General features: G+C 45.3%; 49 protein-coding genes, 1 tRNA gene and 1 rRNA gene (1 of these 51 running past the window's edge). 27 read left to right on the top strand and 24 right to left on the bottom strand.

Going from position 1 to position 57,671, the window contains the following annotated elements; all coding sequences use genetic code 11:
* The 3 genes from HKI82_RS13530 to HKI82_RS13520 all read left to right on the top strand — a co-directional run.
* Positions 1–1,172, top strand: the 3' portion of a protein-coding gene (locus HKI82_RS13530; protein ID WP_102941242.1) for an anaerobic C4-dicarboxylate transporter. Its footprint begins 136 nt before the window's first position; 1,172 of the gene's 1,308 nt are visible here — the last part of the coding sequence; its start codon lies off the left edge, out of view; it ends in the stop codon at positions 1,170–1,172.
* Between the two features lie 188 nt (positions 1,173–1,360).
* Entirely contained in the window at positions 1,361–3,166 is a 1,806-nt protein-coding gene (locus HKI82_RS13525; RefSeq protein WP_171138317.1) for a protein-disulfide reductase DsbD, read from the top strand.
* A 176-nt stretch (positions 3,167–3,342) separates the two neighbouring features.
* Complete coding sequence (locus HKI82_RS13520; RefSeq protein ID WP_102941244.1) at positions 3,343–3,972, top strand: response regulator; 630 nt, start codon at positions 3,343–3,345, stop codon at positions 3,970–3,972.
* A gap of 14 nt (positions 3,973–3,986) precedes the next feature.
* On the opposite strand, the gene HKI82_RS13515 is transcribed toward HKI82_RS13520, so the two are convergent.
* On the bottom strand, positions 3,987–5,732 hold the full coding sequence (locus HKI82_RS13515) for a potassium/proton antiporter (protein ID WP_171138316.1): 1,746 nt from the start codon (positions 5,730–5,732) through the stop codon (positions 3,987–3,989).
* Between the two features lie 389 nt (positions 5,733–6,121).
* Here HKI82_RS13515 and HKI82_RS13510 point away from each other — a divergent pair, with 389 nt between their 5' ends.
* Positions 6,122–6,388, top strand: coding sequence for a DUF4212 domain-containing protein (locus tag HKI82_RS13510; RefSeq protein ID WP_020329362.1), 267 nt, complete (start codon positions 6,122–6,124; stop codon positions 6,386–6,388).
* A gap of 12 nt (positions 6,389–6,400) precedes the next feature.
* Positions 6,401–8,104, top strand: coding sequence for a sodium:solute symporter family protein (locus HKI82_RS13505; RefSeq protein WP_171138315.1), 1,704 nt, complete (start codon positions 6,401–6,403; stop codon positions 8,102–8,104).
* A 91-nt stretch (positions 8,105–8,195) separates the two neighbouring features.
* Here HKI82_RS13505 and HKI82_RS13500 read toward each other — a convergent pair whose 3' ends face one another.
* Positions 8,196–8,867: a 7-cyano-7-deazaguanine/7-aminomethyl-7-deazaguanine transporter gene (locus HKI82_RS13500; RefSeq protein WP_171138314.1), complete on the bottom strand. Its 672-nt coding sequence runs from the start codon at positions 8,865–8,867 to the stop codon at positions 8,196–8,198.
* Positions 8,868–9,264: 397 nt separating this feature from the next.
* On the opposite strand from HKI82_RS13500, the gene gmk reads away from it, so the two are divergent.
* The 6 genes from gmk (at position 9,265) to HKI82_RS13470 (ending at position 17,022) form a co-directional block, all read left to right on the top strand.
* The gene (gene gmk / locus HKI82_RS13495; protein ID WP_102941248.1) at positions 9,265–9,888 is read left to right on the top strand and encodes a guanylate kinase; all 624 of its coding nucleotides are present in this window, start codon (positions 9,265–9,267) and stop codon (positions 9,886–9,888) included.
* Between the two features lie 97 nt (positions 9,889–9,985).
* On the top strand, positions 9,986–10,258 hold the full coding sequence (gene rpoZ / locus HKI82_RS13490; RefSeq protein WP_004728487.1) for a DNA-directed RNA polymerase subunit omega: 273 nt from the start codon (positions 9,986–9,988) through the stop codon (positions 10,256–10,258).
* A gap of 41 nt (positions 10,259–10,299) precedes the next feature.
* Entirely contained in the window at positions 10,300–12,420 is a 2,121-nt protein-coding gene (gene spoT, locus HKI82_RS13485; RefSeq protein ID WP_102941249.1) for a bifunctional GTP diphosphokinase/guanosine-3',5'-bis pyrophosphate 3'-pyrophosphohydrolase, read from the top strand.
* A 141-nt stretch (positions 12,421–12,561) separates the two neighbouring features.
* Entirely contained in the window at positions 12,562–13,248 is a 687-nt protein-coding gene (gene trmH / locus HKI82_RS13480) for a tRNA (guanosine(18)-2'-O)-methyltransferase TrmH (RefSeq protein ID WP_102941250.1), read from the top strand.
* Positions 13,249–13,315: 67 nt separating this feature from the next.
* Positions 13,316–15,394, top strand: coding sequence for an ATP-dependent DNA helicase RecG (gene recG, locus HKI82_RS13475; protein ID WP_171138313.1), 2,079 nt, complete (start codon positions 13,316–13,318; stop codon positions 15,392–15,394).
* 221 nt (positions 15,395–15,615) lie between these two features.
* Entirely contained in the window at positions 15,616–17,022 is a 1,407-nt protein-coding gene (locus tag HKI82_RS13470) for a uracil-xanthine permease family protein (protein WP_146027672.1), read from the top strand.
* A 70-nt stretch (positions 17,023–17,092) separates the two neighbouring features.
* Here the strand turns inward: HKI82_RS13470 and envZ are convergent, their stop codons facing one another.
* Entirely contained in the window at positions 17,093–18,397 is a 1,305-nt protein-coding gene (envZ, locus tag HKI82_RS13465) for a two-component system sensor histidine kinase EnvZ (protein WP_171138312.1), read from the bottom strand.
* Between the two features lie 211 nt (positions 18,398–18,608).
* The gene (gene ompR, locus HKI82_RS13460; RefSeq protein WP_042484867.1) at positions 18,609–19,328 is read right to left on the bottom strand and encodes an osmolarity response regulator transcription factor OmpR; all 720 of its coding nucleotides are present in this window, start codon (positions 19,326–19,328) and stop codon (positions 18,609–18,611) included.
* 152 nt (positions 19,329–19,480) lie between these two features.
* On the opposite strand from ompR, the gene greB reads away from it, so the two are divergent.
* Together greB and HKI82_RS13450 are read left to right on the top strand one after the other, a co-directional pair.
* Complete coding sequence (gene greB / locus HKI82_RS13455) at positions 19,481–19,957, top strand: transcription elongation factor GreB (RefSeq protein WP_042484864.1); 477 nt, start codon at positions 19,481–19,483, stop codon at positions 19,955–19,957.
* A gap of 101 nt (positions 19,958–20,058) precedes the next feature.
* The gene (locus tag HKI82_RS13450; RefSeq protein ID WP_171138311.1) at positions 20,059–22,398 is read left to right on the top strand and encodes a Tex family protein; all 2,340 of its coding nucleotides are present in this window, start codon (positions 20,059–20,061) and stop codon (positions 22,396–22,398) included.
* A 116-nt stretch (positions 22,399–22,514) separates the two neighbouring features.
* Here the strand turns inward: HKI82_RS13450 and HKI82_RS13445 are convergent, their stop codons facing one another.
* Both HKI82_RS13445 and bioH read right to left on the bottom strand, forming a co-directional pair.
* Positions 22,515–22,985 carry a hypothetical protein gene (locus HKI82_RS13445; protein WP_042484858.1) on the bottom strand — a complete coding sequence of 157 codons (471 nt, stop codon included), beginning with the start codon at positions 22,983–22,985 and terminating at the stop codon, positions 22,515–22,517.
* A 148-nt stretch (positions 22,986–23,133) separates the two neighbouring features.
* Positions 23,134–23,901 carry a pimeloyl-ACP methyl ester esterase BioH gene (gene bioH, locus HKI82_RS13440; protein ID WP_171138391.1) on the bottom strand — a complete coding sequence of 256 codons (768 nt, stop codon included), beginning with the start codon at positions 23,899–23,901 and terminating at the stop codon, positions 23,134–23,136.
* Between the two features lie 84 nt (positions 23,902–23,985).
* Between bioH and HKI82_RS13435 the strand changes: the two genes are divergently transcribed.
* The 4 genes from HKI82_RS13435 to cysQ all read left to right on the top strand — a co-directional run bounded on the left by HKI82_RS13435 (position 23,986) and on the right by cysQ (position 26,958).
* On the top strand, positions 23,986–24,717 hold the full coding sequence (locus HKI82_RS13435; RefSeq protein ID WP_171138310.1) for a ComF family protein: 732 nt from the start codon (positions 23,986–23,988) through the stop codon (positions 24,715–24,717).
* Between the two features lie 101 nt (positions 24,718–24,818).
* On the top strand, positions 24,819–25,403 hold the full coding sequence (gene nfuA / locus HKI82_RS13430) for a Fe-S biogenesis protein NfuA (protein ID WP_102941282.1): 585 nt from the start codon (positions 24,819–24,821) through the stop codon (positions 25,401–25,403).
* A gap of 164 nt (positions 25,404–25,567) precedes the next feature.
* Positions 25,568–26,110 carry an ADP compounds hydrolase NudE gene (nudE, locus tag HKI82_RS13425; RefSeq protein ID WP_102941256.1) on the top strand — a complete coding sequence of 181 codons (543 nt, stop codon included), beginning with the start codon at positions 25,568–25,570 and terminating at the stop codon, positions 26,108–26,110.
* 26 nt (positions 26,111–26,136) lie between these two features.
* Entirely contained in the window at positions 26,137–26,958 is an 822-nt protein-coding gene (gene cysQ, locus HKI82_RS13420) for a 3'(2'),5'-bisphosphate nucleotidase CysQ (RefSeq protein ID WP_102941257.1), read from the top strand.
* A gap of 78 nt (positions 26,959–27,036) precedes the next feature.
* Here the strand turns inward: cysQ and HKI82_RS13415 are convergent, their stop codons facing one another.
* The 12 genes from HKI82_RS13415 to gspC form a co-directional block, all read right to left on the bottom strand.
* Positions 27,037–27,795 (bottom strand): type II secretion system protein N, encoded by a 759-nt coding sequence (locus HKI82_RS13415; protein WP_171138309.1) that lies wholly within the window; start codon positions 27,793–27,795, stop codon positions 27,037–27,039.
* Position 27,796: 1 nt separating this feature from the next.
* Positions 27,797–28,306, bottom strand: a complete 510-nt coding sequence (locus HKI82_RS13410; protein WP_171138308.1) for a type II secretion system protein M — start codon at positions 28,304–28,306, stop codon at positions 27,797–27,799.
* Between the two features lie 9 nt (positions 28,307–28,315).
* The gene (gene gspL, locus HKI82_RS13405; protein ID WP_171138307.1) at positions 28,316–29,527 is read right to left on the bottom strand and encodes a type II secretion system protein GspL; all 1,212 of its coding nucleotides are present in this window, start codon (positions 29,525–29,527) and stop codon (positions 28,316–28,318) included.
* Positions 29,496–30,587: a type II secretion system minor pseudopilin GspK gene (gene gspK, locus HKI82_RS13400; RefSeq protein WP_261881148.1), complete on the bottom strand. Its 1,092-nt coding sequence runs from the start codon at positions 30,585–30,587 to the stop codon at positions 29,496–29,498. The genes gspL and gspK overlap by 32 nt, the downstream gene beginning before the upstream one ends.
* Positions 30,577–31,218, bottom strand: a complete 642-nt coding sequence (gspJ, locus tag HKI82_RS13395; RefSeq protein WP_171138306.1) for a type II secretion system minor pseudopilin GspJ — start codon at positions 31,216–31,218, stop codon at positions 30,577–30,579. The genes gspK and gspJ overlap by 11 nt, the downstream gene beginning before the upstream one ends.
* Entirely contained in the window at positions 31,205–31,558 is a 354-nt protein-coding gene (gene gspI, locus HKI82_RS13390; RefSeq protein WP_171138305.1) for a type II secretion system minor pseudopilin GspI, read from the bottom strand. The genes gspJ and gspI overlap by 14 nt, the downstream gene beginning before the upstream one ends.
* Positions 31,545–32,114, bottom strand: a complete 570-nt coding sequence (gspH, locus tag HKI82_RS13385) for a type II secretion system minor pseudopilin GspH (RefSeq protein ID WP_171138304.1) — start codon at positions 32,112–32,114, stop codon at positions 31,545–31,547. The genes gspI and gspH overlap by 14 nt, the downstream gene beginning before the upstream one ends.
* A gap of 45 nt (positions 32,115–32,159) precedes the next feature.
* Positions 32,160–32,603, bottom strand: a complete 444-nt coding sequence (gene gspG / locus HKI82_RS13380; protein ID WP_042484831.1) for a type II secretion system major pseudopilin GspG — start codon at positions 32,601–32,603, stop codon at positions 32,160–32,162.
* A gap of 80 nt (positions 32,604–32,683) precedes the next feature.
* The gene (gspF, locus tag HKI82_RS13375; RefSeq protein ID WP_171138303.1) at positions 32,684–33,904 is read right to left on the bottom strand and encodes a type II secretion system inner membrane protein GspF; all 1,221 of its coding nucleotides are present in this window, start codon (positions 33,902–33,904) and stop codon (positions 32,684–32,686) included.
* Positions 33,904–35,394 carry a type II secretion system ATPase GspE gene (gene gspE, locus HKI82_RS13370; protein ID WP_171138302.1) on the bottom strand — a complete coding sequence of 497 codons (1,491 nt, stop codon included), beginning with the start codon at positions 35,392–35,394 and terminating at the stop codon, positions 33,904–33,906. Before gspE ends, gspF begins: the two co-directional genes overlap by 1 nt.
* Positions 35,391–37,433, bottom strand: a complete 2,043-nt coding sequence (gene gspD / locus HKI82_RS13365) for a type II secretion system secretin GspD (protein ID WP_171138301.1) — start codon at positions 37,431–37,433, stop codon at positions 35,391–35,393. Before gspD ends, gspE begins: the two co-directional genes overlap by 4 nt.
* Before the next feature lie 34 nt (positions 37,434–37,467).
* On the bottom strand, positions 37,468–38,337 hold the full coding sequence (gene gspC / locus HKI82_RS13360) for a type II secretion system protein GspC (protein WP_102941267.1): 870 nt from the start codon (positions 38,335–38,337) through the stop codon (positions 37,468–37,470).
* A gap of 254 nt (positions 38,338–38,591) precedes the next feature.
* Here gspC and hslR point away from each other — a divergent pair, with 254 nt between their 5' ends.
* The 4 genes from hslR (at position 38,592) to HKI82_RS13340 (ending at position 43,856) form a co-directional block, all read left to right on the top strand.
* Positions 38,592–38,978, top strand: a complete 387-nt coding sequence (gene hslR / locus HKI82_RS13355; RefSeq protein ID WP_102941268.1) for a ribosome-associated heat shock protein Hsp15 — start codon at positions 38,592–38,594, stop codon at positions 38,976–38,978.
* Between the two features lie 18 nt (positions 38,979–38,996).
* A complete protein-coding gene (hslO, locus tag HKI82_RS13350) occupies positions 38,997–39,887 on the top strand; it encodes an Hsp33 family molecular chaperone HslO (protein ID WP_171138300.1) in 891 nt (296 codons plus the stop codon).
* Between the two features lie 338 nt (positions 39,888–40,225).
* Positions 40,226–41,854 (top strand): phosphoenolpyruvate carboxykinase (ATP), encoded by a 1,629-nt coding sequence (pckA, locus tag HKI82_RS13345; RefSeq protein WP_102941270.1) that lies wholly within the window; start codon positions 40,226–40,228, stop codon positions 41,852–41,854.
* Between the two features lie 124 nt (positions 41,855–41,978).
* Positions 41,979–43,856, top strand: coding sequence for an AsmA family protein (locus HKI82_RS13340; RefSeq protein ID WP_171138299.1), 1,878 nt, complete (start codon positions 41,979–41,981; stop codon positions 43,854–43,856).
* A gap of 9 nt (positions 43,857–43,865) precedes the next feature.
* On the opposite strand, the gene HKI82_RS13335 is transcribed toward HKI82_RS13340, so the two are convergent.
* The 4 genes from HKI82_RS13335 to typA form a co-directional block, all read right to left on the bottom strand.
* Positions 43,866–44,795 (bottom strand): bifunctional GNAT family N-acetyltransferase/hotdog fold thioesterase, encoded by a 930-nt coding sequence (locus HKI82_RS13335; RefSeq protein ID WP_102941272.1) that lies wholly within the window; start codon positions 44,793–44,795, stop codon positions 43,866–43,868.
* A gap of 18 nt (positions 44,796–44,813) precedes the next feature.
* Positions 44,814–45,248 (bottom strand): D-aminoacyl-tRNA deacylase, encoded by a 435-nt coding sequence (gene dtd, locus HKI82_RS13330; RefSeq protein ID WP_042484802.1) that lies wholly within the window; start codon positions 45,246–45,248, stop codon positions 44,814–44,816.
* Positions 45,220–46,137 (bottom strand): virulence factor BrkB family protein, encoded by a 918-nt coding sequence (locus tag HKI82_RS13325; RefSeq protein ID WP_171138298.1) that lies wholly within the window; start codon positions 46,135–46,137, stop codon positions 45,220–45,222. Before HKI82_RS13325 ends, dtd begins: the two co-directional genes overlap by 29 nt.
* A 178-nt stretch (positions 46,138–46,315) precedes the next feature.
* Positions 46,316–48,139 (bottom strand): translational GTPase TypA, encoded by a 1,824-nt coding sequence (gene typA / locus HKI82_RS13320; protein ID WP_102941273.1) that lies wholly within the window; start codon positions 48,137–48,139, stop codon positions 46,316–46,318.
* 502 nt (positions 48,140–48,641) lie between these two features.
* On the opposite strand from typA, the gene glnA reads away from it, so the two are divergent.
* The 6 genes from glnA to add all read left to right on the top strand — a co-directional run bounded on the left by glnA (position 48,642) and on the right by add (position 57,033).
* Positions 48,642–50,051 carry a glutamate--ammonia ligase gene (glnA, locus tag HKI82_RS13315; protein ID WP_102941274.1) on the top strand — a complete coding sequence of 470 codons (1,410 nt, stop codon included), beginning with the start codon at positions 48,642–48,644 and terminating at the stop codon, positions 50,049–50,051.
* Positions 50,052–50,172: 121 nt separating this feature from the next.
* Positions 50,173–50,694, top strand: coding sequence for a DUF4124 domain-containing protein (locus HKI82_RS13310; RefSeq protein ID WP_240956722.1), 522 nt, complete (start codon positions 50,173–50,175; stop codon positions 50,692–50,694).
* A 134-nt stretch (positions 50,695–50,828) separates the two neighbouring features.
* Entirely contained in the window at positions 50,829–51,875 is a 1,047-nt protein-coding gene (gene glnL, locus HKI82_RS13305; RefSeq protein WP_042484782.1) for a nitrogen regulation protein NR(II), read from the top strand.
* Between the two features lie 40 nt (positions 51,876–51,915).
* Positions 51,916–53,319 carry a nitrogen regulation protein NR(I) gene (gene glnG / locus HKI82_RS13300; RefSeq protein WP_042484779.1) on the top strand — a complete coding sequence of 468 codons (1,404 nt, stop codon included), beginning with the start codon at positions 51,916–51,918 and terminating at the stop codon, positions 53,317–53,319.
* A 74-nt stretch (positions 53,320–53,393) separates the two neighbouring features.
* A complete protein-coding gene (gene gepA / locus HKI82_RS13295) occupies positions 53,394–55,949 on the top strand; it encodes a phosphodiesterase GepA (RefSeq protein ID WP_171138297.1) in 2,556 nt (851 codons plus the stop codon).
* A gap of 79 nt (positions 55,950–56,028) precedes the next feature.
* Complete coding sequence (gene add / locus HKI82_RS13290) at positions 56,029–57,033, top strand: adenosine deaminase (protein ID WP_171138296.1); 1,005 nt, start codon at positions 56,029–56,031, stop codon at positions 57,031–57,033.
* A gap of 328 nt (positions 57,034–57,361) precedes the next feature.
* Here the strand turns inward: add and HKI82_RS13285 are convergent.
* Positions 57,362–57,438: transfer RNA gene (locus tag HKI82_RS13285), tRNA-Asp, on the bottom strand.
* Between the two features lie 30 nt (positions 57,439–57,468).
* Positions 57,469–57,584, bottom strand: a 5S ribosomal RNA gene (rrf, locus tag HKI82_RS13280).
* Between the last annotated feature and the right edge of the window lie 87 nt (positions 57,585–57,671).

Raw genomic sequence — 57,671 nt, 5'->3', positions numbered from 1 at the left:
CTTTCATCCCAGTTGACGTTATTCTTATCATCATGTCTGTGATTACGGCAATTGCTGCGATGCAGGTGGCGGGTGGTATGGATTGGTTAGTTCAAATCGCAGAAAACTTCCTGCGCAAAAATCCTCAGCGTATTACTTTTTATGCTCCGATTGTTACCTTCATCATGACGTTGATGGCAGGTACAGGACATACAGCGTTCTCAACTCTTCCTGTGATCGCTGAAGTTGCAAAAGGACAAGGGGTTCGTCCATCCCGCCCTCTTTCTATTGCAGTTGTCGCATCACAAATCGCTATCACGGCTTCCCCAATCTCTGCGGCTGTTGTTGCTTTCGCAGCAATGCTAACTCCGTTTGGCGTTGATTATTTAACGCTTTTGGCTGTGTGTATTCCAACAACGTTTGCAGCTTGTATGGTGGGTGCACTTGTCTCTAACTTCATGGGCGGTGAGTTGAAAAATGATCCTGTTTACCAAGACCGTTTAGAGAAAGGCCTGATTAAACTTGCCGACAAACAGCAACGCACTATTTTGCCAACAGCAAAAACAGCGACTTACATTTTCCTAGCAGCTATCGGTTTCGTGGTTTGCTATGCAGCAGCGATCTCTAAATCTGTCGGTTTGATTGAAAACCCAGCTTTAGGCCGTAACGAAGCAATCATGACTGTAATGCTGGCAGCAGCGGCGCTAATCGTGTTGGTGACTAAGATTGATGCAGCGAAAATTTCAAGTGCACCAACATTCCGTTCTGGTATGACTGCATGTGTGTGTGTACTGGGTGTAGCTTGGTTAGGTTCAACCTTCGTTAACGCTCACGTTGCAGACATCAAAGATGTCGCTGGCGCACTATTGGCAGATAATCCTTGGATGCTGGCTATCGTGTTGTTCTTTGCTTCTATGCTGCTTTACTCGCAAGGTGCAACGACTGTGGCACTGATGCCTGCGGCTCTTGCTATTGGTGTTGCACCTCTTACGGCGGTTGCTTCTTTCGCTGCGGTAAGTGCTCTGTTCGTTCTGCCAACTTACCCAACGCTACTTGCAGCGGTTGAGATGGATGACACAGGTTCAACACGCATTGGTAAATATGTTTTCAACCACCCATTCTTTATTCCGGGTGTTGTAACCATTGCTTCAGCAGTAACTTTTGGCTTCCTATTTGGCGGACTGTTCATCTAATTCTGACTATTCGGTTAAAAGCCAGATAAGAAATAACCCGCGAGATTCAAACAACCCAAAGTTGGATGAATTCGCGGGTTTTGTTTTGCTTCGATGAAACTTATTCGCTCTCATCTCGGTCTGATTGAGTTAATATGGCACAATAAGTTGTCGCCTGTGCCATTCACTCTCAACCAGAAATTGATTAGATGATACGTAAATTTTTCTATTTTTTGCTACTGACACTGTCTGTATTTAGCCATTCAGCCTTAGCTGTATTCGGCAACAACAATACACTTTCGGTGAGTAATGACGGCAATAAGTTTGTTCCTGTCGATCAGGCTTTCCCCTTTAATACCTTCCAGCAAGGCAATCGTCTTTTCGTTGACTGGCAAGTAAAAGATGGCTACTACTTATATCAAGATCGCATCACAATCAGTGCAGAAAACGTCACATTAGGTGACTATGAACTGCTTGATGGCGAACCTTACCATGATGAATTCTTTGGTGATGTGACCATCTACACCACGCCACTTTCTATTGAGCTTCCACTGAGTGACTACCAACTCGGTGCGCGTATTATCATTCAATATCAGGGATGTGCGAAAGCAGGGTTCTGTTATCCGCCAGAAACACGAGTGGTGGAAATCAGTAAATTCAACTTTTCACAACCTACTGATGCTGAGAAAACTGCCGTTGGGCAAAATAACAGTCCACAAAACAAACCTCAGTCTGCCAGCATTAGTAATGCACCCGTTTCAGAACAAGACTCGTTAGCAGGCAAACTGGCGCAAAACTGGTGGACACCTTTACTGTTCTTAGCGTTAGGTGTTGGCTTGGCTTTTACGCCATGTGTGTTGCCTATGTATCCGATTTTGACAGGCATCGTTTTAGGCAATGGACAGCTAACTCATAAACGAACCTTGTTATTGAGCGTGGTTTACGTTCAAGGTATGGCGCTGACCTACACTCTGTTAGGTTTGATTGTTGCTTCTGCTGGTTTTCAGTTTCAGGCCGCTCTGCAACACCCTTATGTTTTGATTGGCCTGAGCGCAATGTTTGTGTTGCTGGCACTGTCAATGTTTGGCTTGTACACACTGCAACTGCCAAGCACTGTACAGACTTGGCTAAGCAATCTGAGCAATCAGCAGCAAGGAGGCCGTCTCGCAGGCGTTTTTGCTATGGGCGCTATTTCTGGCTTAGTGTGTTCACCATGCACAACCGCACCGCTTTCTGGAGCTTTACTCTATGTGGCGCAAAGTGGTGATCTACTGACCGGTGGTGTCGCGCTTTATGGACTGGCTATTGGGATGGGTATTCCACTGATTCTGGTCGCCGTCTTTGGTAACCGCTTATTGCCGAAAGCGGGCGCTTGGATGGGCAAAGTCAAAACCGCGTTTGGTTTCATTCTTCTTGCTGCACCTATCTTCCTGCTGGAACGATTACTGCCAGAAATCTGGGCTACGGCACTTTGGTCTGCACTGGGCTTCACGGCTTTTGCTTGGCTCTATCATGTTAAAAACAGCTTACCTTTTGGCGGCTGGAAACAGAGTACGCTAGGTATCATTGCGATTCTTGGATTACTGGCCTCAGCTCAGCCTGCTTTGAATTACTGGTTTAATGGCACTCACACAGAGCAGCAGCAATCAACCATAAGCTTCAAGCGTATTGCGAATGTGGATGAACTGAACACTGAACTGGAAAAAGCCAAACTAGCGGGTAGGCCGGTGATGTTAGACTTCTACGCCGATTGGTGTGTGGCGTGTAAAGAGTTCGAGAAATACACCTTCCACCAGCCAGATGTTGAACAGAAACTGAAAGACATCGTACTGCTACAGGCCGATGTCACACGTAATCAGCCACAAGACATTGAATTGCTTAAACAGATGGACGTTCTTGGCCTTCCTACCATTGAATTTTGGAATAATCAGGGCGAAAGATTACCAAGCGCGCGCATAACCGGTTTCATGCAAGCCGACCGCTTTTTACAACACCTAAAAGACCATCAGATCTAAGTTTTCAATTCCCTCGCGCAACAAGGTTTGGCCTTATACGTCAAACCTTGTCGTGGTATTCATCTTCATGCAGATAAAAACTGGATATAGTTCAGACTTTTAGTCCATGGACATTGTTCCAAACCTTAAACCAGACAATAATTTATTTAACGTAATTGTTAAAAGTGTTTAACGTCATGGATTCGACATACACCATCATCATCGCTGATGATCACCCGCTGTTTCGAAACGCACTGTTTCAATCCGTCCATATGGCGATAAGTGGTGCAAATTTGCTTGAAGCAGACTCTTTAGATGCTTTACTCAAACTACTTGAAAAAGATCCTGAACCGGATTTGCTGCTGCTGGACCTTAAAATGCCCGGCGCAAATGGCATGTCTGGCCTAATTCAATTACGTGCCGAATATCCAGACTTACCCATTGTGGTGATCTCTGCCAGCGAAGAGGCTTCTGTGGTATCACAGGTGAAGAGTCATGGTGCGTTCGGTTTCATTCCTAAATCCAGTGACATGCGTGCTTTGATCAGTGCTTTGAATCAAGTGCTTAACGGTGAACCCTACTTCCCTGAAGGTTTGATTACTAACAACGAAGCTTGTGATGATCTGGCGGGTAAAATCGCGACACTAACACCGCAGCAATATAAGGTGCTGGGTATGCTTTCGGACGGTTTGCTGAACAAGCAAATTGCTTATGAGTTGAATGTTTCGGAAGCCACTATCAAAGCACATATGACAGCGATCTTCCGAAAACTTGGGGTAAAAAGCAGGACTCAGGCGGTTATCTTGCTCAAAGAACTAAACAGCTAATCTCGTCGCCCACGTTATTCATTTGACTCAACAACGTCTTCCTCGGCTGGCAAACGCAAACCCACTTTGGTCACTTGCCAGTCGACAACATCTGCAACCACCCAATGTAAACCATACCACTCAAAATGGTCACCCAACACAGGGGTTACCCCTAGATGCTCTGTGACTAAGTCCTTTAACGTCATATCGGCGCGGAATGGGCCCAATTCCAGACCGTAAATCATCGCAACATCAACCAGTTTCGATTCTACATCGAGGAAGAAATCACCAAAGAAGCGAGCAAACGACTCTTTCACTGGTGCTTCACTAAACAGTTGGCTTAGCGCCGCCAAATCTTTCTCTTGGGCAACAACACAAAGAATATCGCCAGATTCTAGTCGGGTGCTTCCCGAAGGGTGAAGTAAGGCCTTGTCGCGGAATAACGCTGCAATACGTGTTCCCTCAGGCATAAAGAGATTACGAATTGGCTCGCCAATACACCACTTTTCTTTCTGTAGCTGATAAACAAACAGCTCCCACTCACTGGTTGGGAAAATCTCAAGCCCAGAGCGCGAAATAGGTTCAGGCTTCGAAGGCAGTTCCACTTTCGCTAGGCTCATTGCCTTAGTCAAAGAGCCGCCTTGAACAATCAGCGACACCATCACCACGAAGAAAGCCAGATTGAAATAGAGCTGCGCGTCAGGCAAACCGGCCATCATAGGAAACACCGCCAGAATGATCGGTACTGCACCACGCAATCCTACCCATGAAATGAACCATTTCTCTCTTGAAGTGAAGCTCTTAAACGGCAGCAAACTTATCCAAACCGAAATCGGTCGAGCAAACAGAATCATACCAAACGCTAATGCGAGGCCCGGCAATGCAATGGTTAACAAGTTCGTCGGAGTAACCAACAAACCCAGTACAAGGAACATGCCGATTTGTGCTAGCCATGTCATGCCATCCAATACGTTTAAAATTGAATGACGGCTGCGAGTTGGACGGTTACCTAACAGTAAACCAACCAAGTAAATCGATAGAATCCCACTGCCGCCAAGTGCATTCGCCAGAGCAAAAATGATCAGTCCACCACTTACAGTAAGAATGGAATACAGACCTTCTGGTAGCTTAGTCGTGTTGATAACTTTCCACAGTAACCAGCCACCGGATAGTCCTAATAGCGCCCCCACACCAAACTGCTGAACGAAATTAAGCGCTAAGAAACTGACACTGAAGTCACCGCTGGCACTGCCAAGAATGGCAATCATAGTAACGGTTAAAAACACCGCCATCGGGTCGTTGGTTCCCGACTCTATCTCTAACGTCGCTCCAACACGTTCATTGAGGCTGCGTCCTTTGAGCAAGGAGAATACAGCTGCGGCATCGGTCGAACCGACGATAGCGCCAACCAGAATGCCCTGCATCATCGACAGATCAAACAACCAAGTGGCTAACGCACCCGTAATTAAAGTGGTCAATGCGACACCAAATGTCGCTAACGACACTGAAGGCCAAAAGGCAACTTTAAAACTCGCAACTCGGGTTCTCATACCACCATCAAGAAGGATAATGGCAAGAGCTAAGTTACTGACCAAATACGCTAACGGATAATTATCAAACAGAATTCCGCCCGGTCCGTCTTCACCCGCTAGCATGCCAACGGCAAGAAATACCAACAAAATCGGAATACCCAATTTTGAAGATACGGGGCTGAGCAGCACACTCAATGCAATCAGCAGTGCACCAACCAGAAAAAAGCCGTTTATCGTTATCGCATCCAATCTTTCACCTTTCCAACTGACTCAAATGTTTATAAATACAAAGTTATTATGCTCTCCATTGTGCACATTTTTATTACCTACGTCAGAAAAGTCTGTGTAAATAATTTCAACCTTTTGCATGCCAAACGAGAAGCTAAGCGTTTGACAGAAATAGTGGTAACTCAAACGGCTAATTTTCATACTTCAATGCTCTGACCTTATACTTTCGGCTAATTTAACAGTTAATTAACATTAAAAATAAGTTCGCAAACCAAACAAAAATTAATAATTACAATATCTTAAAAATAAAAAATCACAGACTAAAGTTGCACAGATCTCTTGCCTTAACACTGCTAATGTATAAATCGTAACATTACGTTAACACAACACTTAACAGGAAGGAGAAGGCCATGGCGTTCGAATCTACAGAACATGCTCAAGCCTACTGGAAAGAAAACTTGGGGATTATGGGATCACTGCTCGCAGTGTGGTTCTTGGTGTCTTATGGCGCAGGCGTTTTATTCGTTGATGCGCTAAACAGCATTCATTTAGGCGGCTTTAAGCTTGGATTCTGGTTTGCACAACAGGGCTCAATCTACACATTCGTCGCTTTAATCTTTATTTATGTTGCGCGCATGAACTCGCTCGACAAGAAATATAACGTGCATGAAGACTAAGAGGTTTTAGAAATGGATATTCAAACTTGGACGTTTCTTCTTGTTGGTCTCTCTTTTGCTCTCTACATTGGCATCGCCATTTGGGCTAGAGCGGGATCAACCAGTGAATTCTATGTTGCTGGCGGTGGTGTACACCCTGTAGCGAACGGTATGGCAACAGCAGCAGACTGGATGTCGGCAGCATCTTTCATCTCAATGGCAGGTATCATTTCGTTCATCGGTTACGATGGTGCGGTTTACCTAATGGGTTGGACAGGCGGCTACGTTCTATTGGCTCTATGTTTAGCACCTTACCTACGTAAGTTCGGTCAGTTCACTGTTCCAGATTTCATTGGTGAACGTTACTACTCGAAAACAGCTCGTATGGTTGCAGTATTCTGTGCGATCTTCATTTCGTTTACTTACGTTGCAGGCCAAATGCGCGGTGTAGGCGTAGTGTTCTCTCGCTTCCTAGAAGTAGACATTAACGTTGGTATCGTTATCGGTATGGCGATTGTGTTCTTCTACGCTGTACTTGGTGGTATGAAAGGCATCACTTATACGCAGGTCGCTCAGTTCTGTGTTCTCATTTTCGCCTTCCTTGTACCTGCAATCTTTACGTCAATAATGATGACAGGCAATCCACTACCACAAATTGGTATGGGTTCAACCATCTCAGGAACGGATGTTTATCTGCTTGATAAACTAGATGGACTAACGCAAGAACTTGGCTTTACTCAGTACACTGAAGGTAGCAAGAGCATGGTGGATGTATTCTTCATCTGTGCTGCACTGATGGTGGGTACTGCTGGTCTTCCACACGTAATCATTCGCTTCTTCACAGTACCAAAAGTACGTGATGCGCGTATCTCTGCGGGTTGGGCGCTACTATTTATCTCGCTACTTTATACTACTGCACCAGGCGTTGCTGCGTTTGCTCGCGTAAACCTAATCGAAACGATTAACGGCCCTGATATGCAAGGTGTTCCTGCTGAGCAAGCACCAAGCTGGTATAAAAACTGGGAAAGCACAGGTCTAGTTAAATGGGAAGATAAAAACGCCGATGGTCGTATGTTCTACTCTGGTGACGCTCGTAACGAGATGAACATCAACCGCGACATCATCGTACTGGCTTCTCCTGAGTTAGCTAAACTTCCTAACTGGGTTGTTGGTCTACTAGCAGCAGGTGGCTTAGCGGCAGCACTATCTACAGCGGCAGGTCTACTACTAGTAATCTCTACATCTATCTCTCATGACTTGCTGAAGAAAGGCTTCAAGCCAAATATGACCGATAGACAAGAACTGCTCGCTGCTCGTCTGGCTGCGATTGTGGCAATCGTTGGTGCGGGTTACTTGGGTATTAACCCTCCGGGCTTCGTAGCACAGGTGGTCGCCTTCGCCTTCGGCTTGGCCGCGGCATCCTTCTTCCCTGCCATCATCTTGGGTATTTTCTACAAGAAGATGAACAAAGAAGGTGCTATCGCAGGTATGGTTGCAGGTATCGCATTTACAGCTGCATACATCATCTACTTCAAGTTCATTAACCCAGCAGCAAGTACACCTGACAACTGGTTCTTCGGCATCAGTCCAGAAGGTATCGGCACTCTAGGTATGTGTTTGAACTTCGTGGTGTCTATCGTAGTGAACAAATTTACTGCAGAAGTACCAACTGAAGTACAAGACATGGTTGAGTCTATCCGCTTCCCTAAAGGTGCAGGCGCAGCTCACGACCATTAATAGACTGAAAAGGTTAAGACGATAGCTTAGCCCTACAGATAAAAAAGCCCAAAGCATTGCTTTGGGCTTTCTCTTTTAAGTTCAGCGCAAATTAAGCTTTAGCACCAACCGCAGTAAAGTTTGGATTCACCGAAGTCAGTTTGCCAATCAAATAATTCAGCAATACACCATACATAGGCACAAACAAACCAAGGCTAATCACGAGTTTAAAACCGTAGTCAACCAATGCGATTTCAGTCCAGTGCTCAGCCATAAATGGATCTGGACTGTGGTAGAATGCAATGCCGAAGAAAGCGATAGTATCTAAAGCGTTACCAAACAGCGTTGATGCTGTTGGTGCCACCCACCACTGCTTCATCTGACGAAGGCGATTAAATACAGACACGTCCATGATCTGACCAAGTAGGTAAGCCATGAAACTTGCAATCGCGATACGCGCGACAAACATGTTCAACTCACTTAATGGTGCAAAACCTTGGAACTGACCTTCGTAGAACACAACAGAAAGCAAATACGAAACCACCAGTGAAGGTAGCATGACGTAAAAAATGATTTTACGCGCAAGACCAGCACCAAAAATACGTACCGTTAAGTCAGTCGCTAAGAAGATAAATGGAAAAGTGAAAGCGCCCCAAGTGGTATGCAAACCGAATACGGTAAACGGGATTTGAACCAAATAATTGCTTGAAGCAATAATCACGAGGTGGAACAAAACCAAAAATGTCAGGGCTTTGCGCTGTTGCGCAGGGGTAAAGTTACTCATATTGTACCTTTTTAGTTTGATTTGGGGGCGAGGGAACCCAAATGAAGCTTGCGCTTCTCACTGATTGTCATTCGGAAGATTTACCTCTCCCGAGCTAAGGGCGGCGATTATACATTAATCAATTTTACCTGCAATAGTTGGCAAAATAGCAAACGTTTTCCGGCTCATGTTAAATATAGATAGCTTGGTTTGCTTAGAAATAATGACGTTGACGGGTCAATAATTGCGCCACTTTTGACCTTTTCCTTGAGAAGATCCTCAAGATCATGCTAATCTTCCGCTCCATTTTTCTAGCCTAAATTTCATCAATCCGATGAAATGATTAAGCTAGTGCTATCTTTAAGAGTGTCGGAGCACAATCCGATCACGCAATCCCAAACCAAAGTGGAACCAAACAATGGGCAAAGGTACTCTGTATATTGTCTCTGCACCAAGCGGCGCAGGTAAATCAAGCTTGATCGCAGAAATGTTGGAACACAACCCAGCCTATGCGATGAAGGTATCCGTGTCTCACACCACTCGTGGTATGCGCCCGGGTGAGCAAGACGGTGTTCATTACCACTTTGTACAAAAGGAACACTTTGAAGCGCTGATCGAAAAAGGCGAATTTCTAGAATACGCAGAAGTCTTTGGTAACTATTACGGTACTTCACGTGTCTGGATTGAAGAGACGCTTAATAAAGGTATTGATGTCTTTTTAGATATCGACTGGCAAGGTGCTCGCCAAATCCGTGAGCAAATGCCAGAAGCAAGAAGTGTTTTTATTCTTCCACCATCAAACGGTGAATTAGAACGTCGTTTGAACGCGCGCGGTCAAGACAGCGAAGCTGTTATTGCTAAGCGTATGGCAGAAGCTAAATCTGAAATTTCTCACTACAACGAATACGACTACATCATTATTAATGATGACTTCGATACCGCCCTAACCGATTTTAGAGCGATCATTCGTGCTGAGCGACTAAAACAAGATAAGCAGTCCATCAAATACAAAGGCATGCTTAAAGCACTACTCGCAGAGTAATTAAACGTATTATTAACAACTTTACTAGCTAGAAACCACTAGCGTAAGGTTGTATACTTTCTCGTCATTCAACATTTTTGTTTATATTGGAGTTCTCATGGCACGCGTAACTGTTCAAGACGCTGTTGAAAAAGTTGGCAACCGTTTCGACCTAGTTCTGATTGCGGCTCGCCGCGCTCGTCAAATGCAAACTGGTGGTAAAGATTCACTTGTGCCTGAAGAGAACGATAAGCCAACGGTTATCGCTCTTCGCGAAATCGAAGAAGGTCTTATCACTAAAGACGTACTTGATGCACGTGAGCGTCAAGAGCAGCAAGAGCAAGAAGCAGCTGAATTAGCAGCAGTGAGCAGCATTGTTCACAACCGTTAATCCCTGCAAGTAAGACAATAGACAACTCTCGGGCCTATAATTTGTATCTATTCGATAGCCTCAAAGACGTTGCCCAGGAATATCTCACAGAGCCTCAACTTGAGGCTCTGCGCCAATCTTATATAGTGGCAAGAGATGCCCACGAAGGGCAAACCCGCTCAAGCGGCGAACCTTATATTATCCACCCAGTGGCAGTAGCTCGAATTCTGGCTGAAATGCGCTTGGATTTGGAAACACTACAAGCAGCCCTCCTTCACGACGTTATCGAAGACTGTGACGTCACCAAAGAAGATTTAGAAGCTCAATTTGGTCAAGCCGTCGCTGAACTGGTTGACGGTGTATCTAAGCTCGACAAACTAAAATTCCGCGACCGTAAAGAAGCTCAAGCAGAGAACTTCCGCAAAATGGTTCTTGCTATGGTACAAGACATCCGCGTGATTCTTATTAAGCTCTCCGACCGTACGCACAACATGCGCACGCTAGGTGCTCTTCGTCCGGATAAAAAACGTCGTATTGCCCGAGAAACCCTAGAGATTTACGCACCACTCGCCCACCGTTTAGGTATTCACAACATCAAAACCGAGTTAGAAGAACTGGGTTTTGAAGCGTTATATCCAAACCGTTATCGAGTTCTGAAAGAAGTCGTAAAAGCGGCGCGTGGTAACCGCAAAGAGATGATCCAACGCATCCACAGCGAGATCGAAGGCCGCTTACATGAAGTTGGCTTACCGGCTCGCGTGTTTGGTCGTGAGAAAAACCTTTTCTCCATCTACAACAAGATGAAGACCAAAGAGCAGCGTTTCCACACCATTATGGATATCTATGCGTTTCGTGTTGTGGTTGATACGGCTGACACTTGTTACCGAGCTCTCGGCCAAGTCCACAGCTTGTACAAACCTCGTCCGGGTCGCATGAAAGACTATATTGCGGTTCCGAAAGCTAACGGCTATCAGTCTTTGCATACCTCAATGGTTGGCCCACACGGTGTTCCTGTTGAAGTTCAAATCCGAACTGAAGATATGGACCAAATGGCGGACAAAGGTGTGGCAGCACACTGGTCATATAAAGCCAATGGTGACCGTACCGGCACGACAGCACAGATCAAAGCTCAGCGCTGGATGCAAAGCTTACTTGAGCTTCAACAAAGCGCAGGTAACTCATTCGAATTTATCGAAAACGTGAAATCTGATCTCTTCCCAGATGAGATTTACGTCTTCACCCCTAAAGGTCGTATCGTTGAACTTCCTGTCGGCGCAACCGCGGTAGACTTCGCCTATGCGGTACATACCGATGTAGGTAACACCTGTGTAGGTACTCGCGTTGACCGCAATCCGTACCCATTAAGTAAGCCACTGAAAAACGGACAAACCGTTGAAATTATCAGTGCTCCGGGTGCGCGTCCAAATGCCGCATGGCTGAACTACGTAGTGACTTCACGTGCTCGAACTAAGATCCGTCAGGTTCTGAAAACCATGCGCCGTGAAGAGTCGGTCAGCTTGGGTCGTCGTCTACTTAATCACGCCTTGGGCGAAGAATCGATCACCACGATCAACAAAGACAGCGTGCAACATGTGCTTAATGATTTGAAACTTTCTAGTGTCGATGATTTGTTAGCGGCGATTGGTCTAGGCGAATTGATGAGTATCGTGATTGCTCGTCGTCTGCTAGGCAATGCTGATGAATTAACCGAAGTAGAAAGCAAAGACGGTCAACCTAAGAAGAAACTGCCGATCCGAGGTGCAGAAGGTATTCTGTTAACCTTTGCGAACTGTTGTCACCCAATTCCGGATGACCACATTATTGCGCACGTTTCTCCGGGGCGTGGACTTGTGGTGCACCGTGAAACCTGTCCTAACGTACGCGGGCATCAGAAAGAGCCTGATAAGTACATGGCCGTGGAATGGACTAAAGATTACGATCAAGACTTTATCACTGAACTGAAAGTCGATATGCAAAACCGCCAAGGCGCGCTAGCTGAATTGACTAATGTGATTTCGAAGACAGGTTCCAATATTCATGGTCTGTCGACAGAAGAACGTGATGGCCGTCTGTACACAGTAACTGTGGTACTGACCACCAAAGATCGTGTTCATCTTGCTGGCATTATGAAGAAAATTCGTGCAATGCCAAACGCACCGAAGGTGAGACGCAGAAGGCACTAAATAGCGCCTATGCTGAAGTAACCTAACGATGTAGCCCTTGATATGGCCTATCAAGGGCTTTTTTATTTTATGTGGTGACCGTTTACCAACTACAGACTATACCCAAATTACTTGAAGGGTATAAAGCATAGAAAATTTATTATGAACTTAGAACGTTACACTCGAATTCAAGAGGTGCTCAAAGCACGCCAACCTGATCTGACCGTATGTTTAGAAGAAGTACACAAGCCAAATAACGTCTCTGCGGTCATTCGTACTGCTGATGCAATTGGATTACACAAAATCCATGCTGTTTGGCCGAGCAAGCAAATGCGAACTCTTGGACATACCTCAGCAGGCGCTCGTAACTGGGTCGAAGTCGATACTCACGACAATATTCAAGATGCGGTAAAAGCACTAAAAGCGCAGAACATGCAGGTATTAGTGACCAACCTTTCAGAAACTGCGGTGGATTTTCGTGAAATCGACTATACCAAACCGACAGCGATTATCGTGGGTAGTGAAAAAGTAGGTATCTCAAAGCAAGCTCTTGAACTGGCCGATCAAGACATCGTTATCCCTATGGTCGGAATGGTGCAATCACTCAACGTTTCTGTTGCTAGTGCACTGATTCTGTATGAAGCACAACGTCAACGCCAAGCAGCAGGCATGTATCAGCAAGAAAAAAGCCCACTTCCGGAAGAAACCATTCACCGAATTCTGTTTGAACGTGGCCATCCTGTATTAGCCAAAGTGGCTAAACGCAAAAAGCTGCCTTACCCACCTCTGGATGATGAAGGCCAAATTGTGGCGGATGAATCTTGGTGGAAAGCGATGCAGAGCAAATAATTCCCCTGTACAAAAACACAGCTTAATGTTTGAATAACCCTTATTTCAAACAGCTAAACGGTTGATTATGTCTCAGCTTTTATCAGCAATTCCATTAACCTCACTTTCCGGAGTGGGCGCAAAAGTGGCCGAAAAACTGGAGAAAGTTGGGCTTATCACTGTACAAGATTTGCTGTTCCACCTGCCGCTACGTTATGAAGATCGCACTCGAATCTACCCGATTGTAAAACTGCACCCAGGTCTTTGGGCAGCAGTGCAAGGTAAGGTGATGGCGGTCGATACTACCTTCGGCCGTCGCAAGATGCTTACAGTAAAGATCAGCGACGGAAACGGCACTCTAACTCTGCGCTTCTTCAACTTTACCGCTGGGATTAAAAACAACTTTACCGAAGGTAAGTTAGTGCACGCTTACGGTGAAATTAAGCGTGGCAATACAGGGCTGGAAATCATCCATCCTGAATATAAGTTTTACTTTCCAGAACAAAAGCCTGATGTCGAAGCCAATCTAACCCCAGTCTACCCAACTACTGAAGGTCTGCGTCAGCTCACTCTGCGCAACCTGACTGATCAGGCGCTATCTCTACTTGATAAAGCAGCAGTGCAAGAATTGCTTCCATCCGGTTTATACGATCATCAAATAACTCTTGCTCAGGCGCTGCATACCATTCATCGCCCGCCATCGGATATCGATTTAAGTCTGTTTGATGATGGTCGCCATCCAGCGCAAATTCGCCTGATTATGGAAGAACTGCTGGCTCAAAACCTATCCATGTTGGCAGTTCGCAGTAAAGGGCAGCAAGATGTTGCCCTTCCTCTTCAAGCCTCAGACACGCTGAAAAATCAGCTATTGGCTCAATTACCATTTTCGCCAACCAATGCCCAGACTCGCGTGGTTAACGAAATCGAAGCAGACCTTGCGAAACCTCATCCAATGATGCGTTTAGTCCAAGGGGATGTGGGTTCTGGTAAAACTCTGGTTGCAGCACTGGCAGCAGCCAGAGCGATTGAAAACGGCTACCAAGTCGCTTTGATGGCACCAACAGAATTGTTAGCAGAGCAGCACGCCATAAACTTCAGTCAGTGGTTTGAAGCTATGGGTATCAAAGTAGGTTGGTTAGCGGGCAAACTCAAAGGCAAAGCCAAAGAAGCCGAACTCGCGCGTATTGCCAGTGGCGAAGTAAAAATGGTAGTGGGTACTCACGCACTGTTTCAGGAACACGTGGTATTCGACCATTTAGCCTTAGTGATTATTGATGAACAACACCGTTTTGGTGTCCACCAGCGTTTGGAACTACGCGAAAAAGGCGCTAAGCAAGGTACGTATCCTCATCAGCTAATCATGACAGCAACCCCTATTCCTCGAACGCTGGCGATGACAGCGTATGCGGATTTAGAAACCTCAATTATCGATGAACTTCCACCGGGCAGAACGCCGATTCAAACCGTCGCAATTCCGGATACCAAACGGGATGATATCGTTGAGCGCGTACGTAATGCTTGTCTGAATGAAGGTAAGCAAGCTTATTGGGTATGTACTCTGATTGATGAATCAGAAGTCTTGGAAGCGCAAGCCGCAGCAGACACTGCGGAGGAGCTGCAACGCAAACTGCCTGATGTCAAAATCGGTTTAGTGCACGGCAGAATGAAACCAGCCGAGAAGCAACAAGTCATGCAGGCATTCAAAAATAATGAGCTGCATCTTCTGGTCGCCACCACTGTGATTGAAGTGGGTGTTGATGTTCCCAATTCAAGTTTGATGATCATCGAAAACCCAGAGCGCTTAGGTTTAGCCCAGCTCCACCAGCTGCGTGGTCGTGTTGGCCGAGGCTCTGTTGCCAGTCATTGTGTACTTCTGTACCACGCGCCGCTTTCAAAAACAGCACAAAAACGCCTAGGTGTACTGCGCGAAAGTAACGATGGATTTGTTATCGCGCAACGAGATCTGGAAATTCGCGGCCCCGGTGAACTACTCGGTACCAAGCAAACTGGTTTGGCGGATTTCAAAATTGCAGACTTAGTGCGAGATCAACGCTTAATTCCTGAAGTTCAGCGCATAGCCCGTCATATTCACGATAATTACCCAACAAATGCAACCGCGATTATTGATCGTTGGCTTGGCGAACGAGACGTTTACGCGAAAGCTTAAACCTTGAATTGATTCGTTATATTTTCCTTTGCACCAACTTAAAGCAAACGTTTGCTTTTTACAGTGATTACTCTATAATCGCCGCAAAAATTAGCATTAATACGTTTAAAGCTAGTTTCCAGAGCAGAATCTGATTAACAGCAATCACAGACAACCATTCTGCTCCACAAGAAATGCCCATTCAGCGCATTTTTGTGTACGACTCTATTAGGAAAATAAAAATGACAACCGAAAACGCGGCTCGTAAGTCCGATCTTGTCTATCAACTCAATGACAGACCACCTTTGCCACACACTTTATTCGCGGCTCTTCAGCACCTGTTAGCTATGTTCGTAGCGGTTATCACGCCATCCCTTATTATTTGCCAAAGTTTGGGCGTGCCAGCTGCAGAAACGAACACCATCATCAGCATGTCGCTGTTTGCCTCTGGTGTATCTTCATTTATTCAAATTCGAACCATTGGTCCTATCGGCTCTGGCTTGCTGTCCATTCAAGGCACAAGTTTTAACTTCTTAGGTCCAATTATTGGTGCTGGCTTAGCGCTTAAAGCTGGCGGCGCAGATATTCAAACAATGATGGCCGCTATTTTCGGTACCATCCTTGTTGCTTCCTCTGCTGAAATTCTGCTTTCTCGTGTATTGGAATTTGCCCAGCGCGTTATCACTCCGCTGGTGTCAGGCATTGTCGTTACGCTAATCGGTTTGACGCTAATCCAAGTAGGTCTCGTTTCTATGGGCGGTGGTTACGCTGCGATGGGCGACGGTACTTTTGGCAGCCTAGATAAACTTGCACTTGCGGGAACCGTTCTTGCCATCATCGTTCTGCTTAACCGCGCTCGCAACCCTTACATTCGCGTAGCGTCTATTGTGATTGCTATGCTTGTTGGCGTTGCCTTGGCTTATTTCATGGGTATGGTCGATACCAGCAAAATGAGTGAAACAGCACTTATCGCTCTGCCCGTACCAATGCAATATGGCTTAAGTTTCGACTGGTCGCTGTTTATTCCATTGGTGCTGATTTTCCTAATCACGGCATTAGAAGCGATCGGGGATATTACCGCTACATCTGAAGTTTCTGGTGAACCTGTAAAAGGTCCGGTTTACATGAAGCGTATCAAAGGTGGTGTATTGGCAGATGGTCTCAACTCTGCAATTGCTGCGGTCTTCAACAGCTTCCCGAACTCAACCTTCAGCCAAAACAACGGCGTGATTCTACTGACTGGCGTTGCTAGCCGTTATGTCGGTTACTTCATCGCTGGTATGTTAGTGCTGCTCGGTTTGTTCCCAGGTGTGGCGAGCTTTGTACAGCTGATTCCAGAACCAGTATTAGGCGGAGCAACCATAGTAATGTTCGGCACTATCGCGGCTGCGGGTATTCGTATCATTGCTCGTGTGGATTTAGATCGCCGAGCCATTCTGATCATGGCTCTGTCATTTTCTATGGGTCTTGGCATTGCTCAGAAACCAGAAATTCTGCAATTCATGCCTGACTTTGTGAAAAGCATTTTCTCGACAGGTGTTGCCGCTGGCGGTATCACAGCAATTTTGTTGAACCTTCTGCTACCAGAAACTAAACCTGCAAGAAAAGAACAGCCAGAACAAGAGCTTGAACAAGCTTTAGATTCGTAATCTGTAGTCTTGAAATAACAGAAAGGCTCGCGTTCATGCGAGCCTTTTTGTTTCATATTCGGTTAATTAGCTATTTAGTTGGAAAACTAATCTGAGCTCGTAAGCCGCCTTCACTGCGATTACTCACCACCACTGAGCCTCTGTGCTGACTGATAATACGCTTAACAATGGCTAACCCCAGACCTGTGCCTTCACTGCCCCTAGCCGTATCACCACGAGTAAATGGTTCAAACACCTTATTCACCTGACTTGGTTCAATACCGGGACCATTGTCCTCAACGCACACCCAAACCATACTGTTGTCCGCAGTCACGCCAGAGCTCACTCTCACCCAACCATTGCCATAACGAACCGCATTCACCACCAAGTTACTGACCGCACGCTTAATCGCTATAGGGTTACCAAACGCATTCGCTTTACCTTTGTGCAGTTCAACTTCGATTTGAACTTCGTATCCGCCTTCCGAGCTTGCCACATCTTGTGCAATATCATTCACGTTGACGACTTCGAAGGTCTGCTTATTCACTGGCTTCAAATAATCCATAAACTGGCTGATGATCTCATTACACTCTTCGGTGTCACTGATGATCCCTTCTGCCAGATAGCTGTCTTCCGGTGACATCATTTCAGTGGCAAGACGAATACGAGTTAACGGTGTACGCAAGTCATGACTGATCCCCGCCATCAACAAAGCTCTGTCTTCTTCCAAAGCCTGAATGCCTTTTGACATCTGATTAAATGCTCGTGTTACTGAGCGAATTTCAGAAGCGCCTCTTTCAGGCAATGGCGGCGGAACTTCTCCCCGACCAACAGCTTGCGCCACTTTTTCCAAAGCGATTAGCGGCCTGTTCTGCATACGGATAAACAACCAGCCGCCAAAAATAATCATTAAAGCCATGATAATGCTGTTACGGAATAACGGAGAAAAATCCTTTTCGCGTAACTCAGATAAAGGAATACGCAGCAGTTGCCCCGGGAGCGACTCGATTTTCATCCACAAAACATAACTTTCTGTACCGGACATCATGCGCACTTCCGTTGGCGATCCGAGTTCCGAACTCATATCTTCGCTCATCAGATCAATACTAACTGCATGCTCAAATTCACTGGCAATCGGGCTGTCTTCAGGATGAATGGTCACACCAAGCTGTTCGAGAACACGGCGACGTAAAAGTGCATCCATTGGCACGCCGGTATCTTGATTGACGGTATCATCAAGCATCAGGTTGATTTCGTGGCTGAGGATTTTGTTGAACTGCTTTAAGCTTGGCATCAACGCGTAGTTGAAGACGGCGTAATAAGAATAAACCTGACTGGCAATGAGCAAGCTTAAAAAGAGAAGAATGGATTGAGTAAACGAGCTACGAATACGCATATTTTGCCTATGTTTTTATCGACGAGTTGTTCAAACTGCTTTGACAGACCAGTGTGACATACAGCCCGAAGTCACATACTGATTGTTGCAGACAGAGGTTTACCGTCAATGAAAATTACAGATAAAGGCGCGTGTAGAGAAGAGAGATAACACGCGCCATTGAGTTTAATCAGCCGACGCGTGGATACAGCAGCATAAGTTAAACTTACGCTTAGTTTAATTTACCGTCGGGAACGAATACATAACCTAAGCCCCACACTGTCTGAATGTAGCGTGGTTTGCTTGGGTCAACTTCTAACATACGACGTAAGCGAGAAATTTGTACGTCGATTGAACGTTCCATTGCTGAGTATTCACGACCACGAGCCATGTTCATCAACTTATCGCGAGATAACGGTTCACGTGCGTTCATCACCAGCGCTTTCAGCACAGCAAATTCACCAGACGTCAAAGGCATTGGCTCTTCGCCACGGAACATTTCACGAGTACCTAGGTTCAAGCGGAACTCACCGAACTCGACCAAAGACTCTTCAGAGCTTGGCGCTCCCGGTGCTTCAATAGTCTGACGACGTAATACCGCTTTAAGGCGCGCTAATAGCTCACGCGGGTTAAAAGGCTTGGTCAGGTAATCATCTGCGCCGATTTCTAAGCCAACGATACGGTCGATCTCATCGCCTTTCGCTGTCAGCATCAGAATAGGAATCATATTGTTTGAGTTGCGCAGACGACGACAGATAGATAATCCGTCTTCCCCAGGCAACATCAAATCCAGCACCATGATATGGAAGGTTTCACGAGTTAATAGGCGGTCCATTTGCTCACTGTTCGCAACACTTCTAACTTGGAAGCCTTGCTCAGATAAGTAACGTTCCAACAGCGCACGCAGACGTGCATCGTCATCGACCACTAAGACTTTAAAGTTTTCTTGCATTTACGCCCTACCTATTTCGTTATTCGACCCCATACATTTCTGGGATAGTGAAATGTAACACCGTTCTGACGAAAGTAATTCAAAGAATTGTTAACGTTTATTTCTTTTTTAGCTAATGTAGCAGCCAGTTGCAATTACCATAAGTCAGGAACATGAAGACAAACCTTATTACACGTGAAGGCTTTGATCGTCTAAAAAAAGAACTGGATACATTATGGCGTGAAGAACGCCCTGAAGTAACAAAAAAAGTGACTTGGGCAGCCAGTCTAGGTGACCGCAGCGAGAACGCTGACTACCAGTACAACAAGAAACGATTGCGTGAAATAGACCGTCGTGTTCGATACCTGCGCAAACGTCTCGAGCAGGTGAAAGTCGTCGACTACTCACCTCAACAGGAGGGCAAAGTGTTCTTTGGCGCTTGGGTAGAAATTGAAAACGAAAATGGCGATTCAAAAGCATTTCGTATAGTCGGTCCTGATGAAATCTACGGCGATGCGAAAGGTTATATTTCCATTGATTCCCCCATGGCTCGTGCACTGCTGAAAAAAGAGGTGGACGATGAGTTTGTTGTTCACACACCTGAAGGACCGAAAGAGTGGTTCGTCAACTCTATTCGCTACCAAGATTAATATTTTAAAACAGTGAAGCCGCATATAGTTCAAGACTGGAAATTTCGGCTTCACAGCCCCATATAGCCCTATTAGTACCAATGAATTAAAGAGATCTACGGATGAGCCAAGCTATCTGCCAATTGATTGCCAATGAGCTAAACGTTCGCTCAGAGCAAGTCATCGCAGCCGTCAACCTAATTGATGATGGCAACACAGTTCCTTTTATCGCTCGTTACCGTAAGGAAGTGACTGGTGGTCTGGATGATACCCAACTGCGTACTCTGGATAGTCGCCTGTCTTATTTGCGTGAACTTGAAGACCGCCGTCAAACCATTCTTAAATCGATTCAGGATCAGGGCAAACTGACACCTGAATTAGAGAAAGCCATTTCTGAAACCGACAGCAAAACCCGCCTTGAAGATCTGTATCTGCCATACAAACCAAAACGTCGAACCAAAGGTCAGATCGCGATCGAAGCCGGTTTAGAACCATTAGCAGACAAGCTTTGGAATGAACCACAGACAGAACCAGAATCTGAAGCTGCACACTATATTGCCGCAGACAAAGGTATCGAAGACACCAAAGCGGCTCTGGACGGTGCTCGCGCCATCATCATGGAACGTATTGCTGAAGATGCTGACTTGCTGGAGAAAATCCGCCGTCACTTGACTCGTAATGCAGAACTCGTCTCGCGCGTGGTTGCTGGAAAAGAGCAAGAAGGTGAGAAATTCAAAGACTACTTTGAGCACCAAGAGCCTGTGAGCAAAGTGCCGTCTCACCGCGCGTTGGCAATGCTTCGAGGACGTAACGAAGGTTTCTTAACCCTGACTCTAAATGCAGATCCAGAGCTTGAAGAAACTGCACGTCAGTCTCATTGTGAAACCATTATTGCGGAACATTACGGCATTCATTTAAGCCAAGCGCCAGCAGACACTTGGCGCAAGCAAGTCATTAGCTGGGCATGGCGTATCAAGGTTTCTATGCATATGGAAACCGAGCTAATGGGCACAATGAAAGAACGTGCTGAAATCGAAGCCATCAACGTCTTCGCAACTAACCTGAAAGACCTGCTCATGGCGGCACCTGCTGGTCCTCGCGCTACCCTAGGTTTAGACCCAGGTTTGCGTACCGGCTGTAAAGTCGCTGTGGTTGATTCAACCGGTAAAGTTCTTGCTACCGATACCATCTACCCACATCAGCCACAAAACCAATATGACCGAGCAATGCAGACTGTATCTGCATTAGTGAAAAAACATAACGTAGATTTGATTGCGATTGGTAACGGCACCGCTTCTCGTGAAACCGATGCATTTGCCGCTGAGATGATCAAACGTGATGGTCTGAAAGTGCAAAAAATCATGGTCAGCGAAGCGGGCGCTTCGGTTTATTCCGCTTCAGAACTGGCAGCAAAAGAGTTCCCGAATATGGACGTGTCTTTGCGCGGTGCAGTATCAATTGCTCGTCGTCTACAAGACCCACTGGCTGAGTTGGTGAAAATTGATCCGAAATCAATCGGTGTCGGTCAGTATCAGCACGATGTGAGCCAATCTCTGTTGGCAAAACGTCTGGACGCGGTTGTTGAAGACTGTGTAAACGCCGTTGGCGTGGATGTGAATACCGCTTCTCCAGCTCTGTTAACGCGTGTTGCTGGCCTTTCAACTGTGCTAGCGCAGAACATTGTCGATTACCGTGATGAAAATGGTCGTTTCAATGCCCGTACTGATCTTAAGAAGGTCGCACGTTTAGGACCCAAAGCTTATGAGCAGTGTGCTGGCTTCCTGCGCATTATGAATGGCAAGAACCCGCTTGATGCATCAGCAGTGCACCCTGAAGCCTATCCTGTGGTGAAAAACATCGCAGAGAAAAACAAGCAAGACATTAAAAACTTAATTGGCAACAGCGAATTCTTGAGCACATTACGAGCAGTGGATTACACCGATGAAAACTTTGGAGTGCCAACCGTTAGCGACATCATTAAAGAGCTTGATAAGCCGGGACGCGACCCTCGTCCTGAGTTTAAAACAGCCACCTTTGCCGATGGTGTTACCGAAGTTTCTGATCTTGAACCGGGTATGGTGCTGGAAGGCGTCGTGTCTAACGTAGCGAACTTTGGTGCCTTTGTGGATATTGGTGTTCACCAAGATGGTTTGGTGCATATCTCTGCGCTGACCGATCGTTATGTCTCCGATCCTCGTGAAGTGGTGAAAGCTGGCGATATCGTTAAAGTCAAAGTGATAGAAGTGGATGTCCAGCGTAAACGTATCGCGCTTTCTATGCGCCTAAACGATGAACCGGGTCAAGACAGCCGTCCAGCTCGTTCTGATAACGCTCAGCCGAGGAACGCTCAACCTAAGGGGAATCAACCACGCGGAAATAACCGTTCTTCGCAAGGAAATGGGTCTCAAGGTGGTGGATTTAATAGCGCCTTTGCAGACGCTTTTGCTAAAGCTAAGCGCTAATACTCTAAGGCGAACCTAGAGCAATATTCAAAACAAAAGATTTTAGCGCTACAAATAAAAATCCCCATCGCATTTGCTATGGGGATTTTATTTTGTCTGCTGAGAAATGACGATATTCATAATATCGCGATCACTTCTGACGGAATATTTGGCGCTACAGCGTGACCATAGTGATACTTAATTACAGTACGCCTTCGAGCCATTTTTCCAGCAGTTACCGCATCATCAATGACACGTTTCGGTAAACGAAACCGCATTGCATAGCCTTTACCCTGCTCTTCACTATATGTGGCGAGTGCTAACAGCTCAAATAGCCTATCTAGTTCGCTGTGTCGCTCTTCTTGATAAGAGGATTGTGCTTCATGTTCAGTCACCACATCATAATCTGGATGTTCTGACGGATCCCATGACGCCCGCTTTCGCCTTTTATCATCAGCTCTTACATTACGTTCCGAGTTGGTTTTAACCAGCTCAACGGTCGGCATCACAGGCTCTCGAACTTTATTATCTCGTGCAACCTGTTCAGTCTGAACGTTCACTGATGGGGCGATAAGTGGCACACTAACGTTAGTCGGTGACACAATCATAGCCGAAACCTCCTCAGTATCGCCCAGCCCTATAAAACAGAGTTTTCCTTTGTCTCATCGGGTTAGCTTATTTATCGACCAATCCGTGTAAATATTTAGCACAAAAAGAAAACATATTCATATCAGATAGCTAGCTTCTTTTTAACTATTAACTACGGGCAAATGTGATCAACTGCTGACAGAAAGTATCCAGTTCGGTCATAAATGGTGCGTGGGAAGATTCGGTGAAAATGTATTGTTCGCTGTGTGGTACAACTTGCTGCAAGTCTTGCGCGACTTTAATTGGTACCAGACCATCTAAACGCCCGTATAAGCGCAAAATAGGAACAGAAATGTGAGGCAGTTGTTCACGTAAATCGACATCAGCCAGCATCTTGAGCCCTGCAAGCAAAGCGTTAGGGTTAGGGGTAGGACGAGACAACACAGCTTGCTTTAAGGTTTTCACATCTTGTCTTGCAGAAGGACTACCCATTGCCTGTAAAGCCATAAAGCGCTCAATGGTGAGTTGGAAATCTTCAACCAGCTGATCCGTAAATGCTGCAAGCACATTGGGTTGAATGCCTCGCCATGGTTTGTCTGCTGCAAACTTTGGTGAAGAGGCAACTGTCACCAGCTTGCTGACGTAATCGCTATGATGCAACGCCATATGGGTCGCGACGAGTCCACCAAGTGACCAACCAATCCAAATCGCATTTTTAGGTGCCTGAACCATAAGAGCCTGAGCGATCTCTTCAAGGTTTTCAGCATAACAATTTGCACTGTGACCATATCCCGGTAGATCAACAACGTGAACACGAAACTGAGTCTCAAGAATATCCACTGTTTGTTGCCAAACTGCGCCATTCATTCCCCAGCCATGCACTAATACGATGTCTGGCCCACTGCCGCTGACTTGCCAATACAACTCTGAAGTCATAGTCACACTCTCTCCTACTTTATTCATTCAATCCATTTTACAGAAAGCACAAGGTATTGATTCCTTCTTTTTGAGGCAAAAAGTATGTTATCCAATTGGTTTCAAAAAGCTACGCTGTTGAAATTCAAGAGCAATACCGCCCATTGGCTATCCCCTCAATGCCCCATTTGTAAGTTGCCATTAAATAACGAAGATCCTTACGGCGTCTGTTCTGCCTGTGAGGTTTGGTATTCCCCTACACCTCGCTGCCAACGTTGCGGTTTAGCGACGCTGACACCTGTAGACATGTGTGGTCAATGCCTTTCAAAACCTCCGCCTTGGCACAGGTTGTATTGTATCGGTGATTATCAGTTTCCGTTAAGTAATCGTATTCACCAGCTCAAATATCAGCGTCAGTTCTGGCAAGCGCAACCGCTAGCCAAACGCCTCTCTGGATGTATTGATACTCCGGCTCCCGTGATAACCAGTGTCCCTTTGCATTGGCAGCGATATCTGCGCAGAGGGTTTAATCAAAGTGACCTGATTGCCAAACACTTGGCAGCATATTTGGGAGTTAAACATCAAACGAAACTGTTTTGCCGAGAACTCAACACCCAATCACAGCAGGGGCTAAGCAAAGCTCAACGTAAACGTAATTTAACTAAGGCCTTTCGTCTCAACTCTCATCCCAACAGCCTTCATGTTGGAATCGTAGACGATGTTGTCACCACAGGGAGTACTGTGCAGCATTTATGTCAACTGCTACTTGAAGTGGGCGTCGAAAGGATTGATATTTACTGCATATGCCGCACTCCAGAGCCAGAAGATCATAGGTAAAGCCCTCGCTTGAAATCAAAAGGGCTGGATTCTTCTAATCACAGGAGTAGAATGGTGACCAAATAACCTACAAATGCACTCAGGTATTCGTCGTGTCAAATATTAACACTATAACTATCACTGAATCAGCTCAGTCTCACTTTGCAAAACTGCTTTCTCAGCAACCTGAAGGCACAAACATTCGTGTTTTTGTCGTAAACCCAGGAACACAAAACGCTGAATGTGGCGTTTCTTACTGCCCACCAGAAGCGGTTGAAGCTACTGATACTGAGATTCCATTTAACGAGTTCTCTGCTTATGTTGACGAGCTAAGCCTACCTTTCCTTGAAGATGCGCTGATTGATTTTGTTACCGACAAAATGGGATCACAGCTAACGCTGAAAGCACCAAACGCGAAAATGCGTAAAGTGGCTGACGATGCAAGTCTGATTGAGCGTGTTGAATACGCGATTCAAACCCAAGTAAACCCACAACTTGCAGGTCACGGCGGCCACGTTAGCCTAGTTGAAATCACTGATGAAGGCGTTGCAATTGTTGCCTTTGGTGGCGGCTGTAACGGCTGTTCAATGGTCGATGTCACTTTGAAAGAAGGCATTGAGAAAGAGCTACTGGCTCAGTTCGAAGGTGAACTTACTGCAGTTCGCGACGCAACAGAGCATGACCGTGGTGACCACTCATACTACTAATGAGTCACGACAGAAAAGCTGATGCCAACAAGCATCAGCTTTTTTTATTTCCAGCAGTTTCTTCTTTCCAACAGGTTTTATTTCTGTCAGCGATGAAAGTGATATTTTAAGTTGAGACATTTTCTCATATAGTAAGAAAACTAATGCAGTGAAGGAGTAAGTGAATGTCATCCAAATTACCGGAGATTCTCGCCAAGAACGTAGTGGCTAAGTCAAAGCTATTTTCTATCGAAGCACTCGATCTTCGTTTTTCAAATGGAGAACAACGCACTTACGAACGAATGAAGCCCAGCGGCCGCAATGCTGTGATGATGGTTCCTGTGACCGAGCAAGGTGACCTGTTATTAGTCCGCGAATACTGTGCCGGAACTGAGCGCTATGAATTAGGCTTTCCAAAAGGTCTGATTGATCCGGGAGAAACTGCCGAAGCAGCAGCAAACCGTGAAATGAAAGAAGAAGTTGGCGTCGGCGCACACAAACTTACCGCGTTAAAAGAAGTGGTACTGGCTCCCTCTTATTTTTCGAGCAAAATGACGCTCTTTATTGCACAAGATCTATACTCTGAACAATTGGAAGGTGATGAACCTGAGCCTCTGCAAGTGGTTCGCTGGCCTTTAGCCCAAGCTGAAGAGCTGCTTACTCATTTAGATTTCTGTGAAGCTCGCAGTATCACCGCCCTGATGCTTACTCTGCGCTACTTACAATAACTATCGCCAGAGTTATAGGAAAGATTATGCCAACAGCCAAAGATCTCTCTCATCTATTACCAGACGTCATCGAAATAGCTCGCTCTGCCGGTCAACTGATCCTCGATATCTACGAGAAAAAATCTTACCAAGCGTTTACGAAGAAAGACGAAACCCCTGTCACCAGTGCAGACCTCGCAGCTCACAAGCTGGTGATGGAACGTTTGAAAGAGTTAACACCGGATATTCCAATTCTCTCTGAAGAAGACGCAGACATCAGTTTGCAAACCCGCGAGACTTGGCAGAGATACTGGTTGGTAGATCCGTTAGATGGTACTCAGGAATTTATCGCTCGCAGCGGCGATTTCGCGACGATTATTGCTTTGGTTGAACATAACAAACCAGTGATGGGGGTGGTCTATGGCCCGGTTTCAGGCGTGACTTATTACGCTTATGCTGGCAAAGGGGCGTGGAAAATTCCTGATATGTCTGAAAGCCTGCGTATCCGTACTCACACCCATGAATTGCCTAACCAGTCGATTGCGATTGCTATCAGTCGTCGTCAGGACATCAACCGCATTACCAGCAAACTCAGCAGTGCTTGGAACTATGATTTAGTACCTTTGGGTTCTGCCGCGCTAAAAGCGTGCTTAGTGGCGGAAGGCGCGGTCGACTGTTACTTACGCTTGGGTCCAACCGGTGAGTGGGATACCGCAGCGACACAATGTATTGTTGAAGAAGCTGGCGGACGTATTTTAAATACCAACCTAGAACCGCTTTCATACAATGAGAGAGAAACCTTGGAGAATCCGAATTTCATCGTGTTAGGCGATGCGGACCTTCCTTGGGATAAAATCTTGAAGTGCTAATCAAGCGAGTTTGAAGTTAAAAAGGCGAGAACCCCGTTCTCGCCTTTTGCACATTTGCCATAACAGATTTTAGGTTAGCTATAAGCGACCTTGACGCTTAAACGCATAACGACCTTGTGCGTCAGGCTTAGGCAACCATTTAAGTTGCTGTGCTAACTGCTGAGGAAATTCTGCCCCCACCTTAAACCAGCCTTCAGACTGATAAGTTCGGTCAGGATTCAACTGAGCGGAGAATTGGCTGTTCACTTGAGTACTCTCTTGGCTGCCCTTAATCTTCAACGTATTCCCACTGCACTCTAAATCCGCAATCACTTGTGCCAACTCTAACGAGCCTAGTGGCGACTCCACATTTGCAGAACTCCACGCGATTGCGCCCTGAGCAGTTGAACAAAATGGCGCTTGATAAAGATACTCTTTGATCGACAGTTCCAACTGGCCTTGAGCGACAATAGGAACAGCCATCGGCATTTGTTGAAGAGCCACATCCGCTGGAATAGAAACCAGAGTGTTCTCAGCATAAAGACCTGCTAAACCATAACCAATCGTACCTTTGCCACGTAAGCTCAGTTCACTGCCACGGCCAAAGCGGACTTCAGCTTCAGCTTTTGCCCCAAACAAAGCCGAAGGTTTAAACTGCCAACTCACCTCGCCGAAATTGCGATTCTGCCAACGAACTTGCTCAGCTCGACCTTGCCAGATAGAGCCGTGAACTCCAGTTACCTGCAACTGTGAAGGTAATGGTAGGTGCTTAAACACAAACTGTGCAGGAAGGTGAACGAAAGCACTGGTGACGAATACCGCAACAAACACCATCCCGTATCCAACAACTTTTTTCAACTTAACCGCCTCGTTTTAACTGTAAGCGCTGTACTTCAACCACACCGGCTTGTTTGCCGCGTTTGATATCCATAAAGTCCACATCCACACCTTGTTGCTCTTTAAGGTAAGCAATCCAAGCAACCAGTTGAGTAAACGGAACAGGTTGAATCCAAACCTGCATCATCTCTCCGCGAGGCTGCATGCGAATTAGCTCAATCTTAAATTGACGAGTCGAGCTTGTGATTACTTGGTTCAGCGGCGTAGAGGTTCGCACCACACCACCTTGTTTACGCAAAGCCGTTATTTTATCTGCACTATCAGTAACCCAAGCCAGCAGTTGCTTCTCAGTTTGAATTCGGTTTTGGGCTTGTACACCTCGCTCATTGAGCGGCTGCAGTACTCCCCAAAAAACAATCGCAACGACCGCTAAAAGTGCACAGATCGATACCATCACCTTTTCACGATGATTAATGCTTTGCCACCAGTGTTGAAGTGGCGCTATTACTTTATTCGCTATTTGCTCACTCATTACCAACACCTACTTCTGCTTCAACACAAATGAACCCGCAACCACATCGCCATTTTTGTTCACTTGACCTTGTTCAACAACAAACTGCTCAGCCAATTTCACTCTCGCTTGTTCAAAGCTTTGGAAATCTTTACTGGTGGTTTCTAATCGTACTTCACCACGATTGCTGTCGAACTTAATGCTTTGTAGTTCCATGCCCTGAATACTTCTCAGCGTTGCTGGCAGAGGTGTCAACCATTGCAAAACAGAACCCTGAGCGCTTCCACCTTGCAGAGCATTCAGCTCTTCATTCACAAGGCGCTTCAGATAGCTCACTGTGGGGATTTTCTCTCGCTCAGGAAACACAACACGGAATATGCGTTCACTTTCCGCACGATAAGCCAGAACTTGTTGCTCAAGGCGGTGAGTTTCTAAAAGCTTATAACCAATAAGCACAGCAAGGAACACAAGCGCAGCGTACGCCGCTTTTCGCCAAATGCGCCAATACTTCATAGAGGAAGATTTCACTCTGAAGCTGCCCGTTAACATATTCACTTTGCTTTGCAGAGCTTGCTCAGTCAGCAATTGCATGACTAATGGCGAAGGTGTGAAATGCCAATCTTGACCATCAGCTAAACCAAGTTCTGGTAGAGGCGTGTAAGCAGTTAAAGGTAAAAAGTTGTCACCCTCTTTGACCCAGTCAGATTGACTAAATAACTCCAACCATTCGCTATCAACGCAAATCCCCTGAGAGTCACCTTTGCGGATCAGCCACTCTTTTCCCAACTGAACGGCCGCTAACCCTTGCTGGACAGGCACGGTAAGCACATCAGGAATCACGCGCTTAACCGTCATGCCCAACGAAGCAAGTTCATCAATACAAGATTGTAAGAAATCGCGGTCAATACCAGCCACTTCGACGATATTTCCTGTCTTTTTCAGGATACTAAAGTGCATATCGTCAACATCTTGAGCCACTTCATCTTCAATCAGATAAGGCAGCATGGATTCAATTTTGCGATTTGCACCAGCGGGAATTTCCACTTGGCTCAGAACCACATCACTGGCCGACATCAAGACAATGATTGAACGCTGTTCAGCGTATGAACTCAGTTGCTCAAGTTGTTCCCAACCTGATATTTCTCCGCTCGCAATCACTTCTTGCTGTACTGAAGACCACACCAACCAAGGGATAATGGCTTCTTTTTGACTACTCAGTCGAACGGTCAGAAACTCGCTCACTGATCCCTCCAAAGCGACGGCGAACCACCGTTGCAGTTTCTCGATTATCACTAAAAAACAGGCTGCGAAGTCTCACGCGCGCCTCATCCACTAACACTTGTACATCTAATTCAAAATACTGACTATCGACGGTTAAATAACCTTTAGCCTGATCGATGACACTCTCGCCTGTCGCGGCGATTTGAGCCTCAGCTAAAAATGCATCAACACTGGCCCATCCATCAAAAGGACGATTTTTCAGCACCGCTTCCGCATTCGATTCAGATAAATTTGGACTGAACATCGCCGTTAATAACTGAGCATGTTCAGGAGCCAATGTATTTACGTTTAATCGCCAGTCATCACTGGGTAATGCGCACACATAAGGAGCAACTTTCAGCATCACATCGCCACTGACTTGTTGAATAGCACGTAACTCGCTGCTATCGGCAATCAAGCCGTTGGCACTCATGTAAGCTGGTGACATTGACTCATAGTAGCTGTCTTCTACGCCGTAAGTGCTTTGCACTCGGTTATCGCTGTCAATGAACTCTCTTGTGGAATCTGCGATCACTTCCGCCGAATAATTATCCACCTCTAGCGTCTCAAGCAGTGTCTGCCAAACACGCAGAGGATAGGGCTTAGTGTTGGCACCTGAGCTGGATTCAATCGAACCCAACACATTGAGATTGAAGCAAGCTTGTTTATCGTAAATGCGCCCGCGCAACTGACCATAATCCAACGGATAAGTTTGCTCTTCTAACGCCCATACCTGACTCAAGTTAACCGTATCGCTATCCTTGTAACTTTGTTCAATCGCGACACTCGCCAAACCTTCAGCGCCTACACTATACCAATAGGCTTGCTGGTAGCTCACTTGATGGCTAGCGCGTTGAAACTGAGTAAACAATCTCTCAGACATGGTTGCCGCAATAGAAACCATAATAACCAGCAGTAGCAATACAACAATCAGTGCAACGCCGTGTTGAGAGCGACGATGTTTAGAAGAACCTCGGTGCGCTCGATTTTGCTGCACATGGGTTTGTGGTGCACGGGCTTGCGGCATATCGTTACGAAGCATCTTCGCCCCCTAGCACAACGCCGCCAGCCACTAAATAGATACGCTCAATCTCACCGTAATCTTTTAATGTCAATTTCACTGCGATGGCATTCGGTAACACCATTTTCTGTTCCCAATTGTCGCTCCATTTGCCGTCGTAATAGAAACGCATGCTCCAGCTATCTACTTGAGTCAGTATTGGTGTAACAATACCTTCTTGTCCTACTGGCGAATCCGGATAACGCCACCAAATTTTTTCCAAAACTCCGTCTCTGATTCGGTAAGCAACTTTAGCTACTTCACCACGGGGAAACTGTTGCTGTGGGTTACTCCAACCTAAACGGGTAAATATGATTCCCTTTTGATCCGATCCCAATAGGGCATCTTGCCAAATCAAAAACTGGTTACTTGGTTCATCACCTTGAGTACGAAATTGACGCGCCGCAATTTGGCGAAAATCTGCATCCATAAGCACAACAGCTCGATTGATTTCATTCAGCCGTGTTGTTCGCTGTTGTGAAAGCTCATTGCTGCGTTGTACCTGATTTAAGACCTGGTAAGCACCGACACTCAAACTGGCAAAAATAGCGATAGCCACCAACACTTCAATCAGCGTAAAACCGTTATTTCGCATTCTTCTACTTCGCGACATAACTTCTCACCGTTGTTATAGGGCTTGCGGTCTCTTCTGCCGATACACTGATATCAAAAGCTCTTAAGTAGCCGCTGGAAGTATCGATAGGAGTGACTTTCCAATACCAAGCTCGTCCCGCCAGTGACTCTGTGCCTTTTTTTGCTCGCAGTTCGTTTGGAGCCAGCATCACTAACGCCATCTGATTGTCTATCACCATGGAAGCAAACGTCTTTTCTTCCAGATATTGAACCGTATTAATGTGCTGACTCACCGCTCGTATCACACTAACCGCTGCGGTAGCAAAAATGGCTAACGCAACTAACACCTCAAGCAAAGTAAAGCCTTTATGCTTTTTCATCTTGCTCTCCCGGTGCAAACAAACGTATTTGCCCATTTTCTTCAACGACAATACGCCAGCTCTCAGTAGGTGACTGCTTTGGATAAATACTGACCACAAATGGCGTCACTTCACCGCTCGATAAAATGTAAACTTGCGGCGGTGGTAGCTGCTTTTTCTCGGCAAACATCTCTTTATCAAACAAAGGTTCCGGATCAAACATTCGCTCATCCTTAACCCAAGCATTACCACCCAGCTGAAAATCGATTACTAGCTCAGAAGGGAGCTTCAACTCGGAACCAAACTGGCGTTTTTCAAGCGTCTTCCAGCCATCCTCAGATAACTCAACAAAGAGAAAAGCACGGTTTAGATCATCCACTCTTAAACCAAAATCACGGCCACTTAAAATGGCTTCTTCATTGATAAGCTGAATTCGCTGAAACAGGCTCTGCCCTGCCAGCTTGGCTTCATCTTTGTGCGAAACCGGAAATGTGGCAATAACGGCAACGGTACTGACCGATATCAGCACGAGCACCAACAGTATTTCCAGTAATGTAAAGCCGCGAGATTGCTTCATGAAAGAAAAGCGGGGGCTACCGCCCCCTGTCCTTAGTTATCGGTGTTATTGAAAATCCTGAATATTCCAGTTACCAATATCGGCGTTTGCGCCTTCTCCGCCTTCCTGACCGTCGGCACCTAGAGAGAAAATATCAATAGCACCGTTGTCACCTGGGCTTAAATATTGGTAATCGTTACCCCAAGCGTCTTTTGGTAAACGACGAATATAGCCACCATCGCGATAGTTACGAGGCTCAGGGCTAGATGGTTTGGTCACCAACGCCTCTAAACCTTGGTCTGTAGTTGGATAAACGCTGTTATCGAGTTTATACATATCCAGAGCATTCTCTAATGCAACAATATCCGTCACAGCTTTTTGCTGATCCGCTTTTTCTTTATTGCCCATTAAGTTGGGTACCACGAGGCTTGCCAAAATACCCAAGATCACAATAACCACCATGATTTCTAAAAGAGTGAAACCAGCCTGCGTTTTATTACGTTTTTTCATTTCTGCTCCGTTTCGCAAATTTGTATTTCTTGTATTTGCTAAAAATAACACTCAGCTACTCATCAAAAGCCAAGAAAGTGTTATCTCGTCATTAAATTGTTCATTTCTAGGATAGGCATTAATGTCGCCATAACGATAAACAACACCATCCCTGCCATCACCGCAATCAGCGCTGGTGTAAATATGCCTAATGCAATGTTCACCGTTGATTCGAAATTGGCATCTTGATTATCAGCAGCCCGAGTCAGCATGCTCTCCAATTCACCACTTTGTTCACCACTGGCAATCATATGCAGCATCATTGGCGGGAAAAGTTTACTTTCCGTTAGTGCCCTTCTAAGGCTAATACCCTCTCGAACCTTGTCTGCCGCAATAGTGACCTGCTGCTTAGCATAGTGGTTTGGCATCACATCCACCGCGATTCTCATACCGTCTAAAATGGGAATGGCACTGGAAGCACATATCGACAAGGTACGAGAAAAACGGGAGGCGTTTAAACCTCGCACAATCTTGCCAATCACTGGCCAATGCATCTTTTTTTTGTCCCAACCCATGCGTACATCCGGCTTACGCAGCATCCACTTGCACAGATAGAGGATCGCAATTCCACCGAACAGTACCGCTAACCCCCAGTTTTGGACGAACTCGCTCGCTGAGAGCAAAAACTGAGTCGACGCTGGCAGTTGTTGATTCATCTGAACAAATTGGCCGACAATTTTCGGTACTACCGACGCTAAAAGGAAGGCAACAATACCTACCGCGAACACAACCAACACAATTGGATAAATCATGGCTTGCAGAAGTTTCGACTGCAATTTTTGGCGGTTTTCAGCGTAGTCCGCCAAACGTTCTAGAACTGAATCTAAATGACCTGATTTTTCTCCGGCCGCAACCATAGAGCGGAACAGATCATCAAACACGTGAGGATAGTCATTGAAACTGTCTGCCAATGTGTGACCTTCGGTTACTTTTGAGCGAACAGCCAAAAGCATGTTTCGAATATGCGGCTTTTCGGCTTGCTCCGACACAGCTATCAAACAGTCAGCCAATGGCATTCCAGACTGAACCAGAGTTGAAAGCTGACGGGTAATCAGCGCTAAATCGGCAGTGCTTATGCCTTTTTTAAAGTTGAAAGAAGAGGCGCGTGCACGCTGTGATTTCACTTTGGTTTCAACCACTTCAACTGGCACTAAGTTCTGTTCTTTCAGACGTTGGCGAACCTGACGAGCACTGTCGCCTTCGATGACTCCGGCTTTGTTTCGCCCTTTCTCATCAAGAGCTTTATATTCAAACGCCGCCATTATGACTCCTTGGTCACTCTCATCACTTCTTCCAGTGATGTGATACCTTGAATCACTTTATCCAAACCATCTTGACGAATACTTGGTGTGTAATCGCGAATGTGTTTTTCTATCGCTTGCTCGCCGACCTCGTCGTGTATTAGTGCCTGCACTTTGTCATCCACCAGCAACAGCTCGTGAATGCCGGTTCTTCCACGATATCCCTTGTAATTACAATGTGGGCAGCCAGTGGCTCGATAGAGTGTCAGTTGAGACTTTTTCTTCACGCCACACAGCTTTTTCTGTGACTCATCCGCTTCATAAGCTTGCTTACAGTCAGGGCACAATGTACGCACCAAACGTTGTGCAAGTACGCCCAGCAACGAAGAAGAGAGTAAGAAAGGCTCAATACCCATATCACGTAAACGTGTAACAGCACCGATTGCGGTATTGGTATGCAAAGTGGACATCACTAAGTGACCGGTTAACGAGGCTTGAACAGCAATTTGGGCTGTTTCTAAGTCACGAATTTCTCCGACCATCACCACATCGGGGTCTTGTCGTAAAATTGCCCGCAAACCACGAGCAAAGGTCATATCGACTCTAGGGTTTACCTGTGTCTGACCAATGCCGTCAATATCGAACTCAATCGGATCTTCTACGGTAAGAATATTGCGCTCATTTGAGTTAATCTCCTGCAAACCTGCATACAAAGTCGTCGATTTACCAGAACCCGTAGGACCTGTAACCAGCAAGATGCCATGCGGCCTTTCAATCAGTTTGCGGAAACTCTCTTGGATGGTTTGTGTCATCCCCAAGCTGTGCAGATCCAGACGCGTAGCGTTCTTATCCAACAAACGCATCACCACACGTTCTCCGTGGGACGACGGCATAGTCGAAACACGAACATCCACAGCTCTGCCGCCAATACGTAAGGAGATGCGACCATCTTGAGGAACACGTTTTTCGGCAATGTCGAGTTTCGCCATGACCTTTACACGGGAAACCAACAGTGGTGCTAATTTACGGCTCGGGCTTAATACTTCACGCAGCACACCGTCCACACGGAAACGAATCGATAATGATTTTTCAAACGTTTCGATATGGATATCGGATGCGCCTTCCTTAATTGCCTCACCCAGCATCGCGTTAATCAATTTAATGATAGGCGCATCGTCGTCTGATTCGAGCAAGTCTTCACTTTGAGGCAATTCTTCCGCTAATGAGAAGAAATCGTCACTGTCGGCACCGATATCTTCCATCAACTGACGAGCTTCAGAAGAGTCACGCTGATATACCTGAGTGAGTTTGCTTTCAAACTCGCTGGCATTCAGTTCTACTAACTGAAAATAACCACGCACAACACGCTTCACTTCCGCTAGAGCAGAGATCGAAACTGGCGCGACGTAATAGACTGAAGCCGAAGTTTGACTCCACTCCAAAACCATCTTGAAGCGGTTGGCAAAGCTAAACGGCAATCGTCGAACAATGGACGCCACTACCTCTGTCATTGCTTCGCTTCCATCTGGACGGAACTGATTTGATCAAGAAATGCTTGAATTTCCGCTGGATGGCGGCGTTCTTCACCAAATTTAGGCAATACCGGAATATTATTGTTATCCATCAGTTTTAAGCCTTCTTCGGCTTTAAATAGCTGCTCGGCACGGATGTAATTGTATTTACGCTGAGTAATACCATCCGCCGCCATACCATCGCGGATGATGGTTGGCTTGATAAACACCATCAGGTTTTTCTTTTCAACCTGAGTACTGGTTGATTTAAACAAATAGCCCAGTACTGGAATATCTCCCAGAAATGGCACTTTGGATTCACTTTCCAAGGCTCTTTCATCAATCAGACCACCCAGAACCAGCATCTGACCATCTTGAACCATTACTGAGGTATTGAGCTGACGCTTTGCGAAACGTACGTCTACTGCGCCATTCGCACCTAAAACGTTAGAGACTTCTTGCTCAATCTTCAGTTGAACCGAATCCCCTTCGTTAATCTGAGGAACGACTTTAAGCTTGATACCCACTTCTTTACGATCAACCGTCTGGAATGGGTTTTCGTTATTTGAGCTCGATGTTGAGCCTGTTAATACTGGTACTTCTTCACCAACGATAAAAGAAGCTTCACCGTTATCCATCACGGTAATACTTGGTGATGACAGAATGTTAGAGTTGGAATCGCTTGATACAGCACTCAGTAAAGCCGTCCAGTCGCCCATCATAATGCTGACGGCAGCACCGTTAATTCCCGACAGAGCTGAAGCCAATGTGCTGTAATCACCAGAAGTTGTTGAATCATAAGGATGACGATTACCTGCTGAATCGTAATAATATTCCGTGGTGGTTTGGTCTTTCGCTTCTTCTATACCAACCATTACGTTACCGATTGAAGCACCTGTGTTGCCATACTGAATAACAGAACCGCTTTCCAGCGAACCCCATTGAACACCAAGGTTGATGCCGTCACCTTCTGACATTTCTACGATCAAGGCTTCAATAAGTACCTGAGCACGACGAATATCTAATTGGGCAATCACATCCAGCATCGCATTCATAATGTCTTGCGGCGCAGTAATAACGAGTGAGTTTGTTCCTTTATGGGCAGAAATCATCACTTCGTTATTTTTTGAACTTGTCGCTTTCTGTCCGCCTTGCTGATCTTTTGCTTGTAGGTTGTCGGATACACCTTTCAGGACATCAACCAACTCTTCCGCTTGCGCGTATTTCAAGTACACCACGCGGTTGTTGCCTTTGGTTGCCATCTCAACATCAAGTTGTTTGATTAATTGTCTTAGGCGTTGACGAACTTTAGGGTCGCCAGAAATGAGAATCGAGTTGGTACGGTCATCAGCCACCAGCTTAGGCTGCAAAAATTCAGGTGTGTTTTTCGCGTCGGTGGTTTTATTTAACGCTTCAACAATACGAACCATTTCAGCCGCTGAAGCGTTTTTGAGCTCAACCACTTCAATGTCTTTGTCTCCCGCTTGGTCAACACGGCGTACTATCTCAGCCAGACGATTCACCACAGCAGCACGACCTGTAATCAAAATGATATTCGCAGGATCATAATGCACTACGTTGCCAGCGCCTGCGTTATCAATCAGTTGACGTAAAAGTGGCGAAAGCTCACGAACAGATACATTTTTAACCGCAACAACTTGAGTCACAACACTATCGCCGGACGCTCTGTCATTATCCCCTAAAACCGGAACTGGCGACGTTTTGGCATCTTTTGCTTTAACGATTTTAAGTACACCGTTATCCATTTCGATCACGGCGAAACCATACACCTCAAGGACATTCAAAAAGAAGCTGTAATATTGTTCTTCATTGAGTGTGTCAAAGCTGCGCACATCGATTTTCCCTCGCACCGATGGATCAACAATGATGGTTTTTTCAAGGTTACGCCCAACGATGTTGACGAACTCTTGAATATCAGTGCCTTTAAAGCTCGCACTAAATTCACTGGCTAATACGGCAGGTGAAATCAATAAGCTGCTGGCAATCAGCCACGCACTTTTTTTAAGCCAATGTTTCACAAATACTCCCTAGTCTGAAGCTGATGCATCAGTCTTACAATTGTATATAGATATCATGCTGTTGACCGTCACGAAGAACTGACAGATTAATCTCCGTCATCTCTGACACCGCAGATGCTAATTCATTCATTACTTCGGGTTTGGTTAGGTCAAACCCGTTAAATTCAATCGCTATATCACCATTTTGCAGGCCAACAGACTCAAATAATGCTGTGTCTCTACCCGGACTCACTCGGTATCCGACGATGGTATCGTCTTCTTTTACTTGAGAAAGACGAACATATTGGAAAATTTCTTGTGGATTCTTGAGAATCGCTTCACGAATCGCATCCAGTTTGTCTTCACTTTGTCTCGCATCATTGGCGACTGGACGTTGGGCTCTAGGTTGGTCAGTGCCGGAAGCCGAATTTCTCGCCGCGTAATCAATGCCATCCAGCATTAGAGTTTCATCTCGACCTGAGTTGTCGATTATGACGCGATCAACAAATACAGCTTTGAGCTTTGCCCTTGTGCCTTCTATAACTTCGTTGATTCCGTAGGTAGACTGAGCACCTCGGTTTGCAATAACAGCCAGATTTTTATCTACATCGCTGCTTGCCACAACACCAACAAGGACTAGGTTTAAACGAGTTTTTGGTGCATCGACAACTTTAGGCGTATCAATCACTGGTGTTGATTCTGAATATTGACCAAACAAGCTGCCGTTTTGCAAAGAAGTAATATCAGTGGCGCTAGCTTTGGTTGGCGTAGAACTGATGTTGGAAGGATTCCAAGCAGAGACAAGAACAGGTTCGCTTTGAACCGTCCAAACCATTTTTCCCAGCATCCATGCTGAAGCAGAGAGCAATACAAGAGTGAGAATGACACTGACTGGGTTCTGCCATTGAGAGATATTTTTCAACATATTAATTTGCCACGCAGTCGAAAGTTATTTTGCTTAACTGCATTCTTCTCGCTTTCCTTGATTAATCATTTGATTTTATTAAATCCCTAGCCATTGCCGTCCGAATAAACAGCAGTCGAACAATATAACATTAAACAACAGAGCATGTTTTTTTCTATTATTAAATTTTCGATTCGGTTGAAAATATGATGCTTAAGCACCACTTTATCCCCCATCGAAGAGTAAAGAGCATTGATTAGAGGTCATTAAACAAAATGAGTTCCACTAACGAAGAAGTTCGGCTCGATAAATGGCTTTGGGCCGCGAGATTTTATAAAACTCGTTCAATTGCACGAAATATGGTCGATGGTGGCAAAGTTCATTATAATGGCCAACGTTCAAAACCAAGCAAGATTGTCGAGCTTGGTGCAGTGATAACCCTGCGCCAAGGTCAAGAAGAAAAAACCGTTACCATTGACAGGATTTCGGATCAAAGGCGCGGTGCACCGGAAGCGCAAACCCTCTATTCAGAAACGCCTGAGAGTATAGAAAAACGTGAACGTCAAGCATTAGCACGCAAGCTAAATGCTCACAACCCAAGCCCAGATCGCCGCCCAGATAAAAAACAGCGTCGAGATCTTCTAAAATTTAAACATCAGTAAATAGCCGGATTATTCCTTATGACTACAAGCGCAAAGGCGACCAACGTATTAAATCGCTACCTATTTGAAGACTTATCAGTACGCGGTGAGCTCGTACAGCTAGATAAAGCGTACCAACAAATTATCACTAGCAAGGAATACCCAGCGCCTATTCAAACTCTGTTGGGCGAGCTACTGGTAGCCACTACTCTGTTAACCGCAACACTAAAATTTGAAGGCTCAATTACCATGCAACTGCAAGGTAATGGTCCTGTCTCTTTAGCGGTAATCAATGGCGACAATAACCAACGCATCCGTGGTGTTGCGCGTTGGGAAGGCGACATCGCCGACGACGCTGGTTTACACGACTTGATGGGTAAAGGTCATCTGGTCATTACCATCGAACCGAAAAAAGGAGAACGTTACCAAGGCGTTGTAGGTCTTGAAGGTGAAAACATTGCTCAAGTGATTGAAAACTACTTCTTGCGTTCTGAGCAGTTAAAAACACGTTTGTGGATTCGCACGGGCGAGCATGAAGGCAAACGTCATGCTGCGGGCATGCTGCTGCAAGTTGTTCCAGATGGTACAGGTTCACCAGATGACTTTGAACACTTAGAGCAACTTACAAATACAGTGAAAAACGAAGAACTTTTCACTCTTGAAGCGAACGAGTTGCTATACCGCCTATACAACCAAGAACAAGTAAAATTGTTTGAACCTCAAGACGTTGAGTTCCTTTGTGGTTGTTCGCGTGATCGTAGCGGTGCGGCTATCGTGACTATCTCTCGAGATGAAATAAACGACATTTTGGCAGAGGAAGGATCGGTTTCTTTACATTGTGATTACTGCGGTACAACGTATTCTTTCGATTCAGCGCAAGTCGCTGAGCTGTACTCACAAGCACAAAGTGACTCAAAAACTCTGCATTAATTCACTAGAATTAACAAGCACGTCATTCTCCCGCAAAAGCCAGCCTAAAGCTGGCTTTTTTTGTGATCAAAACCTAATAAAATCAAGGGTTGCAAGCACCGTACAGCATACTTAATTTCTGAGCATTATTAACGATTTCCTCTGGTATCTCTCGCCAACTACAAGATAAAATACTCAGGCTAAGATATGTGACGAGTTACCTAAAACCATAGGAAATAAGTGGGTATTTTTTGAACTATCTCCCTGTTTTCCCCCAAGGCCGTTGATAGCATGGTTAGCAGATAACAATTAAAAACATTATTACAAAATCCCTACAAAAATCCTTATAAGGAGCACCTATGACCGTTATGGAACATACAAAGGCTGCACAATTAGACCTAACCCAATACGGAATTACTAACGTAACTGAAGTCATACACAACCCAAGTTACGAAACGTTATTCGCCGAAGAAACACGCTCAGATTTAGAAGGCTACGAAAAAGGCGTAGTCACTGAACTGGGTGCAGTCGCAGTAGACACTGGTATCTTTACTGGTCGTTCGCCTAAAGATAAGTTTATCGTTAAAGATGACACCACACGTGACACGCTATGGTGGACATCAGAGCAAGCGAAAAACGATAACAAACCTATCAGCCAAGAAATTTGGAATGACTTGAAAGCTCAAGTTAACAAACAGCTTTCTGGCAAACGTCTATTCGTATTTGACGGTTATTGTGGCGCTAACGCTGACACGCGTTTATGTGTGCGCTTTATTACTGAAGTAGCTTGGCAAGCACACTTCGTGAAAAACATGTTTATCCGCCCAAGTGATGAAGAGTTGGCGAACTTCAAACCTGATTTCGTTGTCATGAACGGTGCTAAGTGCACCAATACAAAATGGCAAGAGCATGGTCTGAACTCTGAAAACTTCACTGTGTTTAACCTGACTGAAAAAATGCAACTTATCGGTGGTACTTGGTACGGCGGTGAGATGAAGAAAGGTATGTTCGCAATGATGAACTATTTCCTTCCTCTTCAAGGTATCGCGTCTATGCACTGTTCTGCGAACATGGGTAAAGATGGCGACGTTGCGATTTTCTTTGGTCTGTCTGGCACAGGTAAAACCACGCTTTCTACCGATCCAAAACGCGCATTGATCGGTGATGATGAGCACGGTTGGGACGATGACGGTGTTTTCAACTTCGAAGGCGGCTGCTACGCGAAAACTATCAAGCTTTCTAAAGAAGCTGAGCCAGATATCTACAACGCAATTCGTCGTGACGCTCTACTAGAAAACGTGACGGTTCGTGCCGATGGTTCTATCGACTTTGATGACGGTTCGAAAACTGAAAACACTCGTGTTTCTTACCCTATCTATCATATCGATAACATCGTTAAGCCAGTTTCAAAAGGCGGCCATGCGAATAAAGTTATCTTCTTGTCAGCGGATGCGTTCGGTGTTCTACCACCTGTATCTAAATTGACTCCAGAACAAACCAAATACCACTTCCTGTCAGGATTCACTGCAAAACTAGCCGGTACTGAACGTGGTATTACCGAACCAACACCAACCTTCTCTGCTTGTTTCGGCGCAGCGTTCCTAACGCTACACCCAACTAAGTATGCTGAAGTACTGGTAAAACGTATGGAAGCGGTAGGCGCAGAAGCTTACCTAGTGAATACAGGTTGGAACGGTTCAGGCAAACGTATCTCAATTCAAGATACTCGCGGTATCATTGATGCGATTTTGGATGGCTCTATTGAACAGGCAGAAACAAAACACGTGCCTATTTTCAATCTAGAAATTCCAACCGCATTGCCTGGCGTTGATCCATCAATTCTAGACCCACGTGATACTTACGTTGACCCACTACAATGGGAAAGCAAAGCAAAAGATCTTGCTACTCGCTTCATCAACAACTTCGATAAGTACACAGACAATGCAGAAGGTAAATCACTAGTCGCAGCGGGTCCGCAACTAGACTAAAACGATCACCTCAGCATTTGACGTTAAAAAACTAAGCAAGCCCCTATTTTTAGGGGCTTTTTTGTTGAAGCAAATCCATATTTGATCAAAGCTGTTGGCTTGTTCCGTTTAGCCGATACAAACCATGAAGAAGCTGTTAGCACTAGGGATTGGAGTTATAGCCTTACTACTTACGTTAACGTTGGTGGTATTTGGTGTCATGCACACTCGCTATTTTACCCCTTCAGCACAATGGTTAACTCAACAGTTATGGCCGGATAAGCTCTCTTTTTCTGAGCTCGATTACGAATATCCAGCTCACTTCACCTTGCACAACGTCAGTATTGAGACGAAAGAACAACCACTCTCTTTTTCCAAAGTTGATATCTGGCTAAACGAAAAGCTAATCAAACAAGACAAGCTCGTTATTGATAGTTTGTTGCTCGATGGCGCGAACTTTTCTCAAGGTCTGCCGTCTTCAGACTTCCTTCAAAACTTACAGTTGAATCAACTTGCGCTGCACAATGTGGACTTCTCGCATCAAGGAGTAATTGCCCGAGGTGTCAACCTTCAGGTGAAACACCCTCAATGGAGAGACCACGAACAGCTACTGCCTTATGGTGAACTTCAGCTTTCCGCAGATCAGTTTTATTGGGATGGTGAAGCTTTCGACAAGGTTTTGATTGATGCAGATAACAAAACGAATGACAGTACTGTTTATGGAGCATCATTTAAATGGCGGGGCGCAGATTTTTCCGGTCAGGCAGAGCAGTTTGCTTCGGGATGGTCACTGATTAACACCACCATCAGCCACTTAAAGCTACCAGAATCATTAAGCAGCACGGCCGATAAACTGTGGCAACAAGCGATAAAATACATCACACATATCAACAGTCTGGATATTCTTAACAGCCAGATCACGGTCGCTGGCTTTGAACTTGAAAACACTGCCGCTTCGTTGGAGAACTTCTCTCTCACTGAATCTGTCTGGCAACAAGACAAAGGTTACCTGTCATTAAACGCTGATTCGATTTCATGGAAAGGTCTACAGTGGGTAGAACCAAGCATTAAGCTCGATTTTTCTGACCAAGCCATTTCTATCAGTGATTTTTCAACAGAAGTTTTGCAAGGCGGTATTCGTTTATCAGGTACCGTGACACCAACCAGCATCCACCTAAAACAGCTTAATGCGAGAGGCATTAAATGGTTTGCTGAAACACAGCAAGATTTAGCTTGGATTCCAGCACAGTGGCCACAACTCAATGAGCTTGCCATAGATAGCTTGGCTATCAACAATCTGCAGCTGATTCAGCTTATTAATAAACCTTTCTGGCAACTGTCTGGGTTAACCATTGAAGGCTCTGATACACAGTTGATTAAAAACGCTCAGTGGGGCTTGTGGGATGGAAAACTATCTGTCAGTGCTAATAGCGCAAGCATTGGAGAGCTGGTGAGCACTCAAGGTGTCATTGAAATGCACAGTGATAACGGTAAATGGCAACTCGATAGAGCCTTTATTCCGCTTGAAAAAGGCTATCTAGAAGCAAACGCTAATTGGGATTTCACTCAGCCCAGCGCACCTTGGTCTTTGACGGCGCATGCTGATGGTCTGCCACTTCCTGTGATAAACCACTTCATCCAACTGCCAGTAAAAATCGACGCAATTACTGAATTCGACATCAATGCTGAAGGTTTGGCAGGCGACTATTCCATGCTTTCCCACTCTATTACTGGAGAGCTTAATGGCAGCATGCGTGACGGCATTATGGTTCTGAATACTTCAGACTCACTGGTTGTTCAACCATTTGACGTTGATAACCTTAAATTGACTGCAGACAGAGGCCGAATCAGCCTTGCGAAAACACCTTTGAAGGGATTAGGGTTGGATGCCGATGTTGTTGCCCAACTTGATTTGGTTTCACCTCAAGAAGGGCAATTTCGCATTGATGTGAGCCAAGGCTGTAAAAAGGTCAGCTATGATCTGCTGAGAAATACGCAGCAACAGCTGCCTTGCCCCGACTAAAGCGCGGCATTAACTCGCGCCAGCTTTCTTTAGGATCTCTTGATAATTCGGAATAAGCATGTAGGTTCCAACGAACGCTACAGCGTCAACATCACCACTCGATATATTCACATTCACCACAATTCGGGCTTTGCGACCAGAGGCTAAACGATCCAGGTCACCACTAATGCCATCTAAGGATGTAGAAGCAACCGGATTGTGCACTACAGGGTGATGATAGCGGATATTGCTGTCCACCAGCACGATATCGCCCTCTAGGCCACGTTCACGCATCAACAGCCACGCCATTCCCCAGCCAGTCAAGGTAGCCAAAGTAAAAGCAGAACCTGCAAACATCGTATTGTGTGGATTGAGATTCGGGTTTATCTGCGCACAGCACTGAAACTGATAGCCGGTATATTGCTGAACTTTGATGCCCATTTTATCGCTGATCGGAATTTGAGTTGCCCAACGATCCTGAAGCTCAGTACACCATTCTGGCTTACGTAATACATTTGCCATTGGGTCGAGATGCTTCACCATTTGCTGATGACGAACAGGGCCTCGCTCATCGTTCAATTCACCACGACGCTCAAAGCCGTTTCTTTCATAAAATGAAATCGCATCCTCACGGGCATTACATACCAGACGTTTAGCCCCTTCCTGACGCGCTAGAGACTCCAGAGCAACTAATACTAACGATCCCATACCCTTATTGCGACGAGCCGCCTTCACCGCCATATAGCGGATTTGGCCCTCACTGTCAGGGGTAATGTACAAACGACCGATTGCAATGGGTCTTCCTCTACCATCGACAATCATGCGGTGATGACTCATAGGGTCATATTCATCGCGCTCTGAGCCGATAGGCATTCGCCAAGGCTCTCGCAACATCTGCCAGCGGAAGTGGTAATACTTATTGAGCTGATTATCCGTAGTCGGCGTAATAAGTTTAAACATAGATTCCGTTCCTAAACATTATACCTGCAACCAGAATGTCACAGGTCCATCGTTGACCAGTGAGACTTTCATGTCTGCCGCAAAGCGTCCTCGCTCAGTTGGCAAAACTTCTTCACATAGGTCAGAAAAATAATTATACAGACGCTCAGCATCTTGTGGATGAGCACCACGAGAAAACCCCGCTCGCGTCCCTTTTTTTGTATCTGCTGGCAGAGTGAACTGAGAAACAACCAACACGCTGCCACCCACATCTTTCACACTTAAATTCATTTTGCCAGCTTGGTCTTCGAATACTCGGTAGGAAGTCACGCGCTCCATCAAACGCTTAGCTTTCGCTTCGTCATCTTCACGTTCGACACCGAGCAATACCAATAAACCTTTTTCAATTTCACCGACCACTTCACCGTCGACGCGTACTGCAGCTTCACTTACTCGTTGAATCAACGCTATCACTGGAATTCTCTTCCTTGTCACTCTTTGAAAGGGAACTCGAGTTTACCATGTCTTCTTCCTCACTCCAGCATTCACGCTCACCCAAAGCCGCCGTGACTTCTGCACCAATCAAGACAATCATCCAGCACAAATATATCCAGACGAACAGAATCGGAATCGCAGCCAGCGCCCCGTAGATAAGCTGATATGAAGGGAAATGAGTAATGTAGGCCGCAAAGGCTTTCTTACTCAGTTCAAAGAGAATAGCCGCCACCAGCGCTCCGGCAAGGGAATGATAAATATAGACCTTTTTATTCGGAACCAGTAAGTACAAACCCGAAAAAGCGAAAAAAGAGAGCAGGAATGGAAGCCAGCGCAAAAACAGGTTATAGACGCCAACCAGAGCCTCGCTGTCAATGATTTTCAATGAGGTGATATAAGACGTCATTGCAATACTCGCACCCAATAGCAAAGGCCCAAGCGTCAAAATCATCCAGTACATGGAAAAAGAAAAAACAACACGTCGTTTATTTCTTACTCGCCATATGTAGTTCAAGTTTTTATCTATGTTGGAAATCAGCATTAGCGCTGCAATAAACAAAAACACACCACCGACGGCGGTCATTTTCGCAGTATTAGCAATGAACTCTGACAATGCCGTTCTCACAGCAATACCAGCAGCTGGAACGAAGTGTTCAATAACAAAATCTTGCAGAATTTCTCCCACATTAGAGAAGATCTCAAAAGACGACATGATAGCGAGAGAAACCGTAAACATAGGTACGATAGAAAGCAAAGTGATGTACGCCAGATATCCCGCATTTACATTCACGCGATCATGCTTGACTCTCAAAAGCAGATAACGGCTAAATGCAAAGGTCTGCTTAGCTAAGTTCTGTAAGTTCAACATTCTCTCCTAGGGGTGGGAATCACATCACCTGTTCATTTTAAGCGATGAAGTAAGAATTTGCTTAACCCATTGATTCATTATTGATTTGCCAAGGTATTCTTGCATACAAACGACAAAAACAAAAAGCCCCGAACTGTATCAGCTCGGGGCTTTAGAAACGTTAGCAGTGAGTGGTTAATTAACCGCGAGCTGCACGTTTACGATCGTTTTCCGTTAGGTGACGCTTACGGATACGGATGCTCTCTGGTGTTACTTCCACTAGTTCGTCATCATCAATGAATTCTAGAGCTTGCTCTAGAGTGAACTTGATTGCTGGAGTCAGAACCTGAGCTTCATCAGTACCAGATGCACGTACGTTAGTTAGCTGCTTACCTTTCAGACAGTTAACTGTTAGGTCATTTGAACGGTTATGGATACCGATTACTTGGCCTTCGTAAACTTCATCAGCGTGTTCTGCAAATAGACGACCACGTTCCTGAAGGTTGAACAGTGCATAAGTCAACGCTTTACCTGTCGCATTTGAAATCAATACGCCGTTTACACGCTGACCAATTTCGCCACCTTTGTGCGGAGCGTAATGATCAAACGTATGGTAAAGAAGACCAGAACCTGAAGTTAGCGTTAAGAACTCTGTTTGGAAACCAATCAGACCACGAGAAGGCATCAAGAAATCAAGACGCACACGGCCTTTACCGTCTGGAGACATGTCTTTCAGTTCGCCTTTACGCATACCGATTTTCTCCATGATACCGCCTTGGTGTTCTTCTTGAACGTCGATAGTCACAGTTTCAAACGGTTCCATTAGCTGACCATTTTCTTCTTTCAGAATTACTTCTGGACGAGATACAGCAAGCTCGAAGCCTTCACGACGCATGTTCTCGATAAGAATTGACAGGTGAAGCTCACCACGGCCAGAAACACGGAATTTATCTGGATCGTCTGTTTGTTCAACACGTAGTGCAACGTTGTGAACCAATTCTTTTTCAAGACGCTCAAGAATGTTACGTGAAGTTACGAACTTACCTTCTTTACCAGCAAACGGAGAAGTGTTTACTTGGAAAGTCATGGTTACTGTTGGCTCATCAACACTTAGTGGAGGAAGAGCTTCAACCGTGTTCACGTCACAGATGGTGTCAGAGATTTTTAGTTCGCCAAGACCAGTAATTGCAACGATGTCGCCAGCCGTTGCTTGTTCAGTTTCAGAACGTTGTAGACCTAGGTAACCAAGAACTGTACCGACTTTACCGTTACGTTTCTTACCATCAGCACTAACTACAGTTACTTGCTGGTTTGGTTTTACTGTACCGCGAGTTACACGACCAACACCGATTACACCTACGTATGAGCTGTAATCAAGCTGAGAGATCTGCATTTGCAGTGCGCCATCAGGGTCAACTTGTGGTGGTTCAACGTTGTCAACGATAGCTTGGAACAGTGGTTCCATGTTCTCGCCAGTTACGCCTTCTTCCAGAGTTGCCCAACCGTTAAGAGCTGAAGCGTAAACCACTTGGAAATCTAGCTGCTCATCACTTGCACCTAGGTTATCAAACAGGTCAAAAACTTGGTCCATTACCCAATCAGGACGAGCACCTGGACGGTCGATTTTGTTGATAACGACGATTGGTTTCAAACCGTGAGCAAACGCTTTTTGCGTTACGAAACGAGTTTGTGGCATAGGGCCGTCAACTGCGTCAACGATCAAACATACGCAGTCAACCATAGACATGATACGTTCAACTTCACCGCCGAAGTCCGCGTGTCCCGGAGTATCTACGATATTGATACGGTAATCATTCCAGTTAATTGCTGTGTTTTTAGCAAGGATTGTAATACCACGTTCTTTTTCGATATCGTTCGAGTCCATGACTCGCTCTTCGATGTCACCGCGTGATTCTAACGTACCCGATTGTTGGAGTAGTTTATCAACAAGAGTCGTTTTACCGTGGTCAACGTGCGCGATGATCGCGATATTTCTTAATTTATCTATCTGTGGAGTAGCCATGGAGTTTGCTTCACTTATATACACAAAATAGCCCGCCTTTATGGGATATAAAGACGTAGCCTTAATTTGGTTCAAAAAACGGGCAATAATGTACCAGATTTTGGCGAAAAACCTAGGAATATGTGATCTATCACGCTGATTTTCACTCTATAGAGCCTAGTCGTTAAACTTAATTTAAACAAACAGTGACAAATTAAAGTTAGTTACACTTAAAAATATAGAGTGAATCATTGTGTGAATAGTGTACGCTTTGATAGAAATTGGTGCACTGCACACGCAGTTGCACCAATTCAGTTCATCAAAGGATCTTTTTGGTGCAACAGTAAGCACCAAAAAAAACATAACGCAAGTAATGCATTGATTTATATGAGCTAAAATGTTTGGCACGAATATCGCAAGCATGTGACCAACATCGATTAAGATGGTTTAAGCACTAATTGATGCAAGAAACTAATTTTGATTCGAGCCCAAATCGCTTTATTAACACTGGAGGTTATCCGAGATGTCAGTAGAAAACGTACTATCGCTGATTCAAGAAAACGAAGTTAAGTTTGTGGACCTACGTTTCACAGATACAAAAGGTAAAGAGCAACACATTTCGATTCCTGCTCACCAAATTGATGCAGACTTCTTCGAAGATGGCAAAATGTTCGATGGTTCATCAGTTGCTGGCTGGAAAGGCATTAATGAATCTGACATGGTGATGATGCCTGACGCTTCATCTGCTGTGTTAGACCCATTCACAGAAGCATCAACACTAAACATCCGTTGTGACATCCTAGAACCTGCAACAATGCAAGGTTACGACCGCGACCCTCGTTCTATCGCTAAACGTGCTGAAGAGTACATGCGTTCAACTGGTATCGCAGACACTGTATTTGTTGGTCCAGAGCCAGAATTCTTCCTATTTGACGATGTTAAGTTCTCAACTGACATGTCAGGTTCTTTCTTCAAGATCGACGACGTAGAAGCTGCATGGAACACTGGTTCTGATTACGAAGATGGTAACAAAGGTCACCGTCCAGGCGTTAAAGGTGGTTACTTCCCAGTAGCTCCAGTGGATTCATCTCAAGACCTTCGTTCTGCTATGTGTCTAATCATGGAAGAAATGGGCCTTATTGTTGAAGCTCACCACCATGAAGTTGCAACTGCGGGTCAAAACGAAATCGCAACTCGTTTCAACACGCTAACAGCAAAAGCTGACGAAATCCAAATCTACAAGTATGTTGTTCACAACGTGGCTCACGCGTTTGGTAAAACAGCGACTTTCATGCCTAAACCACTAGTTGGCGACAACGGTTCTGGTATGCACGTTCACCAATCTCTAGCGAAAGACGGTGTTAACCTATTCGCTGGTGACAAGTACGGCGGCCTATCTGAAATGGCGCTTTACTACATCGGTGGTATCATCAAACACGCTCGTGCATTGAACGCGTTGACTAACCCATCAACTAACTCGTACAAACGTTTGGTTCCTCACTACGAAGCGCCAGTTATGCTTGCTTACTCAGCACGTAACCGTTCTGCGTCTATCCGTATTCCAGTGGTACCAAGCCCTAAAGCTCGTCGTATCGAAGTTCGCTTCCCAGATCCAGCAGCAAACCCATACCTAGCATTCGCAGCAATGCTGATGGCTGGTCTTGACGGTATCAAGAACAAGATCCACCCAGGCGAAGCTATGGATAAAGACTTGTACGATCTACCAGCAGAAGAAGAAGCAGAGATTCCAAAAGTTGCAGAATCTCTACAACAAGCTCTGCAATGTCTAGATCAAGACCGTGAGTTCTTAACTGCTGGCGGCGTATTCTCTGATGACTTCATCAACTCTTACATCGAGCTGAAGACTAAAGACGTACAACGTGTGAACGTAGCCGTTCACCCACTAGAGTTCGAACTATACTACTCAGTATAAGAATTCGCTTTAACGATATATCAGGCTCGCCTCGCAGGCGGGCCTTTTTTCTATTCTCAGATACGAATTTCTCTTTAGCATAATCAGCACCATTTGATTCCACTTCGTATCGGAGATCACATTGAAAAACGCTCTACTTCTATTTTTTCTGCTGAGTGTAAGTAACTCAGCAATAAGCAAAGAGATATACACTTGGTTAGACGACAAAGGTGTACAGCATTTTAGTGATACCCCTCAACCAAGCGCAAGGCCTCTCACAATATCGGTTTCCGAAACGACACAAAGCGACTACTCATTATCAGGGAATGAGCTTCCGAAGCAGCAAAAAACGCAAAGTCCTGATAAAAGCCTAATTCCACTCACTATCAACATCTTGTCGCCCAGTGATGGTGAAACCATTCGCAGTAATGAAGGCAATATAAGCGTCAGCATTGGCCTAAACAGGGCGCTTGAAGACTCAGAACAACTACAATTGCTGATGAATGGGCAGCCAATAGGTGCGCCTAGCACCAAAACGGTGTGGCAGCTCAAAAACATTGAACGAGGCTCTCATCGCTTTTCAATTCAGGCAGTTGGAAGCGGCAAGGTTATTGCATCTGGCTCTGTTGTAACGGTGTATCTTCATCGGGCGTCCGTGAATTAGTCGATAAGCTACTAATTAGCCTGATATCACAAAGAGTTTTTCTTTTTCTTTGCATACCGTTGCGCCATACTTGACATTTCAATGCACCAAAAAGGTGCGTTGCATTATTTTGGAACACGGACAAGGAAAAAACTGTGAATGCAGAACTGAGTCACACCATTTTAAACAACGTCGTAACGGCCACTTTAATGTTGGACGAATTGTTGTGCGTACGTTATGCAAACCCAGCCGCCGAGCAACTGTTCTCACAAAGCGCTAAACGTATTACCAACCAGCCACTTTCCAAGCTGATTCAACATGCATCGATGGATTTGGCATTGCTGACTCAACCTTTGCAAAGTGGTCAAAGCATTACCGATAGCGACGTGACGTTTGTTGTCGATGGTAAGCCGTTAATGCTTGAAGTGACGGTTAGCCCAATGTCGTGGGAAAAAGAGTTGTATTTGTTGGTAGAAATGCGCCGCATTGGTCAGCAAAGACGCCTAACTCAAGAGCTCAACCAACATGCACAACAACAAGCCGCCAAATTACTGGTTCGCGGTTTGGCTCATGAAATTAAAAACCCTCTAGGCGGATTACGCGGGGCGGCGCAGCTTTTAGAGCGAATGCTTCCCGATCAAAGCCTTACCGAATACACCCAAATTATTATTGAACAAGCTGATCGCCTAAGGGCTTTGGTTGACCGCTTACTGGGTCCGCAAAAACCGGGTAAAAAGAAGTCAGAAAACCTGCACCTCATTTTAGAAAAAGTACGTCAGCTTGTTGAACTCGAAGGTGGGCCTGAGTTAGTCATTGAACGCGACTATGACCCAAGCTTACCGGATATCGTGATGGACACGGATCAAATTGAGCAAGCACTGCTTAATATCGTCAGTAATGCAGCACAAATCTTATCTAATCAAAAACATCAACAGATCACGCTGCGTACCAGAACCGTTCATCAAGCAACCATTCAAGGCCAACGACATAAGTTAGTGGCCAGAATAGAGATTACAGACAACGGTCCGGGCATTCCGATGGAATTGCAAGACACCTTGTTCTACCCAATGGTCAGTGGACGAGAAGGTGGAACGGGTCTAGGGCTATCAATCTCTCAAAACCTGATCGACCAGCACAATGGAAAAATTGAAGTAGAAAGCTGGCCAGGCAGAACCACGTTCACTATTTATTTACCAATTTAGACACATTAGTCACAAGATTTGCTGCTAAGGAATTAAAACTATGAGTAAAGGATACGTATGGGTTGTCGATGACGACAGTTCTATCCGCTGGGTTATGGAAAAGACTCTTTCATCAGCCAATATCAAATGTGAAACCTTTTCCGATGCCGAAAGCGTTTTAATGGCGTTAGAGCGAGAAACACCTGATGTGTTAGTTTCCGATATTCGTATGCCGGGGATTGACGGCATCGAGTTACTCAACCAGGTACATTCGCGTTCGCCAGAACTGCCGGTCATCATCATGACAGCTCACTCTGATTTGGACGCGGCTGTTAACGCCTACCAAAAAGGCGCTTTTGAATACTTACCGAAGCCATTTGATGTGGATGAGACGCTGACTCTGGTTGAACGTGCCATTGCGCACGGCCAAGAGCAACGTAAAGAGCAATCAAAGCAACTCGAGCAATCCTATGATTCACCAGAAATCATTGGTGAAGCTCCGGCAATGCAAGAAGTGTTTCGCGCTATCGGTCGCTTGTCTCGTTCTTCCATCTCTGTATTGATTAACGGTGAATCCGGTACGGGTAAAGAGCTGGTCGCGCATGCTCTGCATCGTCACAGTCCTCGCGCTCAAAAACCGTTTATCGCTCTAAACATGGCTGCGATTCCTAAAGATCTGATTGAATCTGAGCTGTTTGGTCACGAAAAAGGTGCCTTTACAGGAGCAAACAACGTGCGCCAAGGCCGATTTGAGCAAGCAAACGGCGGTACACTATTCCTTGATGAAATCGGTGACATGCCACTCGATATTCAGACTCGTTTATTACGGGTATTGGCAGATGGTCAGTTCTACCGTGTGGGTGGTCACTCAGCAATAAAGGTTGATGTACGTATCGTAGCTGCGACTCACCAGAACTTAGAAAAACTGGTTCACCAAGGTAAGTTTCGTGAAGACTTGTTCCATCGTTTGAATGTAATACGTATTCAAATTCCATCTTTACGTGAACGCCGTCAAGATATCGAGAAGCTCACTCAACATTTCCTCGCACTTGCCGCTAAAGAACTTGGTGTCGAGATGAAAACTCTTCATCCTAAAGCTGTAGAAATCCTTAACCGTCTAGATTGGCCGGGTAACGTTCGTCAACTAGAAAACATGTGTCGTTGGTTAACGGTCATGGCAAGCGGTTCAGAGGTTCTGCCAAGTGATCTTCCATCAGAACTGATTTCAGAGAAGAAGAGTGTCGATTTTGAAAATGATACCAGTTGGCAAAAGCAGTTGGAGTCGTGGGCTAAATCAGCACTGGCATCGGGAGAAACGGAAATTCTTTCGTACGCATTACCTGAATTCGAACGTATACTTCTAGAAGCAGCACTACATCATACGAATGGTCATAAACAAGATGCTGCAAAAGTACTAGGCTGGGGTCGTAACACGCTTACAAGGAAACTCAAAGAGCTGTACTGATTTTATTTCTATCAGGCATTTGATGAGCCCTTTCCTGTAGGCATAGGAATAGTGCTTTTATTAAGATCAGGGATATGCCTTTTAAGAAGCAAATAAAACTAAAAACTGCTGTATTGCTACCGTTCGTGATCATCTTCTCGGTCACGTTCGGAGTGATTGCTTTTGTCCAAAAAGCCAACTACGAACAAATGGTGCAGGATATCAGTAGTAAACAACTGACCTATCTGACCAATAATGTTGAACAGCGCCTCTACAATTTTCTCGAAGAACCTTTTTTAGCGAACTTAAGTTTGAGTCACAATCTCGGCTTCAGTCACCTCTATCAAAAAGGCAACACGCAAAAAATAGAAGACTTCTTCAGATTCAACTTTTCAGATCTCTATAAATCTATCCCCCAGTTGGATGTGATCGGGTTTGGTGGCATCAACGCAGAATATATCGGCTTCCGAAAAGAGGTGGATCAAAGCTACACCTTGATGGTTCAAGATAGACGCACCCAAAATAAGCTCGTTATTTATCAGAACGATATTATTAGTAAGGATGTCCGTTCTGTAATAGACAATTATGACCCGCGAGTGCGTCCTTGGTATGCCCCTGTCGCTGAAAGTCCTAAACCGACGTGGTCTTCAATTTATACCAACGCCGATGAGCGACAAGAGATCACCCTTTCTTCACTAAGCCCGGTTTTTCAAGACAAACAATTTGTCGGCGTCTCGGTCGCAGATGTCAAGATCGATACATTTAATGCCTTTTTGCGTGCAATGAAGCAGCAAACTGAGGCAGATATCTACATTTTTGATAATGAGCACCGACTTATTGCTCATTCAAGTGCTGGCGGTGTGGTTTCTTGGGGAACAAGCTTATCGCCGAAAGGGACTCGTTTGATGACGACAGAAAACGCCAGCCCTGTCATTAAAGCCAGCGCGGAACACTTCAAACAGCTTGAACAACCCACTGATATCGCGACGAAAAATTTCGTCACTCATGTTAACAGTGATCGCTATTTCAACAAGGTTACACCTTTTGAAGACGAGTTTGGATTGCATTGGTTTATCGGCGTCTCAATTTCAGAGCCGAATTTATTAGGTGAAGTACCTTACAATCAACGTAATGCTTGGTATATCGGCCTATTAATCAGCTTGTTTGGCATTGGCATCGGCTACATCGCGTTTAATCGTATTACCGCGCCAATTACATCCACAGCTTCCGCAGCTCAGCATTTGGCACGTGGTGACTGGGCAACACCGATGCCAAAATCCGGCAACATCTATGAAACCAGCTTACTGGTTCACGCCTTTAATGAAATGGCCAACAACCTGAAAGCGTCGTTTAAAGCTCTGCGAACCCAGTTGGTGTATGACTCACTTACAAAACTTTATAGTCGCGAAGGTTTAGTTGAAAGTTGCAGTAACCTCAAGAATCTCAACGGCTGTTTGTTCCTTATTGGCATTGATAAATTCAGGGATATCAACGATAGCTTGGGTCACCAATTGGCAGACCAACTACTTATCGCTATCGCACAACGGCTTAAAAACATTTATGCATCCGATGCTTATATCGCTCGAATTGGCGGCGATGAATTTGCACTGTATCTGCCTCTCGTACAAGATGAGCAGGAAATTCAAGATGAAGCGAACCGCATTCTGCAGTTATTTGCTACGCCTTACTCAATGCCAAACGAGCCTATCGCAGTCAACGTATCTGTCGGCATAGTGCATAACTCCGATTCAACCAACATGACTGTCTGGCTCAGAAACGGCAGTATCGCTCTAAGCAATGCCAAATCAGATTCAACACGAATCAGTTACTACGCACCGGAAATGGCGGGAATATCTCGTAAAAGAACGCAGATGGTTACCTTGTTAAAAGTCGCCATCGAGAAGCATGAATTTGTCCCGTTCTATCAGCCCATCGTTGACTTAAACAGTGGTGAAGTTCTAGGCGCAGAAGCTCTTGCTCGTTGGATTTCACCTGAACTTGGTTTGGTTCCGCCAACCGAATTCATTCCCGTAGCGGAAGAAAGCGGGCTGATCAACACCATTGGTGAACAGATACTCCTTCAAGCTTGCATCGACACAGTAAAAGGGATTGAAGAAGGGAAATGGGCTTGCGATTTTCGTATGCACGTCAATTTGTCTGTAAGTCAGCTTTCCAGCTATCTCTTCCTACCGCAACTTGAAGAAATACTGCGTATCACACAGTTAAGACCAAGCAATCTGGCGTTAGAGATTACTGAATCGAAGATCGTGGATAACGACCCAATCATTTTGAGCAACATGCTTGCGTTGAAAAAATTAGGGATACATATCGCTATCGATGATTTTGGCACTGGCTACAGTTCGTTATCTTACCTTCATAAGCTGCCATTTGATTGCTTGAAGATAGATAGAGCCTTTGTTACTCAGCTTAATCATGACCATCTTGAAGAAAGTATCGTTGCGGCCATTATCAACATGATGAAAGGTTTCAAAGTACAACTTGTCGCGGAAGGGATTGAAACTCAGGAGCAAGTTGACTTGCTTCACCAACTAAATTGCCCACAAGGCCAAGGCTTTCTATTCAGTAAACCAATCCCTTACCAAGAATGGCCAACAAACTTAGTTAACATGAGGCAAAAAACAGCAAATTAGGCTTATTTTGCCTCGTTCAGCTACTGACAGGTGGGACATAGGTTCTTATACTTCACCCAGATAACAATGGGGATAGATAATGATAACCAAGAACTTACCATTAACGGATTTACACCGTCATTTAGATGGCAATATACGCACTCAAACTATCCTAGATTTAGGCACAAAGTTTGGTGTGAAATTACCTGCGAATAACATTATCGATTTAACACCTCATGTGCAGATAGTAGAAGCAGAACCCTCATTGGTCGCATTTCTATCAAAACTCGATTGGGGTGTAGCGGTATTAGGCGATTTGGATGCATGCCGACGCGTAGCCTATGAAAACGTAGAAGATGCACTGAATGCGCAAATTGACTACGCTGAACTTCGCTTCTCTCCTTATTACATGGCGATGAAGCACAACTTACCAGTGGAAGGTGTCGTTGAAGCCGTTGTTGATGGTGTGAAAGCTGGCATTCGTGACTTTGGTATCAAAGCTAACCTTATCGGTATCATGAGCCGTACGTTTGGCACAGAGGCCTGTCAACAAGAACTCAACGCAATCCTATCTCAACGAGATAACATTGTTGCCGTCGACTTAGCGGGTGACGAACTGGGCCAACCAGGTGAGCTTTTCACTAGTCACTTTAAACAAGTTCGTGATTCAGGCTTAAATATCACTGTTCATGCTGGAGAAGCAGCTGGCCCAGAAAGTATGTGGCAAGCCATTCAAGATCTTGGTGCTACACGTATTGGACATGGTGTGAAAGCAATTCAAGATCCTAAACTGATGGATTACTTAGCAGAGCATAAGATAGGTATTGAGTCTTGCTTAACATCTAATATTCAAACCAGCACTGTTGAAAGCTTACAGAATCACCCTTTGAAACAATTCTTAGAACATGGTGTACTTGCTTGCCTGAATACCGATGACCCAGCCGTAGAGGGTATAGAGCTACCACACGAGTACGAAGTCGCAGCGCCTCAAGCTGGTTTGTCTCAGGAGCAAATTCGCCAAGCTCAAATAAACGGTTTAGAACTGGCATTTTTGTCTGACTCAGAAAAAGAAGCGCTTAAACTAAAAGCTGCCAAAAGAGCTTAAGCGTAATACGTTAGAAGCCGATGCATCTGCATCGGCTTTTTTATATCTGTTTTTTGAGATGGGGAAGCATTTGAAAAGTGGGATGAAAAGGATACAAAGAGTTCGGTCGATATGGACTAGCCCTGCTAAAACGAGGTCTTCAAGCATAACAAGCTCATGATTCCTCAAAAGACCCTACCGTAACTTCCACACCTTCTTGGTACATCGCCAGTGTGACAGGTCTACTATCTTTTAAACCAAGTGCAACCTACTGAATTACCGCTTTGCCTTGGTCACTTTTCTTCAGACGTAAAAAAGCCCCGTCATTTCTGACGAGGCTTTCAAATAGTGGCGGAGCGGACGGGACTCGAACCCGCGACCCCCGGCGTGACAGGCCGGTATTCTAACCAACTGAACTACCGCTCCGCATTGGTTAGCGCTTGGTGCTAAATATGAGCCTGGCGATGTCCTACTCTCACATGGGGAAACCCCACACTACCATCGGCGCTAATTCGTTTCACTTCTGAGTTCGGCATGGAATCAGGTGGGTCCAAATCGCTATGGTCGCCAAGCAAATTCTTTAATTCGGAAAGCTGTTTTCAGTTCTTATACACAATCAAGTTTATGTTCTTATTTGAGCCCACAAAACCCCTTGGGTG

Origin of the sequence: Vibrio plantisponsor (assembly GCF_013041605.1) — a bacterium.
GTDB classification, from domain to species: domain Bacteria; phylum Pseudomonadota; class Gammaproteobacteria; order Enterobacterales; family Vibrionaceae; genus Vibrio; species Vibrio plantisponsor.
The sequence above is the reverse complement of the archived record's forward strand: the minus strand, read 5'-3'. Positions and strand labels throughout refer to the sequence as shown.

What these genes read in the sequence shown, in the direction of transcription:
- HKI82_RS13525 (WP_171138317.1), top strand. Translation starts at nt 1,361, where the DNA reads ATGATACGTAAATTTTTCTATTTTTTGCTACTGACACTGTCTGTATTT.
- HKI82_RS13520 (WP_102941244.1), top strand. Translation starts at nt 3,343, where the DNA reads ATGGATTCGACATACACCATCATCATCGCTGATGATCACCCGCTGTTT.
- HKI82_RS13510 (WP_020329362.1), top strand. Translation starts at nt 6,122, where the DNA reads ATGGCGTTCGAATCTACAGAACATGCTCAAGCCTACTGGAAAGAAAAC.
- HKI82_RS13505 (WP_171138315.1), top strand. Translation starts at nt 6,401, where the DNA reads ATGGATATTCAAACTTGGACGTTTCTTCTTGTTGGTCTCTCTTTTGCT.
- HKI82_RS13500 (WP_171138314.1), bottom strand. Translation starts at nt 8,867, where the DNA reads ATGAGTAACTTTACCCCTGCGCAACAGCGCAAAGCCCTGACATTTTTG.
- gmk (WP_102941248.1), top strand. Translation starts at nt 9,265, where the DNA reads ATGGGCAAAGGTACTCTGTATATTGTCTCTGCACCAAGCGGCGCAGGT.
- rpoZ (WP_004728487.1), top strand. Translation starts at nt 9,986, where the DNA reads ATGGCACGCGTAACTGTTCAAGACGCTGTTGAAAAAGTTGGCAACCGT.
- trmH (WP_102941250.1), top strand. Translation starts at nt 12,562, where the DNA reads ATGAACTTAGAACGTTACACTCGAATTCAAGAGGTGCTCAAAGCACGC.
- recG (WP_171138313.1), top strand. Translation starts at nt 13,316, where the DNA reads ATGTCTCAGCTTTTATCAGCAATTCCATTAACCTCACTTTCCGGAGTG.
- HKI82_RS13470 (WP_146027672.1), top strand. Translation starts at nt 15,616, where the DNA reads ATGACAACCGAAAACGCGGCTCGTAAGTCCGATCTTGTCTATCAACTC.
- envZ (WP_171138312.1), bottom strand. Translation starts at nt 18,397, where the DNA reads ATGCGTATTCGTAGCTCGTTTACTCAATCCATTCTTCTCTTTTTAAGC.
- ompR (WP_042484867.1), bottom strand. Translation starts at nt 19,328, where the DNA reads ATGCAAGAAAACTTTAAAGTCTTAGTGGTCGATGACGATGCACGTCTG.
- greB (WP_042484864.1), top strand. Translation starts at nt 19,481, where the DNA reads ATGAAGACAAACCTTATTACACGTGAAGGCTTTGATCGTCTAAAAAAA.
- HKI82_RS13450 (WP_171138311.1), top strand. Translation starts at nt 20,059, where the DNA reads ATGAGCCAAGCTATCTGCCAATTGATTGCCAATGAGCTAAACGTTCGC.
- HKI82_RS13445 (WP_042484858.1), bottom strand. Translation starts at nt 22,985, where the DNA reads ATGATTGTGTCACCGACTAACGTTAGTGTGCCACTTATCGCCCCATCA.
- bioH (WP_171138391.1), bottom strand. Translation starts at nt 23,901, where the DNA reads ATGACTTCAGAGTTGTATTGGCAAGTCAGCGGCAGTGGGCCAGACATC.
- HKI82_RS13435 (WP_171138310.1), top strand. Translation starts at nt 23,986, where the DNA reads ATGTTATCCAATTGGTTTCAAAAAGCTACGCTGTTGAAATTCAAGAGC.
- nudE (WP_102941256.1), top strand. Translation starts at nt 25,568, where the DNA reads ATGTCATCCAAATTACCGGAGATTCTCGCCAAGAACGTAGTGGCTAAG.
- cysQ (WP_102941257.1), top strand. Translation starts at nt 26,137, where the DNA reads ATGCCAACAGCCAAAGATCTCTCTCATCTATTACCAGACGTCATCGAA.
- HKI82_RS13410 (WP_171138308.1), bottom strand. Translation starts at nt 28,306, where the DNA reads ATGAGTGAGCAAATAGCGAATAAAGTAATAGCGCCACTTCAACACTGG.
- gspK (WP_261881148.1), bottom strand. Translation starts at nt 30,587, where the DNA reads ATGCTTCGTAACGATATGCCGCAAGCCCGTGCACCACAAACCCATGTG.
- gspJ (WP_171138306.1), bottom strand. Translation starts at nt 31,218, where the DNA reads ATGTCGCGAAGTAGAAGAATGCGAAATAACGGTTTTACGCTGATTGAA.
- gspI (WP_171138305.1), bottom strand. Translation starts at nt 31,558, where the DNA reads ATGAAAAAGCATAAAGGCTTTACTTTGCTTGAGGTGTTAGTTGCGTTA.
- gspH (WP_171138304.1), bottom strand. Translation starts at nt 32,114, where the DNA reads ATGAAGCAATCTCGCGGCTTTACATTACTGGAAATACTGTTGGTGCTC.
- gspG (WP_042484831.1), bottom strand. Translation starts at nt 32,603, where the DNA reads ATGAAAAAACGTAATAAAACGCAGGCTGGTTTCACTCTTTTAGAAATC.
- gspF (WP_171138303.1), bottom strand. Translation starts at nt 33,904, where the DNA reads ATGGCGGCGTTTGAATATAAAGCTCTTGATGAGAAAGGGCGAAACAAA.
- gspE (WP_171138302.1), bottom strand. Translation starts at nt 35,394, where the DNA reads ATGACAGAGGTAGTGGCGTCCATTGTTCGACGATTGCCGTTTAGCTTT.
- gspC (WP_102941267.1), bottom strand. Translation starts at nt 38,337, where the DNA reads ATGTTGAAAAATATCTCTCAATGGCAGAACCCAGTCAGTGTCATTCTC.
- hslR (WP_102941268.1), top strand. Translation starts at nt 38,592, where the DNA reads ATGAGTTCCACTAACGAAGAAGTTCGGCTCGATAAATGGCTTTGGGCC.
- hslO (WP_171138300.1), top strand. Translation starts at nt 38,997, where the DNA reads ATGACTACAAGCGCAAAGGCGACCAACGTATTAAATCGCTACCTATTT.
- pckA (WP_102941270.1), top strand. Translation starts at nt 40,226, where the DNA reads ATGACCGTTATGGAACATACAAAGGCTGCACAATTAGACCTAACCCAA.
- HKI82_RS13340 (WP_171138299.1), top strand. Translation starts at nt 41,979, where the DNA reads ATGAAGAAGCTGTTAGCACTAGGGATTGGAGTTATAGCCTTACTACTT.
- HKI82_RS13335 (WP_102941272.1), bottom strand. Translation starts at nt 44,795, where the DNA reads ATGTTTAAACTTATTACGCCGACTACGGATAATCAGCTCAATAAGTAT.
- HKI82_RS13325 (WP_171138298.1), bottom strand. Translation starts at nt 46,137, where the DNA reads ATGTTGAACTTACAGAACTTAGCTAAGCAGACCTTTGCATTTAGCCGT.
- typA (WP_102941273.1), bottom strand. Translation starts at nt 48,139, where the DNA reads ATGGCTACTCCACAGATAGATAAATTAAGAAATATCGCGATCATCGCG.
- glnA (WP_102941274.1), top strand. Translation starts at nt 48,642, where the DNA reads ATGTCAGTAGAAAACGTACTATCGCTGATTCAAGAAAACGAAGTTAAG.
- glnG (WP_042484779.1), top strand. Translation starts at nt 51,916, where the DNA reads ATGAGTAAAGGATACGTATGGGTTGTCGATGACGACAGTTCTATCCGC.
- gepA (WP_171138297.1), top strand. Translation starts at nt 53,394, where the DNA reads ATGCCTTTTAAGAAGCAAATAAAACTAAAAACTGCTGTATTGCTACCG.
- add (WP_171138296.1), top strand. Translation starts at nt 56,029, where the DNA reads ATGATAACCAAGAACTTACCATTAACGGATTTACACCGTCATTTAGAT.